Here is a 57671-nt window from a genome sequence, read left to right as displayed (position 1 = left end):
GACGGCGCTGCCCTTGACCTTGTCGTAACGGGCGCGGATGTCCCGCTCCTCGTCGGTCTTCGGGTCGTCCGGGTAGTTGGGCAGTGCGTAGCCCTGCTCCTGAAGCTCGGCGACCGCGGCCTTGAGCTGCGGGATCGAGGCCGAGATGTTCGGCAGCTTGATGATGTTCGCGCCGGGCGTCTTGGCCAGCTGGCCGAGCTCGGCGAGGGCGTCCTCGATGCGCTGGCCCTCCTCCAGGCGCTCGGGGAAGCTCGCGATGATGCGCCCGGCCAGGGAGATGTCACGGGTCTCCACGCTGACGCCGGCCGTCGACGCGTATGCCTGGATCACAGGCAAGAACGAATACGTCGCCAGGGCCGGGGCCTCGTCAGTGTGGGTGTAGATGATGGTCGAGTCAGTCACCGGGTGCTCCGCTCCACGTCTGCAACATTGCTCGACATCAAGATATCTCGTGACCGGCTCCCTCTCGACAGGACCCCGCCCCCGACAAAAGCGGAGGAAGCGGTTCCGAACGGTTTCCACCGGTGAAATCCGGCTGCCCGTCCAGCGGGTCGGCCCCTCCGGGCCAGGTCCGCCCCCGGTCCGCTTCCGATCCGCTTCCGGCCTGCTCCCTGCCTGCTCCGAGCGCTTCGGGCAGGTGGCAGGCCGGGCCGCAGTGCACCGTCGACCGGTATCAGCCGGTCCGCGGCGCGATCTCGCCCCCGGCGGCTTCGTGACGCATGACATCCGCCGGCCTCGCGGCAGGTGACGGCCGTCCGCTTCGCAGCCGCCGGTGGCCGTCGGACGTCATGACCCGCGGTATCCGCCGGCGGGCGCCCGACAGGATTGCCGGGCGCCGGCACGGAGCATGATCGTCCCAGCGGACGCCCCGGGCCCGCCCGCAGCCCCACCCGCTCCCCACGGGCCCGGCCGCCGCGCACCGGCCGACACCAGGAGGACCGCCCACCGTGACCGCCACCCCATACCTCGACGCACTCTTCTCCCTCGCCGGGCGTACCGCCCTGGTCACCGGCGGCAGCTCCGGTATCGGCCGGGCCGTCGCCGGGGCACTGGGGCGCGCCGGAGCCGAGGTCGTGTTACTGGCCCGGAACGTGGGCCAACTGCGGTCCGCGGCGGCGGAGTTGCGGGCCGCGGGTGCGACCGCTCACTGGATCGACGCCGACCTCGGCGACCGGGACGCCCTGCACCGCGGCGCGGAGGAAATGGCACAGCGGCACGGCGAACCCGACATCCTCGTCCATGCCGCCGGGGTCAACCCCCGTCCGCCGATGGACGAGCTGACCACGCCCGACTGGGACCGCACGATGGCCGTCAACCTCGATGCGCCGTTTCTGCTCGGTCAGCGCTTCGGGCCCGGTATGGCCGACCGCGGCTGGGGGCGGATCATCCACATCGCCTCGCAGCAGTCGGTCCGGGCGTTCGGCAACAGCGGCGCGTACGGCGTGTCCAAGGCCGGGCTCACCGCGCTCACCCGTTCCCAGGCGGAGGCCTGGTCCCGGTACGGGGTGAGCGTCAACGCGATCGCCCCCGGCTTCGTCCGCACCCCGCTGAACGAGGCGGTCTTCGCCGACCCCGGGCGCACCGAGGCGATGGCGCGCCGGACGATGACCGGGCGCAACGGCGAGCTGGACGATTTCGCGGGCGCGGCGGTGTTTCTGGCCGGGCCGGGGGCGGCGTATGTGACGGGGCAGACGGTGTTCGTCGACGGTGGTTTCTCGGTGACCTGACCGCCGGGCGCGCCGCCGACGGGCAGACCGAACGGAGCGGCACGGGGGCTGAGGGTGCGGCCGTGCGGCCGACGGGGCAGGCCGAACCGGGCGCGGCACGGCGGCTGGGGGCGCGGCCGACGCGGCAAGCCGAACCGAGCGGCACGGGCGGCTGAGGGCGCGGCCGTAGGAGGCCGCGCCCTGGGCCGTGGCGGCCGGTCAGCGGACCTTCGTCCACTCCTTGCAGCCATTGGTCTCGAACGTCTCCCCCTTGTTGACGGTGACGCGGGCCGGGCCCTGGGGGGTGCCGTTGGCGATGATGCTGTCCACTTCCCCGCTGGAGTCCTTGGCGCGCGCCCAGTAGCACAGCGGGACATCGGACGCGGCGGGGCCGCCGGTCCGGTAGGTGCCGGCGACGATGTCCTCCCCCACGAGGTAGCTGCCCTGGCCGACCGTGGCGTCCGGAGCCGTGGGCGCCTCCGCCCGCTCCACGGGCTTCGCGCCGCTCTTCGCGTTCTCCGCCCTGGCCTTGGCCGTCTTGGCGGTGACGGTGACCGTGACAGTGGGGCCGGGCTTCGCCGCGGTCTTCTTGCCGTCGTCGTCGCCGCTTCCGACCGCGGCCCCGAGCCCGAAGACGATGCCCGCGCACACCACACCCACCGCGATCTTGAGTGCGGCGTGATTCTTCTTCGGCGGCTCGGCGGCCTGCGGCGGCGCGAACGGGTGGGGCGGCTGACCGGACGGGGCGGGCTGCTGCGGGTGCGACATGAACAATCCCCCTGACATCTGTGATGGTGTGGTGATGACCGCCCAACGCCGTTGAAGGTTGTACGGCTATGTGCCCTCGCGTGCCGCGGCACCCCTTATTTCCTGTCGGTCCCGTGCCGGGTCACTTCCCGCCGGTCCCGTGCCGGGCGGTTGGTCAGGCCGGAAGGCTCCTCAGCCAGACGGCGACCCCGTGGTGATGGCTGCATGTGCCCCGCCGGTGCGCGCTGTAGCTGTACGTGCCGTCGTTGCAGCGCGCGGAGGCACCTGCCGGGGCCTGCGGCTGCTCTTCGCCACCGCTCGCGGAACCGCCGCTGCCCTCGGAGCCTGTCCCGCCGGAGGAGCTGGCACTCCCGGAGGAACCGGAACTCCCGGAGGAACTGGAACCCCCGGAGGAGCTGGAACTCCCGGAGGAGCCGCTCCCGTCCGCAGCGGAACCGCCGGAGGAGTCGCCCTCGCCCACGCCCGAACCGCCGGAGGTGGCGGAACTGCCGGTCCCGGTCGGTTCGTCCGTGGGCTCGGCCCCGTCGTCATCGCCCGTGGCCTCTGCCCCATCAGGATCGTCGCAGCTCTCATCGGTCTTCACGACGGCGAACGTCAGGGTTTTGGTCTCTTGCATGACGGACCCGGCGGCCGGCTCCTGTTCGCAGACCTGCCAACTGCGGTCCCATACCTGCATGCGTTCCCGCATGGACAGATCCCGGCTCTTGAGCAGGTAGATGCCCGCACGCTGTGCCGCGTCCTGCGCTTCTTGCAGGTTCTGGCCGGTGTAGTCCGGCACCGTGATGGCGTCGCCCTCGCTGCCGGACGCATCGGACTCACCGTCGGACGCATCGGATTCGCTCTCGGATGCATCGGACTCGCTGTCGGACGCGTCGGACTCGCCGTCAGACACATCGGAGACGGACGTGCTGGCGGACGACTTCGTTTCGTCGTCGCCGTTCATCAGGTTGACGCACCCGCCGACGAGCAGCACGAAGACCGCAATGACCGCGCAGCCGAGCCTGGCGTTCTTCTTGTCCTCCGGCGACGTCGACCCCTGGTTTCCCGTCATACGGCCCCCTGCCTTGCGACTGCACACTCCCCTGCGTGCATGGCCCTGCCCACGGTCGCGAACCGCCGCCCGGCTGAGACCGGAGAGACAAGTGGTGTGAGCGTGAAGAGAGGTAAGCGCGAAGCCGATCTCCTGCCGGACGACGAGGCCCCGCCGCTCGTCGGACGCGACGGGGCTCCCTGCCGCTTCAGGCCCTCAGAAGTTGCCGTTGGAGAGGATCTCGCCCTTGGCGTCGTAGATGGTGACCAGGCCGTTCTTGGATTGCTTCCAGTCGGCGAAGACGGAGGCGATCAGCTTGCCCTCGCTCTGGTGGGGGCCCACCATCCCGCCGGTGAAGTCGGTGTAGATGTCGACCGAGTCGAGGATGTCGTTCTGCTCTTCGGCGCCTTGGACTTTGGTGACGTGCCCGATGGCGGCCTTCTCGTTGGCGCTTCCGTTTTTCGCGACGAAGGCCTTGAACTGGTCGACCGGTGACGTGTGGGCCGCCTTGGGCTTCTCTTTCGGCTCGGCCTCGGCCGGCTCGGCGTCGCCGTGCGCCTTCCCCTTCGCCGGTGCGGTGGCGGCCTTGCCGGGCTTGCCGGCCTGGGGTTCGGCGTCGCCGCCACCCACGGCGGCGGCGATGATCCCGATCAGGACGAGCACACCGAAGGCTCCGCCGCATCCGATGCCGACCTTCGCGGCGGCGCTCTTCTTCTTCGGCGGTGGCGGCGCATACACGCCGGCCGGCATCGGCGGCTGCTGTCCAGGCTGGTCCGGATACTGCTGATTCATCTGATTCATCACGATCCCCCCAAGGTGTCTGGAACCGGGAGAGTAGCGAGTGATTGAACATCGAAATAGATGAAGTGAAGAACCTGTGATGATGTCGTGACCGAAAGGGGTGGACCAGACACGGTGCGCGAAGGGAGCGAAGGGCGGCTCGGCGGCGCGACCGCAGTCGACAGCAGGGTTGCCTTCACCTCACGCCGGGGCGGCGAGGCGCGAAGGCGCCACTCCCCGTACCGGCTCCGTACCGCACCGCAGCCCTACCGTCCGGTACGCCGATCGACCGATGCCTCGATGGCCGGATTGCTGCATGCTGGTCCAACTGACCGAACAATTGGTTGAATTAAGAAACATCAGCACGGGCGACCAGGCAGAAACGGGCAGGGCACGGCCCCCCACCGCCGGTGAAGACCCCTCACACCGCTGGAGGATGGAGCCGCCATGCGACTTCGCGACGCCATACGGGCCGAGCGGCAGGTTCCAGGACCCCCTCCGGCCCCGCCGTCCCCGCCCGCGAGCGCACACCACTCCCCGCCCGCCGACGGGCGCCGGTGGCGCCGCACGCCCCTCCCCGCACGGCCGCTGTGGTGGGAGAACCGCCGGGGCATGGTCTTCGACGTCCTGGTCGCGCTGGGCTGCGCGCTGTTCCCCACTGTCCTCGTGGACGTCCAGGGGCAGTACCCGCTCGGGCTTCCCGCGCCGGCCTACTTCACGCTGGCGGTCCTGACCGGGCTGGCAGTGGTGGTGCGGCGGCGTTGGCCGACGTGTCTGTGCGTGGCCGTGATCCTGGCCCTTCCTGCCGAGGTCTGCTTCCCGGCGCTCACCGTCTGCCTGTACTCCCTGGCGAAATACGGTCGCAGCCGACGCACCCTGGCTGCGGTGTCCACGGTGGCGACCGTCGCCACCGGCACCTACCTGCTCCTCACCTACCAGCGCGCGCTCACCGTCGAGGACCTGGTGTCCGGCATACCGCTCCTGGGCCTTCTGCTGGTGGTGCCGGTCCTGGCCGGCCTGTACGGGAGGGCGCGGCGCACGGTGGTGGAGAACCTGCGCGAGCGGGCCGAACGGCTGGAACGCGAGCAGCGCCTGCTGGCCTCGCAGACCCGCATGGAAGAACGGGCCCGGATCGCGCGGGAGATGCACGATGTGGTCGCCCACCGGGTGAGCCTCATGGTCATTCACTCCGGAGCCCTGGAAGTCACCCCGGCGGACCGCGATCACACCACCCAGGCCCGGCTCATCGGCGAGATCGGCCGGCAGGCGCTGGACGAGCTGCGTCAGGTACTGGGCGTACTCCGCGTCGACGAGAGCGAGAAGGCGGCGCCCCGCGCCCCGCAGCCGACCCTGAACGACCTGTCCAGGCTGGTCGACCAGTCGCGCGCCGCGGGTATGCGGATCGAACTGACCACGTCCGGCCCCTCCCGGCCGCTGGACGCGACGGCCGAGCGCACCGCGTACCGGCTGGTCCAGGAAGCGCTGACCAACGCACACAAACATGCCGGAACCGCCGCCACCCTCGTCCGGCTGCGGTACGTGCCCGACGAGCTGCACCTCACCGTGGACAATGAGGTGCCCAGCGCCCCGTCGACCGCGCGTCTGCCCAGTGGTGGCCACGGCCTGGTCGGCCTCCGTGAGCGCGTCACCGTCCTGGGCGGGACCTTCGAGGCCGGCCCGAGACCGGACGGCGGGTTCCGGGTCTCGGCCGTGATACCCACGAGGGAAGAAGCACCATGAGCATTCGCGTCCTGCTTGCCGACGACGAGGACCTGGTCCGGTCCGGCTTGAGCATGATCCTGGAGGCCGACCCCGGCATCAGCATGGTGGCCGAGGCCGGCAACGGGGTGGAGGCCGTGCACCTGGCCCGCCTGCACCGGCCCGATGTGGTGTTGATGGACATCCGTATGCCGGTCATGGACGGGCTGGCCGCGACCGTGGAGATCAACCGGTTGCCCGCCCCGCCCAAGGTGGTGGTCCTCACCACCTTCGATCTCGACGAGTATGTGCATGCGGCCCTGGAGGCCGGCGCGATGGGGTTCCTGCTCAAGAACACCCCGCCCCGCGACCTCGCCCGCGCGGTCCGGACCGTCCACGACGGGGATGCCATGCTGGCCCCTTCGGTGACCCGCCGGCTGATCTCCAACTTCTCCGCCCGCGGCACATCGAGGGCCAACGACGCACGGCGCCGCACGTCCGTCCTGACCGAACGCGAGGGCGAGGTGCTGCGCCTGGTCGGCGAGGGCATGTCCAACGCCGAGATCGGTGCCCGCCTGCACATGAGCGAGTCCACCGTGAAGACCCATATGAGCCGGCTTCTCGCCAAGCTCGAGTGCACCAATCGCGTCCAGGCCGCGATCCTTGCCCACGATGCCGGCCTCCTCGCGGCGTAGCGTGGGGCGTTGCCCGCGATGCCCGACGCCTCGCGGAGTGGCGTCAGGCGTCGCGCTTGTCCAGCAGATACAGGGCGCCCGCCATCGCGGCTGCCGCCCAAGCGCACAGCACCCCGAAACCGGCCCATGGGCCGAGGCCGCCCAGCATCGGACCGGGCTGCATGATCGCCCAGCCGGCGCTGCCGGGCACGAGGCTGCCGGGCAGGAAGTGCCCGAGGCCGCTGAGCACCGGGGCGGCCGCGAGCGTCGGCACCACGAAGAGGAGCGTGAACATCACGACGATGCCGCCGACCGTGCTCCGGAGCATGGCGCCGACCGCCAACCCGAGCACGGCCAACGCACTCAGGTAGAGCCCGCCGCCGAGCACCGCCCGGACGACTGACGGATCGGTGACCGAGCCGGCGACAGCGGGTGCGGAAGAGTACTCGACGGCGAAGCAGACGATGCTCAGCAGCACTCCGGTGACCAGCACCAGCGCGGCCGTGACCAGGGCCTTGGCCATCAGCCACGGCCCGCGCCGCGGTACGGCCGTCAGCGAGGTGCGGATCGTGCCGGTGCTGTACTCGCTGCCGATGGTCGTCACCGCGAGGACCACGACGGCGAGCTGGCCCACCCCGAAGCCGATATGACTGTTGATCACCATCTGGGCGATGGGCTGGGGGCCTTCCTTGTCGATGACCGTGGCCATGATGACGCTGATACCGACGGCCACCGCCGCGGTGGCGAGCAGGCAGCACACGGTGGCACGGACGGTGCGGAGCTTGGCCCACTCGGACCGGAGCAGCTGAGGGAAGACGGGGCCGGGATAAGGGGCGGACCGGTGCTCGGTCGCGGGGATGGTCAGGGACATGGGGCTACCTCCTGGGTCGGGATATGGCTGCGGCGCGAATCTCAGGCCGGTGGCAACGAGTCGGCGCGGTACTCCACGCTGTCCTCGGTGAGCCGCATGAACGCCGTCTCCAGCGAAACGCGCTGCCGCGACAGCTCGTGCAGCGCGGCCCCGCACGCCGCGGCGGCCGCCGATACCTGCACCGGATCCAGGCCGGTGACCAGGAGCGCGCCTTCGTCGTCCGCGGTGACCTCCCCGCCCGCCTCCCGAAGTCTTCCGGCCAGCTGAATGGCCTGCGGGGAGCGGACCTTGACCATCTCCCGTGCACCGCCCGCGAGGAAATCCCGCACCGCGGTGTCGGCAATCAGCCTGCCCCGGCCGATCACGACGAGATGGTCGGCCGTCACCTCCATCTCGCTCATCAGGTGACTGGACACGAACACCGTGCGGCCCTCCGCGGCGAGCCCCCGCATGAGATTGCGGATCCAGCGCACGCCCTCGGGATCGAGGCCGTTGACCGGCTCGTCGAAGAGCAGCACCTGCGGATCGCCGAGAAGAGCGGCGGCGATCCCGAGCCGCTGTCCCATCCCCAGCGAGAAACCGCCCACCCGCTTGTGCGCCGCCTTCGCGAGGCCGGCGATCTCCAGGACCTCCGCCACCCGCCTGCGGCCGATCCCGTTGCTGTACGCAAGGCCCAGCAGATGCCCGTACGCCGTGCGGCCGGGATGGACGGCCTTGGCATCGAGCACGGCGCCGACCTCGTTCATGGGGTGGCGCAGCTGGTGGAAGGGCTTGCCGTTGACCAGCGCACTGCCTGCTCCGGGGCGGTCCAGGCCCAGGAACATCCGCATGGTCGTGGACTTGCCCGCCCCGTTCGGGCCCAGGAAACCGGTCACCCGGCCGGCATGCACGGTGAAGGACAGCTCGTCCACCGCCGGCTTCCCGCCAAAGCGTTTGGTCAGCCCCCTGGCCTCCAACATCCCGACGCTCATGAACACACTCCGTTCCCGCACCACTGCGCTGGACTTCTCCGTCCCCAGCACCGTAGGAACGCGGCACCGCCCGGCGGATCGCCGGAAAGGCCGGACTCCGCCGCCCGATCGTCCCGAGGCGCGACCCGCCCGCTGCGACTTTCGACGGACCACCGGGTACGCCGGCCGAGGGACACCACCCCGGGGGGCGCCCGGCCACCATCCCCCGCGCCGAACCCGTTACCGCGCCCGCGGCGCCGGCTGCGCCCCCTCGACACGAAGACGCCCAAAGCGGTCAAATCACCCTACGGCGCGGTCGGCCGGGCCCCGGAGGGGAGTGCGCACACCCCCCACCCGCCCCCCTAAGAAGCAATCGCACGAGCTTTATCAGCGAAGGAATGTGCGCCACCGTGCGTCAGTGAATAGTCTTCTTTCTCAAGTCAGCACTTCATGAACGAAGTTGATAGTCAGCTTGCGCAACTCATGCATCCCCACGTACAGGAGATTCCGGTGATTGCCCCTCAAGGTCGCATCGGGCTTTCGCCTGGGCACGAGAAGGCACCACAGCACGGACCGGATCGCCTGGCGCACGGCGAGGTACTGCTTCCCCCGCCCGAGAAGACTGTGACGGGACGGCCGTGAGACGCCAACCGGCCTTCGACCGGCATCCGGCGCGGGACGACTCCCGGTTGCGCGCAGTGGTGGAGGACGCCGCGATGGGCAGATGGGAAGGCGCGCGCGAACTGCTGGCCGCGACCGGTGCCGACTGGGACCGCCGTATCTTCCGTCTCCAGGTGCTCGCCCGCACCGGGGCACGGCTCACCTTCGCCGACACCTGGGCACAGGCCGAACCCCGTTCCCCGCACGCCCTGGCCCTGCTCGCCACCGTCCAGGCCCTGCGCTCGATGGCTCTCCCACGGGGGCAGGGCAGCGGCTCGGAGATGGAGGAGGCCTGGCAGAGCTGCCATGCCGCCGGTGATGCCCTGCCGGCCGATCCGACACCGTACGTCGTCATGCTCGCCCTGCTGCGCTACCACTCCCCCGACCGCGACCGGCAGTGGCGGGAGACCATGCAGAGCGTGTGGCAGGAGGTCGAGGAACGCGACCCGTGGAACAGGGAGGCGCACCACGAGCTCCTCACCTACATGTTCCCCGACTGGCACGGCGTGGCGGGCGAGATGTTCCACTGGGCGCAGGAACGGTGCGCCCATGTCCCCCGGGGGATGCCGCTGCACGTCCTGCCGCTGGTCGCGCTCGCCGAGTCGCACCGTACGCGGATGAAGAAGGAGGGCCACCGCTACGGCCTGACGGTCCATCCGTGGACGGACAACCCGTCGACCCAGCAGGCGTGGGTGAACTGGTGGACGTACCGGGCGCCTTCCATGCCGCACGCCGCCTTCCACGATGACGCCAACTACCTGGTCCACGCGATGTCCTTCGCCAATCAGCACCGGGCGGCGGCCGAGGTGTTCGACGCCATCGGCCCGTACGCCACGGATGTGCCATGGAGCTACTGCGGAGACGCTCAGCAGCTCTTCACCCGTCATCGGAAGTGGGTGGTCAAGGGGTCCGCACCGTAGCGCCGCCCCGACGCCGAGCAGACCGATGTTGTGCCGCAATGCACCGCGCCACCACTAGGAGAGGCCCAGCCATGCCATTGGACATGCCAAGCGTCACGCAGACCGAGGAGGAACGCCTCGCCGAACTCGGCATCACCCAGACGTTGGACCGCTCGATGTCCGGGCGGCAGAACTTCGCCGTCTCGTTCACCATCATCAGCATCCTGTCCGGCTGCCTGACCATGTACGGGTTCGGCATGAACACCGGCGGGCCGGCCCTGATCATGTGGGGCTGGGTCCTCGTCGGCCTGATGACCCTGTTCGTCGGCCTGGCCATGGCCGAGGTCTGCTCGTCCTATCCGACCTCCGCCGGCCTCTATTTCTGGGCGCACAAACTCGCCCCGCAGAAGTCCGCTCCGGCCTGGGCCTGGTTCACCGGCTGGTTCAACACGCTCGGGCAGGTGGCCGTCACCGCGGGCATCGACTTCGGCGCCGCGTCGTTCCTCAACGCCTACCTGAACCTTCAGTTCAGCTACGCCGCCACCCCCGCCCACACGATCACGCTCTTCGGTGTGATCCTTCTGCTGCACGCCGTGGTGAACACCTTCCGCGTGCGCGTCGTCGGCTTCTTCAACACGATCTCGGTGTGGTGGCATCTGATCGGCGTCGTGGTGATCGTCGGCGCCCTGCTGATCATTCCCGACAAGCACCAGTCCCCTGGTTTTGTGTTCACCGAGTTCGTCAACAACACCGGCTGGGGCTCGGCGGTCTACGTCGCGCTCATCGGTCTCCTGATGGCGCAGTACACCTTCACCGGCTATGACGCGTCCGCCCACATGACGGAGGAGACGAAGAACGCCTCGGTCGAGGGGCCGAAGGGGATCGTCCGCTCGATCGTCGTGTCCTGGGCGGCCGGATTCGTGCTGCTCTTCGGCCTGACCTTCGCGATCCAGTCCTACAGCGGCGCCCTGGAGTCGGACACCGGTGTGCCGCCGGCGCAGATCTTCTTGGACGCCCTGGGCGCGAGCACCGGCAAGCTGATGCTGCTCGTCATCATCGGCGCGCAGCTGTTCTGCGGTATGGCTTCCGTGACCGCGAACTCCCGCATGATCTACGCCTTCTCGCGCGACGGGGCGCTGCCGTTCTCCTCCGTCTGGCACAAGCTCCACCCGGGGACCCGCACCCCGACCAACGCCGTGTGGCTCGCCGCCGGCGGCGCCTTCCTCCTCGGCCTGCCGTACCTGTTCAACACCACCGCGTACGCCGCCGTCACGTCCATCGCGACGATCGGCCTCTACATCGCGTACGTGGTGCCCACCCTGCTGCGTCTGCGCCAGGGGGAGAACTTCCGGCGCGGTCCCTGGCACCTGGGGCGCTGGTCCAAGCCCGTGGGCCTGATCGCGGTCGGCTGGGTCGTGATCATCACGGTGCTGTTCATGCTGCCCCAGCTGAACCCGGTGACCATCGAAACGTTCAACTACGCGCCCATCACCGTGGGCGTGGTGCTGGTCTTCGCCGGCACCTGGTGGCTCGTCTCCGCCCGCAAGTGGTTCCTCAACCCGCGGCACCCGCGGAACAACCCGTCGCAGACGCCGGTACCGGAGCGGGCGGCCTCCACTCCGTAGGCGCCCGGCCCGACCTCACCGGCCAACGGCCCGCCCGCCCCGTCCCAGGACACACTGCCTGCGGACCGGGCGGCGGGCCGTACCCATGACCTTCTTCGGCGTCATCGAGGTGGTGGCCCTGCCGACCGCCCCTCTCAGCCGCTCCACGACGGAACGCATCCGAGGGCGCTCACGCCACCCCTGACCGGGAGGGCACGCGAGCGCCCCTCACTCGCCCCAGATCTTGCGGTAAGCCTGCCGGTAGCCCTCGGAGTCCCAGGACAGTGCGCCGCCGCTGTTGGCCGCGGTGGCGATGTGGACGGGGGCGACGTACCCGCTGTCCGGGGCGCCGGTGAAGGCGCGGTTGAACTCGTCGATGATCTGCCAGCCCTGTTCGGAGAGGGGCTCGGGCACGGTGGCGGCCTGGAACTCCTTGCCGTTGACGCGCTGGAAGGCCGACGGATCGCCGTCACCGGCACCGATGTTGAAGGGGGCGCCGGCGCCGTCCTTGCCCTCGGCGCGCAGGGCGGGCGCGGCATGCTGGAAGTACAGGTCGTTGATCGCGGCGGAGTAGGTCCACTTGCGGCCGAAGCGGGACAGCAGGGAGCGGACTTCCTTGATGGAGCGGCTGTTGACCTGGGGAATGGGCATGTTGGTGTAGCTCAGCAGCTTGGTGCCGGAGCAGGTGGCGAGTTCCTTTTTGATCAGGTCGGACTTGCGCTTCGCGAAGGGTACGGAGGCGTCGGTGAACAGGACGACGCCCGCGCGCCCGTGGGAGCGGGCGATGATCCAGTCGGCGCTGATCTTCGCGACGTCCTCGACCCGGGAGGTGATGTTGCTGAAGAGCTGCGGATCCTTGCTGGGACCGGGAGCCGGGGCCGCGTGCCAGCCGATCAGCGGGATTCCTGCCGCATGGGCCTTCTTGACCTCCTCGGGGGCTGTCCCGGGATCAAAACCGCTGATGACGATGCCGTCCGGCTTGAGGCGGACGGCCTGCCGGAAGGCGGCCCGGAGACCGGCGGGCGTGCCCTGCCCGTTGAGGGTGCGGGAGCGCCACCCGACGATCTTGGCGGCTTCCTGGACCCCTTGGGCGACCCCGGCGACGCCGGGGTTGGTCAGGGTCTGCGCGATGTAGACGACGCTCTTGCCGTGAACGGCCTCGGGCCCGGTGGTGGGGCCCCTCCAGGGGGCGTTGACCTCTTCCGCCTTCTTGACGGCTTGTTCGGCTCTGGAGAAGGCGGCAGGGCAGCCGGGCTTGGCGGAGTTCCTGTGGGACGCGGTGGTGCCGGCGCCGGGTTCGCAGCCGGTGGCGGCCATGACCAGGAGCGCAGCGGCTGTCACGACCGCCTTGCGGGTGGGGTGCACGGGTCTCCTCGCAGGGCAGGATGAGGATACGGGTTGGGGTGGGGGGAGACAGATTACGGGTGGCGATGTTCCGAGCGGCAGCCACCTTCGACCGGCACGGCCACGCCGCCGGCACCGGGCCCGGTGAGAAGCAATTCGGCCGCCGCGCCGCCCCCCTCCGGACAGCGGCACATCGGCCCACTCAGCCTGCACGGCCCATCACAAGGGAGTAACGGGCCAAACATGACAAAGAGTTGAATACCGTTTGGCCATTGGTCGTCATGTGTTGCCTGTGCGTGCACAAGCGGTAATGTTCACGGCCGGTCAGGCATGTGGCGCAAACCTTTCGCTCTCATTCGGGGTGAACTTCGCGAGCATCACATTCCCCCCGTCGTCGGCGGTCGGCAACAACACCACCTCGGTCACCGCTCAGGAGAAGTCGTAAGGAGGCCTGGGTGTCTGTGGACGCAGTGGACCCGCCACACGAACCGGACCCGTCCAGGCGTTCAGCGTCGAGGCCGCGGTTCCATCAGCAGGCGAGTGCTCTCCTGGACCGATGGCCGTTCCGGCGCAAGCTCAACGTTCTGGTGATCGCACCCGTCGCCGTCGTCGGCGTGCTGCTGGCCATCGGCGTCAACACCCAGGTGGAGAAGGCCCGGGACGCCGGGCGGAGCGCGGAGCTGGTGCGCGACAGCGAGCAGGTCACGAGGCTGATCAACGACGTACAGGCCGAACACCGGCAGGCGCTCCTGCTGTCCGTGGAGCAGGAGTCGGCCCGGCCCGGTGCCGCCCTGCCGTCCACCACCGCCTACCGCCGGACCCAGCGGGACACCGATGAGCAGGTCACCGCCGTGCGTTCCGCGTTCGGGGAGAGGCTGCCGAAGGACGAGGCGCGGGCCCTCCAGTTCATCCGGGGCCTCACCGTGCTGCGCGACAAGGCCGAACGGGGCTCGGTTCCGGCCGCGAGCATCGACCCCGCGTACGCGGCCGCCGTCGGCTACCTGATCGACGGCATCGGCCTGGACCGCTTCGCCGGCACCTCGTCGTCCTCGGTCACCCGTCTGCTCGACACGGTGCTGCGCGCCGACGCCGCCCACGCGGCCTACGAGAGCGGGGTGTTCTCCGCGCAGACCCGGGATGCCAACGCGCTCACCGAGTACACCCGCGCGGTCGGCGCCCACAAGCTCTACGAGGAGCAGGCCGCGCGGTTCGGCCGGATCGCCGACCCGGAACAGGTCCTGCGCCTGGGCGGGATCGTGCGGGGATCCGAGGAGAACGGCATCGAGGCCCGGTTCGCGGAACTCCAGATCGATCCTGGCTCCCTCCAGGGCCAGACCCCGGACCAGCTGCGCAAGGCGATCGCCGCCGGAACCCGGCAGGCCGAGGCCCGCCTCGACATCACCAGGTCGCTGATCGAGCAGATCGCCACCCGGGCCGACGGTCTCTCCCGGAGCGCCCTGCACAACGCGCTGGCGATGCTCGGCGTCGCCCTGCTCGGCTTCGCCTGCTGGCTGACCTTCTCCGTCCTGGTCCGGCGCTCGGTCGTACGTCCCCTGGCGGCCCTGACCGGCGCCGCCCAGCAGGTGGTCGACGTGGCGGGCGAGGAACTCGCCAAGATCGAGGACGACGAGTCGACGGATCGCACCCCGCTGCGGGCGCGGCCGATCCCCGTCCCGGTCCGCGACGAGATCGGCGACCTGGCCGAGGCGTTCAACCAGGTGCAGGTCACCGCCGCGGCGCTGCTGGAGCGGCAGGTGGTCAGCCGCCGCAACGTCGCCGAGATGTTCGGCAACGTCGGACGCCGGGTCAGCAACCTCACCTCACGCCAGCTCATGCTGATCGACGCCGTGGAACGCGAGGAGACCGACCCCGACGTCCTGGAGCGGATGTACCGCATCGACCACATCGCGGTACGTCTCCAGCGCAACGCCGACAGCCTGCTGCTGCTCGCCGGAATCCGCGACCCCGAAGTGGACGCCCGGCCGACCACCCTGGTCAACGTCATCCGGGCCGGGCTCGGCCAGATCGAGGGGTACCAGCGGGTCTCCCTGCGGTCCGAGACGGAGGTCACCGTCGCGCCCGACATCGTCGACGATCTGACCCTGATGCTCGCCGAACTGCTGGAGAACGCCGTCTCGTTCTCCCCGTCCGCCACACCCGTCGAGGTGGTCATCCGGCCCGGCACCGACATCACCGCGGACGGTGGTGCCCTGATCGAGGTCATCGACCATGGCCTCGGCATGAGCACGGAACGCCTCGACGAGGAGAACTCCCGTCTGGTCCGCCGGGAACGGCTCGACCTCGTACCGACCAAGGTCCTCGGCCTGTTCGTGGTCGGCAACCTCGCCCGGCGCTCGGGCATACGGGTCACCCTGAGCCGTACGCCGGGCGGCGGGGTCACCGGCACCGTCTGGCTGCCCGCCACGCTGCTGCTGGCCGTGCATCCCGCGGCCGCACCGGTGCCTGCCGCGGGCCGGGGCGCGGACGTGGATGCGGACGTGCGCGTAGACGCGGGCGCGGGCAGGGAACCGGATGTGGACCCGGATGTGGCCGAGACCGAGTCCGAGGCCGCCTCCGAGGCCGCGTCCGAGGCCAAGATCAAGGACGCATCCACAACCGAGTCCGAGTCCAAGCCCGAGTCCGAGACAGGGTCCGAGTCCGAGACAAGGTCCGAACCTGAGTCCGCACCAGAGCAACCGGCAACGCCCGAGCAGGAGCCCCGCGCTCCCGCGCCCGGGGCCGCGCCGGCCTCCGCCACTCCCCTGCCGGTGCGGGCCCCCGCCGCCACGCTCGAACGGCGGCCGGCCGCCCCCTCGCCACAAGGCGAGCTCCCCCGGCGCCTCCCGCACCGTACGGACGCGGACCAGGCAGCTCCCGTGCCCGAGCCGCGCCCGGCACAGTCCGGCCGCCCGCTGCGACGGCGGGTACGGGGAGCGACGCTCGACATGACCACCCCAACGGCCGACCGTGGGGCCCAGTCCGTGCGCCGGCCTGTCGACGCCGACGCGGTCCGTACGGAGCTCGACGAATTCGAGGCCGCCGTACGCAGGGCAGAGCAAGAAAGTGCCGCTGCCCCGAGGGACCCAGCGCCCTCACCACACCAGCACCCCCGGAAGGAGTCGGGCAGTGACCACGCCGACAGGTAAGAGCGGTTCCGAGCGGGAAGAACCCACCGATCTGACAGCCGCCGCGGCCGACTTCACCTGGCTGCTCGACCGGTTCGCCACCCAGACCGCCGGCGTCGTCGACGCCATCGCGGTGTCCTCCGACGGCCTGCTGATCGCGGTCTCCCAACTGCGCGAGCAGGCCGACTCCGAGCGGCTCGCGGCGATCGTGTCGGGCATCACGAGTCTGGCCGCCGGTGCGTCCGGCAACTACGGACTCGGCGGCCTCAACAAGGTCATCATCGATTTGGAGGGCGGCCATGTGCTGGTGTCCTCCATCGGCTGCGGTGCCGTCCTCGGCGTGGTGACCTCGAAGGAGGCGAAGCTCGGCAACATCGCCTACGAGATGACCCTCTTCGCCAACCGGGCCGGGAGCGCGCTCACCCCCCAACTGGTGCTGGAACTGAAGAAGAGCGCAGGCGCCGCACCGGCCCGCTGACCGGTCCCACACTGCGACACCGCGGAGGCGGGGGCAGGCGCCGAGAAGAGGAGCAAGATGGCCGCCGGTGAACCAGGACCGGACGAGGGTGGGGGTCCCCCCTGCTCATGGGGGTCCCCCCGCTCGAGCGAAGCCGAGAGTGGGGGAGGAGCCGAGAGCTTGGGAGAGGGCAGCGCCCCGGATCCGACGGAACCCGCCGGCCGCGCTCCCGCGATCCGGCCTTTCCTGCTGACCGCCGGCCGGGTGGCGGGGGGCGGCGCCGGCCCCCCGCTCCCGGTCGAGGCCCAGGTCGTGGCGACCTCGTCCGGGCTCTCCGTCCTGGGCTCGCTCGCCTTCGAACAACACGACATCGTCGCCGCCTGCCGACGGCCGCAATCGGTGGCGGAACTGGCCGCCCGGCTGCGACTCCACCTCAACGTGGTCCGGGTGCTGGCGGAGGACCTGTGCACCGCCGGACATCTGGCGGTCCACGTCCCGAACGCCGGCACAGCCCAGGACATCTCCGTACTGCGAAGGGTTATCGATGGCCTCCGTACCGTCCCCGACTCACGGGAGGCACTCCGTGACAGCGGTTGAACAGCCGCCGGTACCGGTCAAGTTGGTCATCGCCGGCGGCTTCGGCGTCGGCAAGACCACGGCCGTGGGGGCGATCTCCGAGATCCGGCCACTGACCACGGAAGCCGCCATCACCGAGGTCGCGGCAGGCGTGGACGACCTCTCGCACACCCCCCGCAAGACCACCACCACGGTCGCCATGGACTTCGGCTGCCTCACCATCGACCCGACGCTGAAGCTCTATCTGTTCGGCACGCCGGGTCAGGACCGGTTCGGGTTCATGTGGGACGACCTGGTCGAGGGCGCTCTCGGCGGCCTGGTGATCGTCGACACCCGCCGCCTGGACGACTGTTACGCCGCGGTCGACTACTTCGAGCACAAGGACATCCCGTTCGCCGTCGCCGTCAACGCGTTCGACGGTGCGGTCCACCACGACCTCGACGAGGTGCGGTGGGCGCTGGACGTCTCCGAACACGTACCGCTGATCGTCTTCGACGCACGCCACACGGGCTCGGTCCGGGACGCCCTGCTGGTCGTCCTCGAAGTCGCCCTGTCCCGCGCGGAAAGCACCGCAAGGGGCTGACTCCCGAACCCCCCTCCGGGCAGGCCCGCTGATCCTCCCTGCCCGGATTCCGCTATGCCGTCTCCCTGGCGAGGTCCGCCCCCGTGGGCCGGGCGAGGCGGGCGAGGCGGGCGAGGCGGGCGAGGCGGGCGAGGCGGGCGAGGCGGGCGAGGCGGGCGAGGCGGGCGAGGCGGGCGAGGCGGGCGAGGCGGGCGAGGCGGGCGAGGGTATCCGATGGCGGCTGCCCGCTCCCCCCTTTTGCGCATCATCGCTGAATCGATTCGTTTGCCCAGTGCAAACGTTAGCGTGACCCGTGCCCCAGCAGTCCCGGGTGCCGCAGTGTCCGCGCACCGTCACGCACTCCAGGAGGCATGATGAAATCTCACGCACGGAATGCCCAGCCCTCATCCCGTCGTGGCCGGCTGATAGCCGGTGTGGTCGCTCTCGTGGCGGCCATCGCCACCGTGTCCGTGTGGCTCTCGCAAAGAAACAGCTCGGCCGACGAGGCGACCTCCGCCCATGTCCCGTCAGCGGAGGCCGGTCCGGCAGCACCGCAGTCGTCCAACACGGGCGCCGTCACCGCGTTGGACAAGACCTTCCTCACCAAGGTCCGGCAGGCCGGACTGTGGGAGATGCCGGCGGGCCGGCTCGCCCAGACGCACGCATCGAGCGAAGCGATCAAACGGGCAGGCATGCACCTGCTCGACGGACACAGCAAACTCGATCAGCTGGTCCGCGAGGACTCCGAGGCGCTGAACGCGCCCATCCCCGACGAGGCAACCGCCGAACAGCAGGGCTGGGTCAACCAGTTGAAGAAAGCCCGGGGCCGCGCCTTCGACCAGCTCTTCGTGGACCTGCTCCGTGCGTCCCACGGCAAGGTGTTCATCACCATCGGCGAAGTCCGCGCATCCACCAAGAACACCCTGGTCAGGCGACTGGCAACACAGACCAACAACACCGTCCAGGACCACATGGACGTCCTGGAGGACACCGGCCTCGTCACGGACGCCACCCTCGACGACGTCGCCTCCACCATTCCCAAGTAACGGCCCGCCCCGCCATCTGCTCAACGCCCCAACACCCGACGCCCAACGGCCAACGGCCAACGGCCAACGGCTCAACGATGCAACCGGCAGGGCCCCCTCCCTCCGCCCCCTCACATTTCCCCCTCCCCCGCTCTTCGCTCCACGCAAAGGCTGCCAAGCGTGCGCCCGAGCGAGGTAGAAATGAGCATGATCGAGCGCGAGGGGGGACGGCCGGACATGGGCGACGTCGATGCGGTGACCCGGGCGGTGCTGACGGCCTCCCGAGTGCTGGTCAGCGTGTCCGCACGCTCACTGGCCGCAGCCGAGGACAAGGCCACGCTGCCCCAGTTCCGCCTGCTGGTCGTACTGTCCGTGCACGGCGCCACCAACCTGTCCACGCTGGCCGAAATCCTCGGGGTCAACCCCTCCACCGCGATGCGCATGATCGACCGGCTGACCGGCGCAGGCTTCGCGAACCGGCAGGCCAACCCGGGCAACCGGCGCGAAACCCTGATCCAGCTGACGGAGGACGGGCGCCGCATCGTCGAAGAGGTCACGGCCCGCCGTCGGAAGGAAGTCGCGGCGATCGTCGCTCGTATGGACCCCGCACAGGGCGCGGCGCTGGTCGATGCCCTCACCGCGTTCACCGAGGCGGCCGGCGAACCGGCCGTACCGTCGGCCGGTCACGATGCGTACCCCTTGGGCTGGACCGAACCACCCGCCCTCTGACCAGCGGGAATCCGTGGCGGCGCGCTATCGCCGCACCCTCCCCACGATGCCCCTGCCTGGGCTCGTTCACGGCGAACGAGCCCAAGCCGACTTGACGGAGCGTCAGTGCGTGGCGAGGTTGGCGAGCAACTCGGCGGCGGGCTTCGGGTGGACGAGCCAGCGCAGGTGGCTCCCTTCGAGGGTCCGCACCTCAAAGGGATTGTCGGGTGTGAGCGCGTCGGCTTCGCGGATCATCCGGTCCTGCATGGCGAGCGGAATGCTGGCGTCGTCCGCCAGGCGCACATAGGTCTTGGGAATCCGGCCCCAGCTCGCGGCCTGCGCCCGGTCGGCAGACGTACCGACATCGAGGTTCTCATCGGGCTGGAAGGTGTTCAGGAACGTACGGAACTCATCATCGGTGAGGTCGGCGGCGAAGGCTTGCCGGAACGCGGCGAGCACCACCGGGTCGGCGGTTCGGAAGTTGGTCCGGAGCAGCCCGAGTTCGGCCGGATTCCCGACGACCGCCGGAGCGAAGGCACCCGGGTCGACGTCCGCCATCTCCGGCCCGGCGTAGTAGCCGCCGACGTCCAGGTCGACCGGGCACCAGGCGGAGACGTAAGCAAGCCGGTCGACCAGCGCAGGCCGGGCGTTGCCGACCGCGGTGACCGTGCTGCCACCCCTGCTGTGGGCGACGAGGATGGTCGGCCCGTTCCGCTTCGCCCGTTCGAGGACTTCGATCACGTGGGCAACATTGTCGGCGAGCGTGACTCCCTTGATGCTCCCCGGTTCCGCGGCGAGCGCGTGGAGATCCTGAGGCGCCTGGTAGGCCGCGGGGAATGTCGCCTCGAACCCGTGCCCCGGAAGGTCGACCGCAACCGAGCGGTGCCCGAGCAGGGCGAGCTCGGCCTGGAGCGGCGCAAACGAGAACGAATTCGCAAAGGCCCCGTGAACAAAGACAAATGTCGGCAGATTCTGCATACCTCAGCCTCCACCAGAACGATCTTCGGAGCAAGGTCACGTCATGTGGTTCCGCGCCAACATCCAGCCGGTGGCTGCGGCGTGACGGAGCCGTGCACGGCGATCGCCCCGCTGACACCGTAGGTCCGCGGCCCTCTTGCAGACCGCGAAAGTACAAAGCGGGGGGCTGAGCGGACGGGGCCCGGTCCGGTGTCCCGGTGACTGGGGCACCGGACCGGGGCGTCCCCTCACCCCTGTCAGCCCCCCGTATGGACCTTCAACGCCGTCCGGACGGCGGATTCGAGGGCGCCTTCGATCCAGGCGGGCTTGATGGACGTGTGGTCCCCCGCGAAATGCAGCGGCCCTTCGGAGGCGGGGACGTCGGGGAACAGTTCCGTGTGCTGTCCGGGGAAGAGCACGGAAGCCTCACCGTAGGCATAGTGATCGCGCATCCACGACTGGGTCTTGCACTTGTTGGTGAAGAAGACCTCGCACCGGCGGCCGAAGACAGCCTGCACTCCGGCGAGCGCGCGCAGATACCGCTCCTCGTCGGCGAAGGCGTCCCATTTGAGGGCGTCGTCGGACCAGCTGTAGGAGGCGAGCATGATGCCTCCGTCGCTGCCCTCCAGAGGGTGCGCGTGCTCGAAGTACATGAAGCGGTTGGCGTTGTCGCTCACGGAGCCGCCGCCACGGACATGAGCGGCATCCGGTTCGCCGCTCACGACGGGCCGGAAGACGGCGAAGCACTTCTTGAGTTCGTCGGGGATCGTCACCCCCAGCTTCTTCACGGACTTGTGCACGCCGAGGTACTTGCCGTGCTTGACCCCGCCCGCCTGGTACTTCTCGTAGAGCTTGTCCTCGATGGAGTTCAGCGCCTCCTTCCACTGCGCCTCGGTGAACTCCCACCAACGGCGGGAGAACTCCAGCAGCACCTTGGTCGCGGCGTCGTAGTGCAGTTCCGTGATGGCCCGGCGCTTGCCGTAGGCGAGCGGAGGGTCGAAGGTCACGTGGCGCAGTCCGGAGAAGGGGACGGTGATGATCGCCTCGTCACCCTCGAAGACCTCCGTGACACCCCCCTCGCCGGTCTGGCAGTCCTCGGAAACGGTGTGCACCCTGACCTTGCCGCCGTGGTGCTCGATGCGTAAGGCGCGCCTGTCGAGCCGTACCTTCCCCTTCACCGGCGCGTACAGCGCGTCGGCGAGCAGTGCGGTGCCGCCCTTGATCTCCCAGAACTTGGTCTTGGGGTCGATCAGCGCGGCGGACAGGAAGCTGTGCGTGAAGGAGAGATGCAGCCGGGAGGTCAGGTTCTGGATGGTGCCGATGAGGTCGATGGTCCTGGTGTCGAGTCCGGCGACTTCGGTGAGATACCGGTACATGGACCAGTGGCCATACTTCTTGAGAACCTCGGCCCATCCGTTGACGAGGGCCGTCCCCTCCTTGCCCCGGATGAGCCGGTGCGCGGGTTCGAGGGCGTGCGCGAGGATGGCAGCGGCGGTCTTCGTGCGGTTGGGGCCCGTGACACCGAAGGTGTCGTTGATCTTTTGGGGGTTCTTCTCGTAGTCGGCACGGCGCATGTGGATGCCATTGACGTGGATCCAGGTGCGGTTGGCCTGCTTCGTCGGGTCGTCGACCTCCACGTCCACCAGGTAGAACTCCTGGAGCGCGAGGCCGAGTTTCTTGATCAGTGCCATGAGGAGCGGGTGGCTGTCGGGCAGCCGCATGGCCCCGGCTTCGGCGTACTGACGGGGGTCGGCGAAGGGCTGCTCCCCCTTCTCGTGGCCGCCCTTACGGAACGTCTTGATGCGGCCGCCGACGCGGTTGCCGTTGGCCTCGATCACGACGACATCGTGGCCTGCCCGGTTGAGCAGGTTGGCGGCGAGCAGGCCGGCCGGTCCGGCCCCGACGATCAGGACCCGCTTCGTTGCCTTCGCCCCGCTGGCGGGCAATCCGTTCTTGACGGCCTTCAAGTAGGCCGGGACGAGGGGCTTGTCGTGCTCGTCGTAGACGGCAATGGCGCGGGCGACCGTGGTGTACGCCTTGGGATCGACGCCGGGAGGCACCGCGGCCGGCGCCGTCGAGGGTGTGGTGGCAGGGCTCAACGCGGTTGCGGGCACGGCGGAGACGGCGGTGAGCCCGGCAGCGAGCGCCGAGGCACCGGTCGCCGTGACCACGGAGCGCCGAGAGGGCTGCGCGCCGTGCGAGCGAGGCGAGGGATGCGAGGCACGCGCAGCATCCGTAGCGAGTTGCTCCTCGCTCGATGCGCCCGTGTTCCCCGTGCTCGGAATGCTGACACCTGGGGTGCTGACGACTGGGGTGCTCACGTCTGAGGTGCTCACGTCTGGGGTGCTCATGTCTTGTGTACTCATCGGGCATCACACTTGGCATACGAGCGACGCGGAGCCAGTGCATTCACACGGACGAGGACGGTAAACCACTCAAACCGCTACATGACGCGGCTTCCCCGTCAACGCCCGGACGAGAAGCGGACGTTCGCAGCCCGCCGCCCCTTCCCGAAGCACCCCGACCAGCAAAATTCACCTCGCCTGCAAGGGCCATCGCCACCCGTCGGCGCCGTCCACCTCTCCCCCCGGCCCACGCCACGACGGTCCCCGTACGCCTACTCCGCAAGAGAGCGCCCCGACACACACTCAGCAGTCGAACACCGACCAGCAGATGTCGTTCCGCAATCGCTGGTCGTCAAGTACGAGCTCGCGAATCTCCTCCGGGAGCTGGTCACGCTGCCACTGGCACTCGCGTCGCCCTGCGGCCTCATCCTCCCCTTCCGGCGCGGCAGCACGTGCGGCCTTGATCGCGTAGGCGGCCGCACCGAGCTCGTGCGCGGCGACATGTGCGACGACCCCGGCCTGGCCGGCGGCGTACGCGGCATGCCGTGCTGCACCACGCAGGTCTCGGGCCGCGCCCATGGCATGGCCTCCCGCCGCGCGAGCCCGGGTCATGTTGACCTCGCCACGCACCCAGGCGCGGGCATGCTCGATCGCTTGACGCGGCCGTGGGTCCTCGGGCCGAGCCGACTCGAAGAGGTCAAGAACGTGCTCCGCGCAAGATGCCGCCCAGAGAGCGAGGAGATGGTGATCCGAGTCAGTGAGGGTCCCCCCGCGTCGGATCGTCACGAAGCGAGGGTCCCGGACCTTCGGCAGGATCATGATTGGCACTCCTTCTGCTGGCATCCGCCCCACACCCGAGGGCACACGCCCGCGACCAGCACGCCCGCCCCCGGGCAAAGCCTGCAAACCGGGTGGTCGATCCGCAAGCCTGCCGACCACACCGCGTGCACAACCGAGCGCGCTGCCCCTCCCCCTCCCTCCAGTAACCGGGCGCCGGTGGGAAAGGCGAGGGACCCGTCCGGGGGAAGGGCGGCGGTTTGGTTCAGCCTCCGTGTGCGGTGAGTGTGTATCCCTCCGGCCCCTCGAAGGAGAACATCGGCCCGAAGGGGCTGTCCGCCATCGGCGCGAGAATCTTGATACCGGCGGCGACGAGCTGGTCGTGGAGCTGATGAGCGTCCGGAGTGCGGAACCAGAGCACCACGCCGAGGCCCGGCCGAGGGGCGTCGGCGAGATCGACGCCAGGGAGGAGCGCGCGGACGGCGAACGGCGTCGGCTCGGTGTCGAACACGACCGCATGCGGGGGCGAGACCGCGGCCCGGCGCAGACCGAGATGCTGCTCGCAGAAGGCCGCCGCGGCTTCCAGGTCGTGGACCTGCAAGGCGACGAAGTCGGGACCGTCGATGGCGACAGGCATGGGTTTCCCTCACTCTTCAATGTCAGGACTTTGACATGGGGAGATTAGGATGCCGGAATCGGCTATGTCAAAATGCTGACATGAACGAGAGTGCGCCGACGGAGCCGTTCCGCCCTGCGGACGACGTCACCCACCACGTGGGATATCTGCTCAAACGCGCCCAGGCCGCCCTGCGCGGCGCCATGGACAAGGTTCTGCGTGAGCACGGGCTGACCGTGCCGCAGTACGCCACTCTCGAACTGCTGGCCCTGCACCCCGGCATGTCGAACGCCGACCTCGCCCGCGCGACCTTCGTCACCCGGCAGTCCGGGAACGTCGTCCTGCGGGGCCTACAGGAGGCGGGACTGCTCACCCGCCCCGCCACCGCCGATCATGGCCGGGCCCGGCCCGCCCGCCTCACCGAAGAGGGCCACGCACGTCTCGCCGCGGTCCAGGACTCCGTGTACGCCGTCGAACAGCGCATGGTCGAGGCGATCCCGCCCCAGCGCGTCGCGGCACTCCTCACCGACCTCGACCGCATCGCGGCAGCCCTGGAGGACTGACCCGCCGGCCGACGCGAAGCCGCCCTGACGACGACGGCCAGGTGCGAGTGAGCGGCCGCCTGCCTGCCCGCCAAGGATTTTCCAGGTCACGACACTCACGACACCACCAAAGCCGGCGAGCCGGTCCGGGGCGGGCGGCCGACTCCGATCCGCCAGAGCGCTATGTTCCGTTTGCATAGATATTCTGTGAAGTGTGATCGAGTCTGGACGGCCGCGGCTCCGTCGTCGCCACGGCCGGCGGAGGTTTGTGCGGCTGTCGCCGGTGATCCTGACCGTCGTCATCGCAAGCCTGGCGTACGCCACTCCCCCGGAAATGGCCTTCAGCCGCCTCCTGCCCGCGGCGCCGGCCCTCGCCGCCGCCATGTGGCCGGTACTCCCCACCGTCCTGCTGGGGACGGTCTGCCTCTTTCTCATGATCGGCCTCAGCATCGTGTTCCCCGGCCTGGGGACGTGGTGGACGGCTGCGGGGATCATCGCGGTCACCGTGGCGGCCGCGTACGGAAGTCATGTCCGGCTCCAGCGGGAGCGGACCCTCTTTCAGGTGCGGCTCGTCGCCGACGCGGCGCAGCAGGTGGTGCTGAGTCCGATGCCGCGCCGCTTCGGGAGCGTCGAGATCGAGTCGCTGTATCTCGCGGCCGCGGCGGAGGCCCGTATCGGCGGGGACTTCTACGAGGTGGTCGACACGCGATACGGGGTCAGGCTGCTCATCGGTGATGTGCGGGGCAAGGGCTTGCCGGCAGTGGGGGCGGCCGCGGCGATCGTCAACTCCTTCCGGGAGGCGGCCTACGGCGAGGCAGACATGGTCAGCGTCGCGCGCCGGCTGGACGCCAGCAGCACTCGTTACAACGCCGCCTTTCCCCCCGAGGGGCCGATGGAGCGCTTCGCCACCGCCCTTCTTGTCGAGATCCCGCACGAGGGCGGGCGTATCGAGATCCTCAACTGCGGACACCCCCCGCCGCTGCTCCGGAACGGCGGGGAACTCCGTGCCCTGGAGCCCACCACCCCCTCGCCGCTGCTCAACCTCGCGGAGCTGATCGGCGATCACTACACCATCGACACCTTCGACTTCGCCCCCGGTGACCTGCTGCTTCTCTATACCGACGGGGTCGCCGAGGCCCGCGCCCGCGACGGCGGGTTCTTCCCGCTGGCGGCCTGGATGCGCCAACAGCCCCCGACGCCACCCCACGAGCTGCTCATGGCTCTCCACCGCGACCTCCTCCGCTACAGCAGAGGACGCCTGGACGACGACATCGCCGCCCTCGCGGTACGCCTGCGCGAACCCTCGGAGTAGTCCCGGTCCGGATAGCGGCCAGGTGATGTCTCCATCCGGCGGGGTGGGTCCCAGACGTACCGAGTCGAGATCACGCGCGTCGGCGTGGTCCCCGCGCCCGCGGGGTTGGTCCCGCCTCGCCGGTGCCGCAGCGCTTGATGACTTCCTGCTCCCCGCACCTGCGAGGTTGGTCCCGGCATGGGCCTGTGCGTCATGCGGACACGTGCTGGCTGGTCGCTGAAGACCGGGAGTCGGCCCGCCATGCACCGCTTCGACCGGGCCCATGACAGTGCTCGACGAGCCAGCCGGACGACGGCAGGCACAGAAGTGCGCCATCATGCATGAGGGTCTCGGAGTAACGGCCAGCGTATGGCCGCCAATGGCCGAGGGTTCATCGACCATGGCGAGTACAGCAGGCGACTTGAAGCGACGGACGAGGAAATGGCGCGGGATTACGACAGTCAGCTGCTGGAGTCGGTGGCAGTACGCCGTCGCAGGATGCGGGACGCTCTGCTGTTCGGTGCGCAGCGGGGACGTCGCACGGCGGACGAGCGGCTGGGGAAGGTCTTCGCGGGGATCGCGATCACGGCTGTCCTGTGCGCGGGGTGCGTGGGGTGGTCATTCCTTCAGCACACACTGGCCACGCAGAAGGCTGAGCAGGAGAAGCAGCAGCGTCAGATGCAGCAGTACGGGCAGCCGACAAGGTCGGCGACCCCCTAGAAGCCAACGGATCGGATCCGGACAGAGTTTGCGGCATTCCCAGCGAATGCGCGAAGAGCTCCCGTGGCGGGAGAAGGATTCCCTGACGCAGGGTCAGAGTGGAAGCATGTCCCGTTTGGCCAGAGAGTTCGTCAACCCCGCGATGATAGGTTCCGGTAAGTGGTGAGCAGAGCAGCGAGTTCCCGGACGCAACTGAGCCGAGTGACATTGGTCGGCGAGCGACGCCGGGCCGATGTCGTCCTGCTCTCCGATACACCGATAGGGCAACTGATCCCGGACGTCCTGCCGTTGCTGGGCGATCGGCCCGCATCGCGGCCGGTAGCCCGGCAGTTGATTACAGCCGACGGCTCTGTCCTGCCGTACGACAGCACGCTGGCCTCGGCCGGGGTAGCCGACGGCGCCGTGCTCCGGCTGGTGACGACGCATTCCGCGCCGCCGGCTCCCGTTGTGCACGACGTTACCGATCAGGTGGCTGACGACCTCGATCTGCGGTCTTGGCGCTGGCGTCCTGCTGCGCGCCGGGCCAGTGCGGGTGTGGCAACCGTCGTCTTCGCCGTGATCGCCGCGCTGCTCGCCCGCCGTGAGTTCCCGCTTGGCGCCCTGGTCGGTGCTCTGTCAGTTGTAGCGCCTGTGCTCCTGGCGGCCGGTGCGCTCGTCGCGAAGATCGGACGGGGCAACCGGGGACTGGCGACCGCGCTCCTGCTCGCCGCCGGCGGGCTCGGTGTTCTCACGGCGTGGACGGCTGCCGATGCGTTCGGCTGGCCGGGCACCGCGCGGCTCGCTGCCGTGGCGGGTGCGCTGGTCGTGACGCTTGTGTTCCTTGGTTACTTCTCTCCGCTGGGCAAGGGTGGGCTCGTTGGTGCGGTGACCACTGCCGCTGTCGCCGTTGCATGGGAGGCGGTTGCCGCTGTTCAGGGTGATCCGGCCCGGCTCGGTGCCGTGATGGCTGTCTTCTCTTTGGTGGTGCTCGGTGTGCTGCCGCGGCTTGCGCTGATGGCGTCAGGGCTCACCGCGCTCGATGACCGCCGCTCGGGCGGTGTCTCCGTCAGCCGTCACCAGGTAGGTACCGCGCTGGCGGCGACGCACCGCGGCCTTGCCCTCTCGACGATCGTCACTGCGATTTCGGCAGCCTCCGCCGGGTGGCTGCTTACGCTGGCCGAGACGCCGACCGTATGGACCGTGGTGCTGGCGGCGCTCGTTGTCGTGGTGCTGGTGTCGAGGGCGCGAGCGTTCCCGTTGGTCGTTGAGGTTGTTGCGCTCTTGGCTGCTGCGTCGTGCCTGGTGGTGCGCCTGGTGACGTGGTGGATGGAGCATGCGGGGGGTGTCGGGCCGCTGGCTGTGCTGTGTGTGGCTGCGGTGCTGCCGTTGGTCGTTTTGGCGGTGCAGGTGCCCGAGCATGTGCAGGTACGGCTTCGACGGATGGGCGATCTGGTCGAGTCCATTGGCATGGTGGGGCTCTTCCCGCTCGCCTTTGGTGTGTTCGGTGTGTATGGGCAGCTGCTCAACCAGTTCTGACAGTTCTGAGTCGATGTGCTGGCGCTGCGGGCGGGGCAGCAGAGGGGGGAACAGGTATGCCGAGCGGAGCGGGCTGGCAGGGTGACGTGCTGCGTGACCTGAGGGGCGGCGCCGAGCAAGGTGCACAAGGCCCCGGCGGACAGACGTACCGCGCTTCCGCGCCGGGCCCTGTGCAGAGCAGGCAGGCGCCGGACCCCGCCCATGGCGGTGGCGCGCCACCGCAGGCCGGCTACCCCTACCAGGGGCAGGAGCAGAACGCGGGTCATCCGGGCGGCTGGCCGCAGCAGGCCGGGTACCAGGAACAGCGGCAGAAGCAGCAGGCCCCGGCCGCGCGCGGTCCGGAGCCCCAGCCCCAGAGCGGTCCTGGCGCGCGGCCCGTGGTGGACGAGGGCTTGGCCGGCACGCTACGCAGCAAGCCGCGGCACGGCGAGTCCTTCGCGGCGCGTACCGCACGTGCCCTGCGCCGTACGCTTTCCTCGTCGGCCGCGAGCGAGGTCGCCGAGATCACCCGCACCGCTGCGGTGCTCCAGCAGCCCGTGACCACCGGCCGGCAGATCGCCGTCACCTCCATCCGGGGCGGGTCCGGCAAGTCGACCGTCGCCGCGTTGCTCGGCACCGCGTACGCGCACTACCGGCACGACCCGGTCCTCTTCTTGGAGGCCGACCCGGCGCTCGGCTCGCTGCCGCAGCGTCTCGGCGCCGAGTCGCTGCGCTGGACCACCAGCGATATCGCGGACATCGTCAAGCCGGACATGTCCCTGCTCGATGTCACCGGCTATCTCGTCCAGCTCCCCAACAACGCCTGGCTGCTGCCCGCAAGCCAGGGACAGATCGGCGTCATGCTGGACAGCCGGTCGTACGAGCGGGCCGTGGTGGCGTTGCGCCGCTATTTCGGTGTGATGGTCATCGATTGCGAGACATTGCCCACGGAGGTTGCCCGGGTCGCGCTGGCCGCCGCCCATGGCCGGGTTCTGACCACGCCCGCCACGCCGGAAGGCATCACCAGTACGTTCTCGGTGCTCCAGTGGATGCAGGGGCTGCCCCCGCATGTGATCGCCGGCACGGTCGTCGTGCTCACCGAACTGGTAGCGCACTCGGGAGTCGACCTCGACGAGGCCGCCCAGAGGCTCAGGTCCACTGGGGTAAGCGTTCAGGTTCTGCCGTATGACCGGCATTTGGCAGCCGGTGGGCGAGTCCAGACCGAGTTGCTGGCTCACCCGACCAGGGAAGCCGCTGCCCGCATTGCCGCGGACGTCTTCCAGCTTTCTCTCGCCCAAAAGCGTCACTGACCCTGATGCCGAGCCCGACCGTGACTGCCCAGATGCCGAGCCCGACCGTGAGCGACGGACGACGATGAGTACCCGACTGATACACCGCCCGGCCCGGACCACCAGGCCCCCGGCCGCCTCCGAGGCGCGCGTCATCGAGGCCCCGCCCAACCTCCCCGAGGGGAAGGCGGGCAACATCGCGATGTCGCTGCTGCCCGTCGCCGGTGTCATGTCGTCCGTGGTGATGATGACGGTCGTGCGCAACAGCCAGTTCGCCGGGCTCGGCGCGATCATCCTCGTCGTCACCGTCATCGGCTCCGTCGCGCTCGTCTTCTCGCAGCGTGGCAAGGCCCAGCGCACCCGGCGCACCCAGCGTGAGGCGTACCTCGCCTATCTGGAGGATCTGCGCGAGGAGCTCTCCGCCGAGGAGCGCGAGCGGCGCGAGCGCGCCGGCGTTCTCAACCCGCCGCCGCCCGCCCTCTACGACATCGTGCGCGATCCGGCCCGTATGTGGGAGCGCCGCCGCGTCGACGGCGACTTCCTGCATGTGCGCGTCGGCACCGGCGAGATGCCCGTGCGCGACTTGCACATCGCTCAGCAGGGCTCGTCGGTCCTCACCCCGCCCGACCGCTTCATGCTCAACGAGGCATCGGCACTGATGGCCCGCTTCCGCACCGGCACCGAACTCCCGCTCACCGTCCCGCTCGACCGCGTCGGCAACGTCAGCGTCATCGGCCCCCGCGAGGACTGCCTGCGCGTGGCGCGCGCCCTGCTCGTCCAGGCCGCCGCCGTGCACGCTCCCGATGACGTGGTGATGGCGCTCGCCGTGCCCGGGGAGCGGCTCGCCGACTGGGAGTGGGCAAAATGGATGCCGCATCTACTCGACACCGAGCAGTTCGACGGCCCCGTCGCCGCTCGCCGCATCGCCCCCTCAGCGCCCCAACTCGCCCGGCAGCTCGGCCCCGAACTGCGCCGACGGGCCTCCTACGCGGCCGAGGTGCGGCGCGGCCTGTCCGGCAAGGACGCCCTGTCCATGACGTCCCGGCTGCTCGTCGTCGCCGACGGACACGGCGCGGACGCCGTGGACCTGCCGCGCCCCGACGAGGCGGTCGGCTTGCGGGAGATGGGCGTCACCGTCCTGCACCTGCTCGAACAGCGGGTCCAGGAGCCGGGACATGTCGGCGTCCGGATCACCGTCGACGGCGATCGGGTCATCATCGAGGATCTGCGTGAGCAGGGGCCGGTCAGCGCCCATGGCACCGTGGACGAGGTCGGCATCCCGTTCGCCGAGGGCCTGGCCCGGATGCTGGCGCCGCTGCGCCTGTCCGCCGAGTCGCTCACCGACGCCCCCCTGACCGGGCCCGTCGACTTCGCCGACCTGCTCGGCATCGACGACGTGGCGCAACTCGACGTGTCGCGCCTGTGGGCGCCGCGCGGCGAACGCGCCTTCCTGCGCGTCCCCATCGGCATCAACGACTCCCACGAGCCGGTGCTCCTGGACCTGAAGGAGTCCTCGGAGCTCGGCATGGGCCCGCACGGTCTGTGCGTCGGCGCCACCGGCTCCGGGAAGTCGGAACTCCTGCGCACCCTCGTCCTCGCCCTCGTGGCCACACACCCGCCGGAGGACCTCGCCCTGGTCCTCGTCGACTACAAGGGCGGTGCGACCTTCGCCCCGTTCGCGAACCTGCCGCACGTCGCCGGAGTCATCACCAACCTGGAGAACCAGGCCGGCCTCGTCGAACGCGTCCACGCCTCGCTCGCCGGTGAGGTCACGCGCCGCCAGCAGGTCCTCAAGGACGCGGGCAACATCGCCGACATCGGTGACTACGCCGCACTGCGCGCCGGCCACCGGCCCGACCTGGAGCCGCTGCCGCACCTGTTCGTCGTCATCGACGAGTTCGGTGAACTGCTCACCGCCAAACCGGATTTCATCGACCTGTTCCTGTCCATCGGCCGCATCGGCCGCTCCATCGGGGTGCACCTGCTGCTGTCCAGCCAGCGCATCGAGGGCGGCAACCTCAAGGGTCTGGACACCTATCTCTCGTACCGGCTCGGTCTGCGCACCTTCTCCGCCGACGAATCCCGTACGGTCCTGGACACCACGGACGCCTTCCACCTGCCGCCGCTGCCCGGATTCGGCTACCTCAAGGTCGACACCAGCCACTACGACCGCTTCAAGGCAAGCTATGTCTCGGGCGCCTACCGCGGCCCCGTGCAGCGCGCGGATGAAGAGGACACCGGCCCTCTCGCCCTCCCCTACGACACCTTCAACACCCTTTCCACTGAGGAAGACGCGGACGCGCAGGAGCCTGCGGTGCGGCGCCGCGAGATGGGGCCGACCGAGCTGGGCGTCGTGGTCGAGCAGTTGGCGAACGCCGCCGGTGCGGTGCGCCGCATCTGGCTGCCCCCGCTGCCCGACGCGATCGCCCTGGACGCGGTCGCCGGCCCCCTGAACGTCGGTGCGCGCGGTATGCAGCTCGCGGGGCGCCGCGGCCCACTGGAGGTACCGCTCGGCCTGCTCGACGATCCGGCCAGGCAGTGGCAGGGCCAGTGGTACCTGGACCTCACGGTGGCGGGCGGCCACGCCGCCGTCATCGGCGGCCCGCAGTCCGGCAAGACCACGCTCCTGCGCACCCTCGTCCTCTCCCTCGCGCTGACCCACACCCCACAGGAAGTCGGCGTCTACGGCCTCGACCTGGTCGGCGGCGGCCTGGCGGCCCTGTCGGGCCTGCCGCACGTCGGTGGTGTCGCAGGTCGCGTCGACCGTGAACGGGTGGCCCGCACCGTCGACGAGGTACGCAACATGCTCGCTGCCAGGGAGGACCTCTTCCGCGAGCACGGCATCGACTCCGTCGAGCAGCTGCGCGACCTGCATGCGGCGGGCCGACTGCCCCAGCTGGCCTCCGCCGAGATCGTGCTCGTCATCGACGGCTTCGGCGCGCTGCGCGACGACTTCGAAGAGCTGGAGGACGGGGTCGCCGACATCCTGCAGCGCGGTGGCGGTTACGGCATCCACGTCGTGGCGGGCATGCTCCGCTGGAACGACGTGCGCATCGCCGTCCAGTCGAACTTCGGCACCCGCGTCGAACTGCGGCTCAACGATCCCAGCGAGTCCAGCATCGACAGCAAGCTGGCAGTGACGCTTTCGCCCGACGAGCCCGGCCGCGTCCTGACCGCCGGCAGGCTCTTCGCGCAGGTCGCGCTTCCCCGTACGGACTCGCTCGCTGATACCGCGGACATGGGGGCGGTTCTGGAGCGTGCGGCCCGGACGATCCGTGCCACCTGGAGCGGCGAGGTCGCCCAGCCGGTACGGGTACTGCCGCACGTCCTTGAGCCCCACCTCCTGCCGGGCCCGGTCGCCGAACCCCAGCGGGTGCCCATCGGCCTGGACCAGACCGCGCTCGAACCCGTTCTGCTGGACCTGTTCCAGCATGACCAGCACCTGCTGATCATGGGCGACAGCGAATGCGGCAAGACCAACCTCCTGAAGACCATCGCCAGCGGCCTCATGGAGCGCTACAGCGAGGACGAACTGGTCTTCGCCGTGATGGACCCCCGGCGTGGTCTGCGCGGCACGATCCCCGAGGAGTTCAACGGCGGCTACGCGTACAACGCCAAGCTGTGTGCGAGCCTCGCCGCTGCGGTCTGCACCGAGTTGGACAAGCGGCTACCCGATGACGGCGCAGGCCTCGAGGACCTGGAACCGGGCAGCTGGGGCGGCGGCCCGCGGATCGTGGTGCTCGTGGACGACTACGACATCCTGACCACTGCCGGCCAGGAACCACTCGCCCCCTTCCTGCCGTACATCCCCTCCGCGGTGGACATCGGTCTCCACTTCGTCCTCACCCGCCGCGTCGCAGGAGCCTCACGTGGCATCTACGAGCCTCTGGTGCAGGGCCTGCGCGAATCGGGATCCTCCGCGCTCCTCATGGCAGGTGACCGCGGCGAAGGCCAGCTGTTCCCCGGCGTCTACGCCTCCCAGCAGCCGCCGGGCCGCGGTGTCCTCATCCGCAGGGGCCAGGCCAACCGCCTGATCCAGACCGTGTACTCCTCCGCGTGACATTCAGGAGAGCTCTCCCGCCCACGCGGGCCACTACCCGTACGGCACCGCTGCCACAGACGACGAAGGACCGGACGAGAACAACATGACCAAGGATGTCATCGCCCTCACCCAACGCATGCCCGACCCGTCGGCCATGCTCGCGGGACTGCTCTCCGGAGGCCCGGACAAGCTAATGGACACGACAGGCGAGGGTGCCGTCGTGCGGCTCTGCGACGAGGAGGGACGCCCCCTCGTCTCCGTTGAAGCACCGCTGCTCGTCCAGGTCGAAGGCGAGGCCGAGCGACTGCTCGGAGCCACCCCGCCACCGGTGCCGTACTGGTGGACAGAGGCCCGCGCGACCACCGGTGTGGAAGAAGCCGAGCGGCTCGCGGGCACCTTCGCGGCCCGGCTGGCCGCTTTGGCCGACGGCTCGGCCTGGCCGCCTGAGGCCGCGCAGTCCCTGGCGGTGGTGAAGACCGACGGTGTGAGCGTTGCGCCCACGCCCGCCGCCGCGCAGCCCGCCGTCGACGTCCTTACCGACAAGGTCGCCGTCGTCATCCAGGACCGCCCGGTGGTTGCCATGACAGCCTGGCTCCAGGACGCATTCCAGTCCGCCGCCGGCGCAGAGCTGGGCCTCCAGGTCGTCACCCCGCCAGGAACCACGCTCTCCCCGGCCGTACGCGCCAGCCTGAGCAACTGGCCATCCCGCTGGGTCGTGCGCGACGAGCGGGACGGCTACTACGACGGACAGTCCGGAGCCGTCCTGCGCTGGCAGGACGGCATGTTCCAACCGGTAGCGGCAGCCGACGCGACCGCCGATGACCCACGCACCCCGGTAGCCGCCTCCTACCAGGAGGTCACGGACAGCGGCGAACAGCAGCTGGCCATTACCTTCCGCACGGTCCACCCCGCAGACGACCGTCTGGTCCTCGGCGGTGCGCTGGAGTCGATATGGCGCGAACTCACCGGCGAGCCCCCGGCGGGATGGGGAACCGCCGAGCCCGCCAACCTCCCCTGGTCGCCGCGCCAGATGACCGACCTCGCCTACGAGCGGGCGCCCGAGCCGACCTGGTTCGTGGTGGTCGGCAACCCTGACCGGCCGGCATTGGCCACGGTGCGCGTCAGCCGGACGAAGGCGGGTGTGGAGGAGTACGTCACGCTGATGTTCGGCTACGGCTCCGACGAGGAGCCGCCGGTGGACTCCCTTCCCAGGGCCGCGGAGCTGCTCGCCACCCGCCACCGCCTCCTGTCGATGCTCGTCCAGATCCGCAAAGCTCGCCGGGATCTGGCGGTGCCGCCCCGCTTCGAGGGGCCCGGTGTCCCAGTGGCCTTTGTGCTCGGCGCGGAGGAGGTCCGCCAGATGCCCGGCGACCGTGCCCGGAAGACGCCGCTGTCCAAGCCGCCTGTCTCCCTCGGTCCGAAGACCCGCCCTGCGATGTACTACCCGCTGCCCGGTGACCCGTTGGATCTGTCGGGCTGGCAGGACTTCGAACGCCTGATGCGGCATCTGAAAGGCGAGTGAGAGCGCCTGGCACAGGGGGGAACGTGCGCGTGGACCTCTCTGCCAAGCACCCTGCCGGCATGGGCAGGTGGGCGGGCTCCAGGCTGTTTTGAGCCGTTGTCAGACCTTGGGCATAGCATCGGGATTGCGGATTGCACCAATGACTTCGCAATTGATAGGCATGACCGTACATACGATCGTCAAGTCTGGCGGGGGGAGCCTGATGAAGTTCGACATGGGGGCGCAGACGCTCTCGACCCTGAGGTCGAAGTCGCAGGGGTCGAGCACGGAGCTGGGGACGTTGATCCGTCAGCTCGTGCAAGCAGCACAGCCGTTGGAAGGCAAGTTCAACGGGTCGGGCAAGGCGGCGTTCGACTCGTTCAAGTCGCACTCGGACGAGATCGCGGCGGAGTTGAACAGTGCGCTGGCCGCGATTGTGGGCGGACAGTCGGGCATGGAGACGGCCTTCGGCTCGGGCGACCAGGAGCAGGCCGACAACGCCCGGTCGCAGATGTCGGCGGCGAACTTCGACGCGGCCCGCTTCTCGGGCCGCTGACAGCCCGATTGCGGCTCAAGTACTCAGATCTCAGGGGGAGTGATTGTGATGGCTGCTGGCATGGACCGTCGTTCGTACGACTCGGGTGCGTCCGCGGAGGCGCAAGGCAACATCCAGGCGGTGATCGCGCGCCTGGAGCAGGTGATCGCGGCGCGTGACGCGCAGGTGAAGGCGGCGATGTCGGATTTCGCCGCGGATGGTGTCGCGGAGGAGTACCACGGCAAGGAACTGCGCTGGAACCGCGCCTCGCAGGAGGTCAGGAGCATCATCCAGCTGCTGAAGACGACGCTGGAGAAGAACGACGGCACCGCGCACCAGACGCTCGCACGCGCGAAGGCCGCGGTCGACAACATCGGCTGATCCGGCCTCAGCGCATCGACAGATAAGTCAATCCTTCGGAGTGCGCGGACGGATTGCCGGCCGTGGGGGACGGCGCCGCGCGGGTCGCGGCGCCGGTGCAAGAAATGTGTACGCAGGGGGGCGTTCATGGCGTCATGGGACATTCAGCCGCAGGGAGTGCAGGGCCAGTTGAAGGTCGTCGGCACACATGCCGAAGATCTGGGGAAAGCCCTCAGCACACTGCTCTCTGACATACAGGAGGCGGCTCAGGCAGCGGGTACGGCCGTGCCGGGCACGCAGGCCCGAACGCCGCTATCGCCCGGGCCGTGGGCGCCGAGGAACAAGCCGTTGGGACCGGCGGCCACCTCCCTGTTCACGCAGACGGCGACGGGGCCGGTCGCCGCGGCCCTGTCCGAGTACGTGACGAAACGCAAGCCGCACATGAAGGCAATGGCCGATCGCTGCCAGGCCGCCGTCCTGGGGGCTGCCAAAGCCACCAATGAATACGTCCAAGGCGATCTGGAGGCGGCCAAGAACGCACAGAACGCCGCCCACGGGGTGCGTCTGGACGCTCTCAAGGACTTCGGGGGGAAGAAGAAGTGAGCGGCGGACCGGTCGACCCGGCCGATATACCGGTCTTCACCGGTGATCTGGACGTTCTGGAAGCCAAGACGAAGGCACTGTCCCACGGCGGCTCCAAGGTCCAAACCGCCGGCTCGGACGTCCACAAGTCCTTCGGCGGTCTGGCTGCCTTCTACAAGGCGCCCGAGGCGGAGCAACTGTTCGGCGTCACCAAGCCGGTGGAGCGCACGGCACACGACCTGAGTGACGACATGCATGTCATCGCCGGGGCTCTGGGCACCTACGCCCGTGAGATCAGGCCACTGATCCACCGGCTGGAGCAGCTCAAGCAGGAGGCCGCCGATTTCCGCGACAACGAGGCCGCCGAAGACGACTGGAGCGAGGACGGCGACCTGACCGACGAGAACCTCAATCGCCGCAACAAGATCGCCGAGGTCTGGGCCGCGTTCCAGGAAGCCGAACGCGACTGCCACGCCAAGATCGTCGCGCTGGTAGGCGGCAAGGCGCTCCACACGATCGACGCCTCCCACAAGAAGGGATACGGCTACGACGCCGAAGCCCTCAAGGCATCCAGGAGCCTGCCCTGGGGCGATGCGGTCGAGGAGTCCGTTCCCTGGTGGCAGGTGTGGGAGCACGCCTACGACTTCGGCAAGGGCTTCATCGTCGACGGCGTGTGGGGCACCATCGACGGCATTTACACCCTGTTCGGCGGGCACGGCGGGGACGCCGCCGGCGAGGCGTGGCTCGGTCTGGCCAAGCTCTCCACCGCTGTGGCGATCACCACCACGCCCGGTTTGAACGTCGCCTACTGGATGGCGCCGGGGAAGATGCTCCCCTCCTGGCTGCGCGACTCGCGTACCGCGGTGCTGGATACCGGCAAGGCTCTTGTGGCCTGGGACCAGTGGGAATCGAACGGCTCCCGTGCCGCCGGCGCAGTCACCTTCAATATCGTGACCGCCGTCTTCACGCGCGGTGGCGGTGCCGCCGTGCAGGGCGCGGGCAAGGCTGGCGCGCTGGCCAAGGGGCTGTCCGTCGTCAGCAAGGTGGGCAGCGCCGTCGACCCGATGACCTACGTCATCAAGGGCGCAGGCGCGGGCCTGTCAAAGGTCGGCGACGTGATCGCTCACCTCAAGGGCCTCGGCCACGTCGAGACCCCGAAGATCTCCGAGGGCGCCTACAGCCTGCCCGAGGGAGCCACCAAGATGCCGGACGGCACGATCCAGCTGCCCGACGGCGCCGCCATTCCGGAAGGGGCGACCAAACTCCCGGGCGGCAGAATCGAGCTGCCCGAAGGCACGGTAACCCTCCCCGCGCACACGGTGAAGGACCCCTTCACGGGGAACTACACGGACGCCGCCGGCCACCTCTACAGCAAGGACGACGGCAGCCTCCTCCAAGACGCCAAGGACGCCCCCCAGGGCAACCCCGCCCAACCCGCCACGGGCGCGGACAACCCACGAATCGAGACCCCGGCCCACCAGGAACAGCGGGTCCCGGCCGGCGTCGGCGGACGGCGCGACGACTTCACACGCGTCGGCTCGGAAGCCTCCGACCCGGCCCGCACCGGCGACCACGGCGCCCCGGACGGCAGCGCGGGCAGCCATATGCCCACGAACAACGTGGACAACGGGGCAGGCGGACCAGGCCGCACCAGCGACCACGCCCCCACGACCGGCGGCAGCCACACGGAGACGCCGTCCACGGGCGGCGGCCGCGACGTGTCTGGCGGCTCCACGACCGACAATGCGATCCCGGGCGGCACAACGGCCGACAACGCCATACCCGGCTCCGTCCACCCAGAGACCCCGGGCGCGGGCGGCCTCGACGATCTTGGCGACAGCGCCGACGACGCGACCCATACGGGCGACAGCCTAGAAACCGGTGCACACAGCGACGCGGCCAGCATTGTGCCGGACGTCGATCCGAGCAGGTACGGCCGGGTGCCCAACGAGGTCGCGCAGACACACACGGGGCCGCTAAGGCCGGAGCAGGAAGCCGACCTTCTCGCAGAGCTCAGCCACGCAAAGCTGGATCAGGGAGATCGGGCACTTGTCGTGCGTAGTCTCAGCAAGGACCCCTACGGGGCAGGCGTTGCTGAACTCATCAACCGCGGGCATCTTCGCGGGGTGGAGAATTACGATGGGATTCTAAAGATGTGCAAGAAGGGGCCCAGTCGGAGTGATCCCCTCAGCAGCATGGTTCCAGCCGCTTACATGGCTCTTACTCATGCGACCGAACTACAGAGTCGAGGGTTTACGCGTCTTGGATTTGAGTTCGGAGATCCTACGACACCGTGGGACCTGGATGTCTACACCCGAAATGCCAACGGGGGGATCGATTACGGGTACCAGCTCAAAAATGTATCTAGCGCCAAGAAGGTGCTGAAGAATGCAGAGAGTTCAGCTGGCCAGTTGGACTATGAGTTTATGCGGCAAGGCGTTGCCATCCTCGATGTTCATCATTCAATATCGACCTTGAAACCTCGGGTTTTTGGAGCTATGGAGGAGCTAGCAGAGGAATCCGGAGTTACATTCCTCCTGCGCTTCGAGGATGGAGCGATTAAGATTCCGACTGATGGCTCCATCTACCCGTAAGGGGAAAGAATGTCAACTCTAATGCGCGCCCCGAAGGAATGCGGATCATGGTTCTGGGACCTCGGAGAGGTAATTCCTCCAGGACTTCAATCCGCCTTGCGTGTTGCTGCCAGGATGGCCGAAGTGCTAAATCGATTCGACCTGCTTAATCCGGTCAGCCTGGAGTGCAAATGGTACGTACGTGGATCTGGCTTCACCGGCATCATGAGTAGGGTGTCCGTCTTCACTCCACTGGATGATCCTTCCTTGCCTGATAAGGTACTCGGAAGCCAGCCCGCCTCCTTCCCAGACTCGAAATTCAATAGTTTGCAGATTGTTGGTTCTGGAACATGGTTTGATGCTGAAGGTAAGGCACGCAAGGAGCCGCGATTGGTGGACCTATCCGTGACAACTGGCTCCTATGGACCGACAGCCACCCTCTCCGTCCACCATGACATCTGGGGGTCGTTCGACTTTTTTGGCCGTCCTCACCATGAAGTGCAGACCAGGAATGCGCCGCGGCTTGCGGACGCGTTGAGGGGACTCAATAATACGCTCGGTGTCGCACCAGAACTCGGTGAGCCAACTTACTTCGGGGTCGCTACCGAATTCGGCATCGCGGCGCCAGATGCCGACGAAGACGGATTGGGCCCAAATCTGACGGACAAGCTCTGAATAAGGAATGAGGAGCTGACGATTGGACGTCACCAAGGAGACGCTTCCGTGACCGTGCGTATCGTCAGGCATAGCCTGCCAACAACGGATCGCACAACAGCCGAGCAGACATAGGTGAGGGAATTCGGCGGTCTTGAGGAGTCGGCAGACTTGATCGACTCCAAGTGGCAGCACGGCCGTCAAGGCGCTACACGCGCGGCAGAATCAAGCTGCCCGAAGGCACGGTAACCCTCCCCGCGCACACGGTGAAGGACCCCTTCACGGGGAACTACACGGACGCCGCCGGCCACCTCTACAGCAAGGACGACGGCAGCCTCCTCCAAGACGCCAAGGACGCCCCCCAGGGCAACCCCGCCCAACCCGCCACGGGCGCGGACAACCCACGAATCGAGACCCCGGCCCACCAGGAACAGCGGGTCCCGGCCGGCGTCGGCGGACGGCGCGACGACTTCACACGCGTCGGCTCGGAAGCCTCCGACCCGGCCCGCACCGGCGACCACGGCGCCCCGGACGGCAGCGCGGGCAGCCATATGCCCACGAACAACGTGGACAACGGGGCAGGCGGACCAGGCCGCACCAGCGACCACGCCCCCACGACCGGCGGCAGCCACACGGAGACGCCGTCCACGGGCGGCGGCCGCGACGTGTCTGGCGGCTCCACGACCGACAATGCGATCCCGGGCGGCACAACGGCCGACAACGCCATACCCGGCTCCGTCCACCCAGAGACCCCGGGCGCGGGCGGCCTCGACGATCTTGGCGACAGCGCCGACGACGCGACCCATACGGGCGACAGCCTAGAAACCGGTGCACACAGCGACGCGGCCAGCATTGTGCCGGACGTCGATCCGAGCAGGTACGGCCGGGTGCCCAACGAGGTCGCGCAGACACACACGGGGCCGCTAAGGCCGGAGCAGGAAGCCGACCTTCTCGCAGAGCTCAGCCACGCAAAGCTGGATCAGGGAGATCGGGCACTTGTCGTGCGTAGTCTCAGCAAGGACCCCTACGGGGCAGGCGTTGCTGAACTCATCAACCGCGGGCATCTTCGCGGGGTGGAGAATTACGATGGGATTCTAAAGATGTGCAAGAAGGGGCCCAGTCGGAGTGATCCCCTCAGCAGCATGGTTCCAGCCGCTTACATGGCTCTTACTCATGCGACCGAACTACAGAGTCGAGGGTTTACGCGTCTTGGATTTGAGTTCGGAGATCCTACGACACCGTGGGACCTGGATGTCTACACCCGAAATGCCAACGGGGGGATCGATTACGGGTACCAGCTCAAAAATGTATCTAGCGCCAAGAAGGTGCTGAAGAATGCAGAGAGTTCAGCTGGCCAGTTGGACTATGAGTTTATGCGGCAAGGCGTTGCCATCCTCGATGTTCATCATTCAATATCGACCTTGAAACCTCGGGTTTTTGGAGCTATGGAGGAGCTAGCAGAGGAATCCGGAGTTACATTCCTCCTGCGCTTCGAGGATGGAGCGATTAAGATTCCGACTGATGGCTCCATCTACCCGTAAGGGGAAAGAATGTCAACTCTAATGCGCGCCCCGAAGGAATGCGGATCATGGTTCTGGGACCTCGGAGAGGTAATTCCTCCAGGACTTCAATCCGCCTTGCGTGTTGCTGCCAGGATGGCCGAAGTGCTAAATCGATTCGACCTGCTTAATCCGGTCAGCCTGGAGTGCAAATGGTACGTACGTGGATCTGGCTTCACCGGCATCATGAGTAGGGTGTCCGTCTTCACTCCACTGGATGATCCTTCCTTGCCTGATAAGGTACTCGGAAGCCAGCCCGCCTCCTTCCCAGACTCGAAATTCAATAGTTTGCAGATTGTTGGTTCTGGAACATGGTTTGATGCTGAAGGTAAGGCACGCAAGGAGCCGCGATTGGTGGACCTATCCGTGACAACTGGCTCCTATGGACCGACAGCCACCCTCTCCGTCCACCATGACATCTGGGGGTCGTTCGACTTTTTTGGCCGTCCTCACCATGAAGTGCAGACCAGGAATGCGCCGCGGCTTGCGGACGCGTTGAGGGGACTCAATAATACGCTCGGTGTCGCACCAGAACTCGGTGAGCCAACTTACTTCGGGGTCGCTACCGAATTCGGCATCGCGGCGCCAGATGCCGACGAAGACGGATTGGGCCCAAATCTGACGGACAAGCTCTGAATAAGGAATGAGGAGCTGACGATTGGACGTCACCAAGGAGACGCTTCCGTGACCGTGCGTATCGTCAGGCATAGCCTGCCAACAACGGATCGCACAACAGCCGAGCAGACATAGGTGAGGGAATTCGGCGGTCTTGAGGAGTCGGCAGACTTGATCGACTCCAAGTGGCAGCACGGCCGTCAAGGCGCTACACGCGCGGCAGAATCAAGCTGCCCGAAGGCACGGTAACCCTCCCCGCGCACACGGTGAAGGACCCCTTCACGGGGAACTACACGGACGCCGCCGGCCACCTCTACAGCAAGGACGACGGCAGCCTCCTCCAAGACGCCAAGGACGCCCCCCAGGGCAACCCCGCCCAACCCGCCACGGGCGCGGACAACCCACGAATCGAGACCCCGGCCCACCAGGAACAGCGGGTCCCGGCCGGCGTCGGCGGACGGGGTGGGGTCCGCTTGGAGCCGGCAGTATGGCTCATGGCCAGTTGCGGATTGCGCATCGGCGAGTCACTGGGAGTTTTCCCGGAGGGCATCCTCGACGGCACCTTGCGTTGCCGACGACAAGTTGTTCGCATCAAGGATGCGTCGGGTAAATATGTTGCTCTCTACGCTCCCCTGAAGCACCGGAAAGAGGGCGAGTGGCGCAATATACCTGGGCCCATCACCCTGGCACCGCTCATTGAGCGACTCCCCATACGTAATCAGGCCGGGGGAATGATCTACCCGGACCTCTTTCGTAAGTCCTGGGATCGTGCCCTCAAACGCCTCGGGCTTCCCGATTACAACCCTCACGACCTCCGACACAAATGGGCCACCGTAACCCTGAGCAACGGCGTGCCCATCCACGAGGTGTCGCGTTGGATGGGCCACAGCTCTATCAAGATCACGGTGGACCGGTACGGCCACCTCCCCCTCGGCGGCAGTGACCGCTGCCGTCAGGGCATCGAGGCCACCATCAGGGCACCCCTGCTCAGCGGATTCCCAGCTCCGCCAGAACCCGGCGCTGAGTTGGTGCCGGCTTGGCCGGGAAGTAGAGGTAGCAGACGCCGCCGCTGCCGCCGACGACCTTGCCTTCGGCGTTCTTCCGCTTCGTCCGCAGCCAGATGTTCTCGAACTGCCGGCGCTTGTAGACGTGCCGGACCGCGGCGTTGTCGGGCGAGGCCGGGTCGTTCGCGATGACGTCGCCGTCCTTGGTGAAGCCGATGACGGTCATCAGGTGGCCCGCGGTGCCGTAGCCCGCGCCGTCGAGTTCGGGCTTCAGGAAGGACTGGGACGTGATGACCGGGATGCCTGCGTGGATGAGGCGTTCGGCGTCCGTGAGGGAGGACAGGCGGGTGACGATGCCCTGGAGGTCCCGGTAGGTGGCGGCATAGGCGGCGTTGAAGGGCCAGTTGCCGCAGCCTTCGTACTGGTAGTCGAAGGTGTAGCGGGCGGCGTGGCAGACCTGGGGGTCGGCGTAGTCGGGGTTGACCCAGGACAGCTGCTGCTGGGTGGGCCTGCGGCCCCAGTGTTCGATGATCATCTGGGAGGAGGTGGGGCTGCACCATGCCTCGCCGCCGTTGTCGTACTCCGGGTACTGGCCCTTGTGGATCTCCTGCGAGTAGCGGGGGACGACCAGCTCACGGCCGACGAGACCGGGCGCGGACGCCGGCACCTCGAAGCGGTCGGGGACGTCCGAACCCATGGCGCCCAGCCGCCAGACGGTGGGGGTGAGGGTGCCACCGGGCTTGCGGTAGAGGGTGACGCGGAGCTCGTAGGAGGTCAGGCGGAGGCCGCTCGCCGGGGTGTCGATGGCGAAGGTGTCCGTGGAGATGCTGCTCTTGCCGTCCTTCTGGCCGTCGACGGAGGTACGCCGGATGTCGGCGTCGCTGTCGCCGGCGGTCCAGCGGCCCATGACGTACCAGGGGGTGCGGCCGCCATCGGTGTAGGTGCCGCGCAGTTCGACGGCGATCCAGGTGCCGGACGGAGTGTGCGCGTTCCACGAGGCGATGACCTCGGTGGCGGGGACCCTGAGACGGTGGGCCGGAGAGGTCCAGGTCGCGTACTCCCAGGTGGCGGTCTTGCCGGTGTGCGGATCCTTGTAGTCGGAGGTGCCGGCCGGGTGCGCCAGGCGGATGCCGGGCCGGGCGCCGTGTGCGACGGCGGTGCCCTTGGCGTGGCCCTTGGTCCAGTCGGATGCGGTGGTCCAGGCGTGATAGTCCACGAGGCTCTTCGGTCGGCGCGCGGCGGCGTCGGGAGTGGTGGCGGTGGCCGGGGTGGTACCGGTGGCCGGGGCCGCGGCGGGTCTGCGGGAGGTGCCGGCGGCCTGCGCGGAGGGGGCGGCGACACCCGCCGCGGCGGCGAGGGCGGCGGCCAGGACGGTGCGCCGGGGCGCGGAGCTGGTCATGATGGAGGTCCCCCAGTCGGATGCGTACGAGTGGGTGCGGAGGGTCGGGCCGGGCCCCGAGCGGGCACGGGCGGGTCGGCAGTGGCTCAACTATTCCGGTTCCGGGCCTGCTTCGGAAGGCGCTGCGGCGCGCGTCGCCGCACGAATATTGGTGTGGACCACTGGCGGGCGCGGCGGTGTGGGACCCCCGCGTACGCTGGCGCAATGGATCGCGATCTGGCTCCGCTCGCCGCCCGGCTGCGCGCCCTGCCGCCCTCCTGTGGGCCGGTGCGGCTGATCGCGGTGGACGGGCACGCGGGGTCGGGCAAGAGCACGTTCGCCGGTCGGCTGGCCGATGCGCTGGGCGGTGCGCCGGTGGTGCACACCGACGACCTCGCCACCCATGAGGAACTGTTCGCCTGGAGCGAGCGGTTCGCCGCCCAGGTGCTGGGTCCGCTGTCCCGGGGCGAGACGGCGCGGTACGGCGTCTACGACTGGGTGCGCGGCGAGTTCACCGAGGAGCGTGCGCTGGCGCCCGCGCCGCTGGTGCTGGTCGAAGGTGTGGGCGCGGGGCGGCGGGCGCTGCGGCCCTCGCTGGCGTGCCTGCTGTGGATGGAACTGGCGAGCGAGCACTCCTGGGAAAGAGGACAACTCCGGGACGGACCGGGGCTCTCCGCCTTCTGGAGTGGCTGGATTCCGGCGGAGCGCGCGCACTTCAAGGCGGACCCTTCGCGTCCGTATGCCGATTTCCTGGTGCACCAGGAACAGAAGGGGTACGAGGTGCTCGTGGGACCTTCCGCGGCGCCGTGACGGGGCCCGCATTTCACGCTCTGTGACGGACAGCGGCCGAGTGGTCGAACGGCGCCGACAGGGTCCCGCCGAGTGCCCCAACTCGGCTTGACCTGGGGGCCGTACAGGACTTACGTTCTCAATGTGCGGTTCTACGGACCGCCCGCAGATGCGAAGCCCCCGGTTGTTCCCCCGTGATCGGGGGCTTCGTTCTGTGCTAAATCACCTCTTGCCGCCGCTCGGCGCCGCCTCTCCCTCACCCTGGGTCACCGCATTCTTCGCGCCGCCGCGCCGCACCCCGTCTTCCGCTCTTGCCCCGTACCGCCCTCTACGGCCTGCGCCGATACCGCGGGTACGATGCGAGTCTGTGCCACCGCAGGCCAGGACCGATATGCGCGCGGAGCCGGTCAACTCCCGCCCGCCGTACGCCGGTTCACGAGGCCGCGGCCGGCACGCGCCCGGCGGTACTCGGGGGGACGTTTTGTGGGGGGACGGGATGGATGTCGGCACTCAGGGTTCGCCCGCCCCGGCCGAGCTCGCCTGGCTGCGCGCGGTGGACGCCTACACCGTGGGCGCCTATCCGCAGGCGGAGGAGGAGTTCCGGGCCGCGGTGCGACTCGACCCGTCGATGGCCGACGCCTGGCTCGGTCTGCACGCACTGCGCGCCGACACCTCCATAGCGCTGCTGCGGATGCACCGCCACCGCGACCGTTTCGGTGAGATGCGCGCCCGCCACCGACGCACCCTCAACTCCTGGTACTGGCTGGGCTGGTGGGTGCAGCCGGTGCTGGAGACCGGCCGCGATCTGCTGCTCGCCCACGCCTCCCACTGGCTCGACGGCCGTCATGTCGCCGAGCTGGACCAGGCGCTGGCCGGCTGCCCACCGGTCGACACCGACCCCCAGGTGCGCTTTCTGCACGCCTGCCGCGCCTATCTCGTCAAGGACTGGGACCAGCTCGTACGGCACACCGAGCCGCTGCTCGCCGATCCGGTACTGGGCATCGAGGCCGGGCTGTTCGGCGGTATGGCGCGGGTGCGGCTGGAGATGTACGGGCAGGCCGAGCCGCTGCTGTCGGCCGCGTTGATGCGCTGCCGCAGCGAGCAGCCGCAGCGCAAGGAGCTGCGCTACTGGCTCGCCCGCGCCCATGAGGGCACCGGCCGCAGCGCCGCGGCACTCCCCCTCTACCGCGCGGTGCACCGCGTCGACCCGGCCTTCATGGACACCGCGGCACGGCTCGCCGCCATCGCGGAGGGAGACGGCCTGGACGAGGGCGCCGACCTCGCGACGGTCTCCGCGTCCGGCTTCGGCCAGGAGGCCGGCGGCGATCTGGCCCCGCTCGATCCGGTCGACGGACGTGAGCTGCTGGTGACCGGCGAGGCGGACGGGCCCGACGACGAGGTGGGCCCCGCCCCGGCCGGGAGCGATGCCGCGGCCCGGGTCAAGGCGACGGCGCCGGTGCCGCGTGGCGCCGAGCGGCTGCCCGCCGGGCCCGCCGATCCGGTGCTGCTGGAGAAGGCCCTGGCGGAGCTGGAGCGAATGGTCGGCATGGAGCCGGTCAAACGGCAGGTGCGCGCGCTGTCGGCCCAGCTGCGGATGGCGCGGCTGCGGGCGAGCCAGGGCCTGCCGGTCCAGCCGCCGAAACGACACTTCGTCTTCTCCGGCCCGTCCGGCACGGGCAAGACGACCGTGGCCCGGATACTGGGGCGAGTCTTCTACGCCCTGGGGCTCCTCGGCGGCGATCATCTCGTGGAGGCCCAACGGTCCGATCTGGTCGGCGAGTTCCTGGGCCAGACCGCCGTCAAGGCCAATGAGCTGATCGACTCGGCGCTGGGCGGGGTGCTGTTCGTCGACGAGGCGTACAGCCTGTCCAACTCCGGCTACAGCAAGGGCGACGCGTACGGCGACGAGGCACTTCAGGTGCTGCTCAAGCGCGCCGAGGACAACCGCGACCGCCTCGTCGTCATCCTGGCCGGCTACCCCGAGGGCATGGACCGGCTGCTGGCCACCAACCCCGGCCTGTCGTCCCGCTTCACCAGCCGCGTCGACTTCCCCAGCTACCGGCCGCTGGAGCTGACCGCGATCGGCGAGGTACTGGCTGCCGAGAACGGCGACTGCTGGGACGAGGAGTCCCGCGACGAGCTGTGCAGCATCAGCGGCCATGTCGTCGACCAGGGCTGGATCGACGAGCTGGGCAACGGCCGCTTTCTGCGCACCCTCTACGAGAAGAGCTGCGCCTACCGCGATCTGCGGCTGTCCACCTGGCACGGCACCCCCACCCGCGACGACCTCGCCACCCTCCGGCTGCCCGACCTGATGCAGGCCTACGGCGAAGTCCTCTCGGGCCGCGGCCCGGACGTCCAGGGGCCGCCGCCCAAGGGGCTGGATCTCTAGGGCGGGTCTTGCGGATCACCCCGGGCCCGGCTGATCCCCAAGACACCGCCCCGGCCTGGCCAGCGGAGTCCCGTCGCCCCCGGCAGGCGTGCAGTTCACGAACGTGGCTGACACCGCACCCGGCCTACCGCACTCGGCCTACCGCCTCCGGCCCGTCCGCTACGGCGGCGGAAAGCCCGGACCGGATCCACTCCGCCCGCCTCAGCGCGCCATGGCCGGATCCTCGGCCGGCAGTGTTGCCTCCTCACGGGGCTCGCTGACCCGGTCGCTCGCGCCTCTGCGGTCGCGGGCGGCGGGGGCCCGGCGGTGGGCCGGGTCGCGGACCTCGCCGACCAGCATCTCCAGGACGTCCTCCAGTGCGACCAGGCCGAGTACCCGGCCGGTCGCGTCGGCGACCGCCGCCAAATGGGAGGCGGCCCGGCGCATCGCCGTGAGGGCGTCGTCCAGGGGTAGTTCGGCGCGCAGGGTCGTCATCGGGTGCCAGATGCGCTGGGGCACCGCGCGGTCGCGTTCCTCCAGGTCGAGGACGTCCTTGACGTGGAGATAGCCCATGTACGCGCCGCCGGGGGCACACACCGGGAAGCGGGAGTATCCGGTCCGTACGGTCAGCTCCTCCACCTGGCGGGGGGTCACGGTCGGTTCGACGGTGACCAGTCCCGCCCGGTCGAGGAGGACGTCCGTGACGGGCCGGCTGCCCAGTTCCAGGACGTCGGAGAGCTGTTCCTGTTCGGCCGGGTCGAGCAGGCCCGCCTGGCCCGAGTCCTCGACGAGATGGGTCAGCTGCTCACTGGTGAAGACCGCCTCCACCTCGTCCTTCGGCTCCACGCCGAAGAGCCGCAGCACCCCGCGGGCGCAGGCGCCGAGCAGCGCGGTCACCGGGCGGCACAGCCGGGCGAAGGCGACGAGGCCGGGGCTGAACCACAGGGCGGTCTTCTCGGGCGCCGCCATCGCCAGGTTCTTCGGAACCATCTCGCCGATGACGAGGTGGAGGAAGACCACCACCGCCAGGGCGATGACATAGCCCAGCGGGTGGACGAGCGCCGCGGGGAGACGGACGGCCTCGAAGACCGGCTCCAGGAGGTGCGCGACGGTCGGCTCGGCGACCGCGCCGAGCGTGAGGGAGCAGACGGTGATGCCGAACTGGGCGGCGGCCATCATCTGCGGGAGGTTTTCCAGCCCGTGCAGCACCTGCCGGGCCCGGGTGGAGCCTTCGGTCGCCAGTGGTTCGATCTGGCTGCGGCGTACGGAGACCAGGGCGAACTCGGCGCCGACGAAGAAGCCGTTGGCGAGCACGAGCAGCACCGCGAAGAGCAGCTGGGCCAGTGTCATCGGGCCACCTCCGCGCCCACCACGACGGGCTCACGGGGCGCCTCGGGGACCGCGGGCGCCATGACGGTGGCGGTCCGTACGAGCCTTATCCGCTCGGCGCGGTGGTGCGACACCAGCCGCACCCGCAGCCGCCAGCCGTCGAGTTCCGCGATGTCGCCGGGGGCCGGGATCCGGCCGAGTATGTGTGCCACCAGTCCTGCCACCGTCTCGTACGGTCCTTCCGGGGCGTCCAGGCCGATCCGCCGCAGGGTGTCCACCCGGCAGCCGCCGTCGGCGTCCCAGGCGGGGCGGCCCTCCTCGGGCGGGGCCTGGCCGAGTTCTGGCAGGTCCACGCCGTCGTGCTCGTCGCGGACCTCGCCGACGAGCTCCTCGATGATGTCCTCCAGGGTGACCACACCGGCCGTGCCGCCGTACTCGTCGACGACCACCGCTATCGGCTGTTCCCTGCGCAGCCGCTCCAGCAGCGGCTGCACGGGCAGGGTCTCGGGCACCAGCAGCGGCGGCACCGCGATCCGTGCCGCCGGGATGCGCAGCCGGTCGTGCGCCGGGACGGCCAGCGCGTCCTTGAGGTGCACCATGCCGACGATCTCGTCGAGGCGGGTGTGGTAGACGGGGAAACGGGAGAGTCCGGTGGCGCGGGTCAGGTTGACCACGTCCTCGGCGGTCGCGGACGCCTGGAGGGCGCTCACCCGTACGCGCGGCGTCATGACGTTCTCCGCGGTCAGGTCGCCCAGCGAGAGGGTGCGGACGAACAGGTCCGCGGTGTCCTGCTCCAGGGCGCCCGCGCGGGCGGAGTGCCGGGCGAGCGAGACCAGTTCGCCGGGGGTACGGGCGGAGGCCAGCTCGTCGGTCGGCTCCACGCCCAGGGCACGCACCAGACGGTTGGCGACGGTGTTCAGCAGGGTGATCACCGGGCGGAAGAACCGGGAGAAGGCCCGCTGGGGGCCGGCGACGACACGGGCGACGGGCAGTGGCTTGGAGACCGCCCAGTTCTTCGGCACCAGCTCCCCGACGACCATCTGGACCGCGGAGGCCAGCAGCATGCCGAGGACGACGGCGGTGCCGGGGACCGCACCCGCGGGCAGGCCGGTGGCGGCCAGCGGGCCGGACAGCAGCTCGGCCAGCGCGGGCTCGGCGAGCATACCGACCACCAACGAGGTGATCGTGATGCCCAGTTGGGTGCCGGACAGCTGGAAGGAGAGTTCCCGCAGGGCGGAGACGACGGTGGGGGCGCGGCGGTCGCCGTCGGCGGCGGCCCGTTCGGCATCCGCCTTCTCGACGGTGACGAGTCCGAACTCGGCGGCGACGAAGAAACCGTTGGCCAGGATCAGGACGAGAGCCGCAGCGAGCAGCAGCAGGGGGCCGGTCATGCCGCCGCCTCCGTGGTATGCGGGGGTTGGGGAGGGGCGGCGCAGGTACTACAGGACGATCCGTCCATTGCCGGAGGGAGTCACTCCTCGGGTCGTGGTGGGCCCACTGAGGGGCAGGGCGCAGGGTGCGCCCCGGAGAACAGAGTAAACAGCGGGAGCCTGATTAGGGCAGGCTCAACCGGCCGTGTGGTCGACAGCACCGTGCTTCTCGGTGAGGTCGCGCAGCGCGCGGGCGTCCCGGATGGCCTGGTCCTTGGCAATACCGGGCTGGATGCCCATCGCGGGCAGGCTGGTGCCGTCGGCGAGGTCGAGATGGACCCAGGGGTCGCCTTCGCGGAGGTTGACGCGCAGCACCTGGGCCCAGGCCAGTTCGCGCCTGGTGGTGAGGTTGATCACCGTGACGCCCTCCTGCCGCGCCACCACCCTGGGGCGGCTGAGCAGCAGGAGGACGGCGAGCACCAGCAGTCCGGTGACGATGAAGCTCAGCCGCTCGCCGCCGCTCAGCTTCGGCAGCAGCAGCGCGATCGCGGTGAGGGCGGCGAGCTGGGCGATGCCGACGGTGTACAGGACGACCCGGGTGCGGGTCGGCCGGAAGGTCACCGGGAGGCTGGGCAGGGGCGCGGACACGTCGTGGGTCTTCCGTCGGGGGGTGAAGCGGTGGGTACGGGTGGTCAGCGGCCGCCGGTCACAGCCGGCAGGCGTGGATACCGGTGGTCAGGATCGCGCGGGCGCCGAGGTCGTAGAGCTCGTCCATGATGCGCTGGGCGTCCTTGGACGGGACCATCGAGCGGACCGCGACCCAGCCCTCGTGGTGCAGCGGGGAGACGGTCGGCGACTCCAGGCCCGGAGTGAGGCCGACGGCCTTCTCGACGTGCTCGACCCGGATGTCGTAATCCATCATCACGTACCGGCGGGCCACCAGGACGCCCTGCATACGGCGCAGGAACTGGCGCACCTTCGGGTCGTCGTCCGGCGCGCCGGTGCCGCGGATGACCACGGCCTCGGACTTCAGGATCGGCTCGCCGATGATCTCCAGCCCGGCGTTGCGCAGGGTGGTGCCGGTCTCCACGACATCCGCGATGATCTCGGCGACGCCGAGCTGGATGGCGGTCTCCACGGCGCCGTCGAGGTGGACGACGGAGGCGTCCACGCCGTTGTCGGCGAGGTGCTGCCGGACCAGGCCGGAGAACGAGGTGGCGATCGTCATGCCGCCGAACTCGGTGACGTCCTTGGCGGTACCCGGGCGGGTGGCGTAGCGGAACGTCGAGCCGGCGAAGCCGAGCTGGAGGATCTCCTCGGCCGGCGAGCCGGAGTCCAGCAGCAGGTCACGGCCGGTGATGCCGATGTCGAGCTTGCCGGAGCCGACGTAGACCGCGATGTCGCGCGGCCGCAGGAAGAAGAACTCGACCTCGTTCTCGGCGTCGACCAGGACCAGTTCCCTGCGGTCCTTGCGCTGGCGGTACCCGGCCTCATGGAGCATCGCCGACGCAGGCTCGGACAGTGAACCCTTGTTGGGGACAGCGATGCGCAGCATGAGAGCGATTTCCTTTGCAGCTAAGGGGTGTTGCGGTGGGTGCAGGGGGGTGGATCAGAGGTGGGCGTAGACGTCGTCGAGCGAGATGCCCTTGGCGACCATCATGACCTGGAGGTGGTAGAGGAGCTGGGAGATCTCCTCGGCGGCGGCCTCGTCGGACTCGTACTCGGCGGCCATCCACACCTCGGCGGCCTCCTCGACGACCTTCTTGCCGATCGTATGGACACCGGCCTGCACCAGCTCGGCGGTACGGGAGGTGGCGGGGTCGCCCGTGGCGGCCTTCTTCTGGAGCTCGGAGAAGAGCTCCTCGAACGTCTTCTTGGACATGATGGTGACTACCCTACGCGGAGATGAGGCCGCGGCGCGCAGCGCCTCGGCCGAAGCGAGCCGACGGGTGAGGGGCGGGCCGTCAGCGCCAGGGCTCGGACACCGTGCGCAGGGTCGCGGCGGTGGCGACCGCGGCGGTGACCGCTTCGTGGCCCTTGTCCTCGGTGGATCCTTCGAGGCCGGCCCGGTCGAGCGCCTGCTGCTCGGTGTCGCAGGTCAGCACGCCGAAGCCGACCGGTACGCCGGTGTCCACCGACACCTGGGTCAGGCCCTGGGTGACGCCCTGGCAGACGTAGTCGAAGTGCGGGGTGCCGCCCTTGATGACCACGCCGAGGGCGACCACCGCGTCATAGCCGCGGCCGGCCAGCACCTTGGCGACGACCGGGAGCTCGAAGGCGCCGGGCACCCGCAGCAGGGTGGGCTCGTCGATGCCGAGCTCGGTCAGGGCGCGCAGCGCGCCGTCCACGAGGCCGTTCATCACCTGCTCGTGCCATTGCGCCGCGATGACGGCCACCCGCAGGTCGCCGCAGTTCTTCACGGTCAGTTCGGGTGCGCCCTTGCCGCTCATGGTTCTCCTCTTACGGGTGATGGTGCCGGTCTTACGGGTGGTGGCGTGGTGCCGGGTGGTGGTGGTGACTCGGTGCCGTGGTGGTGATGTGGCGCCGGGTGGCTACTGGTTGTCGCAGGTGGTGGCGGCAGGGGGCGCGGTGTCGGCCGCTCCGGTGGCGGGGGCCTCCCCCGCTCGTACCGAGGGGGGAACGGTGCCCGCAGCGGGGTCCAGCCAGGGCAGGTCGTGTCCCATCCGGTCCCGCTTGGTGCGCAGATACCGCAGATTGTGTTCACCGGCCTTGACGGGCATCGGCTCGCGGCCGCTGACCCGCAGGCCGTGCCGCACCAGGGCGGTGGTCTTCTCGGGGTTGTTGGTCATCAGGCGCAGCGAGCGCACGCCGAGGTCCCGGAGCATCTGCGCGCCGGCGGCGTAGTCGCGGGAATCGGCGGGCAGGCCCAGTTCGAGGTTGGCGTCGAGGGTGTCGCGGCCGCGCTCCTGGAGTTCGTACGCGCGCAGCTTGGACAGCAGCCCGATGCCGCGGCCCTCGTGACCGCGGAGGTAGATCACCACGCCCCGGCCGGCTTCGCTGATCTGCTTCAGCGAGGCCTCCAGCTGGGGGCCGCAGTCGCAGCGCAGCGAGTGGAAGATATCGCCGGTCAGGCACTCGGAGTGCACCCTGACCAGGACGTCCTCGCCGTCGCCGAGCTCGCCGGCGACCAGCGCGATGTGCTCGACGCCGTCGACGGTGGAGCGGTAGCCGTACGCGGTGAATTCGCCGTGTGCGGTGGGCAGGCGGGTCTCGGCCTCGCGGCGGACGGTGGGCTCGGACGACTGCCGGTAGGCGATCAGGTCCTCGATGGAGATGATGGACAGTCCGTGCTTGCGGGCGAACGGCACCAGCTCCGGCAGCCGCAGCATCGTGCCGTCCTCGCCCGCGATCTCCACGATGGCGGCGGCCGGGCGCAGTCCGGCCAGCCGGGCGAGGTCGACACCGGCCTCGGTGTGGCCGTTGCGGACCAGCACCCCGCCGGGCCGGGCGCGCAGCGGGAAGATGTGGCCGGGCCGGACGAAGTCGCCGGCGGCCGATTCCCCGGAGGCGAGCAGCCGCAGGGTGGTGGCACGGTCGGCCGCGGAGATACCGGTGCTGACGCCGTGCGCCGCGGTGGCGTCGACGGAGACGGTGAAGGCGGTCCGCATCGACTCGGTGTTGTGCTCGACCATCTGCGGGAGTTCCAGCCGGTCCAGCTCCGGGCCCTCCATGGGGGCGCAGATCAGTCCGCGGCACTCGCTCATCATGAAGGCGACGATCTCGGGGGTGGCCTTCTCCGCGGCGAGAACGAGGTCGCCCTCGTTCTCGCGGTTCTCGTCGTCCACGACGACGACGGGACGGCCCGCGGCGATATCGGCGATGGCCTGCTCGACGGGATCGAGCGCCAGGGAACCCGTCTCGTCGGCGTTCTCGGTGTCGTACCAGCTCTTGAGGGCGGTCATGCCGCTGCTCCTTCCAGGACGGTGCGGTCGGCGGCGCGCGAGCGCAGCCACCAGTCGCGCATGCCCCACACGACGAGGGCGAGATAGACGACGTAGACGAGGCCGGAGAAGACCAGCCCGCTGCTGAAGGCGAGCGGGACGCCGACGACGTCGACCAGCAGCCAGGCGAACCAGAACTCGACCAGACCACGGGCCTGGGCGACCATCGCGGCGAGCGTGCCGACGAAGATGTAGGCGTCCGGCCAGGGGTTCCAGGACAGCTGCGGGATCAGGGTGAACAGGGTGCCGACGGCCGCGGTGCCCAGGGCGGTGCCGCCCAGCAGCAGCATCCGCTCGCGCCGGCCGGCGAAGCGTACGGCGATGGAGCCGTCCTGCGCCTGCTGCCGGCCGCGCTGCCACTGCCGCCAGCCCCACAACGCCACGCCGATGACGAGGAGTTGCTTGCCGACGCCGCCGCTGAGGTGGGCGGAGGCGTAGGCGGCGACGAGGATCACGCCGGAGAGGAACTGGGCGGGCCAGGTCCAGATGGAGCGCCGCCAGCCGAGCGCCAGGGCGGCCAGACCGATGGTGTTGCCGATCATGTCCGACCAGATGACGTGCTGCCCGAAGGCCGTGAAGGCCTGGCCGTTCAGCGTATCGAGGACGCTCACCGTTCCATCTCCTTGATTTCCTCCAGGTCCTGGAGATCGGCGGAGCCCCGGCCGAGCAGCCGCTCGACGTACTTGGCGAGGACGTCGACCTCAAGGTTGACGGGGTCGCCGGCCTTCTTGATGCCCAGGGTGGTCAGGTCGAGGGTGGTGGGGATGAGGCTGATGGTGAAGTAGTCGTCCCCGGCGTCGACCACGGTCAGGCTGACGCCGTCGACGGTGATCGAGCCCTTCTCGACGACATAGCGGGACAGCGCGGCCGGCAGCGCGACCTTGACGATCTCCCAGTGCTCACCGGGGATGCGCTCGACGATGGTCCCCGTGCCGTCGACATGGCCCTGGACGAGGTGTCCGCCCAGCCGCCCGCCGAGCGCCATCGGGCGCTCCAGGTTGACCCGCGAGCCGGCGGCCAGCGCACCGAGGCTGGAGCGGTTCAGGGTCTCGGCCATCACATCGGCGGTGAATTCACCGTCGGCGGTGTCCACGACCGTCAGACAGACGCCGTTGACGGCGATCGAGTCACCGTGCTTGGCGTCCTCGGTGACGACGGGGCCGCGCAGCCGGAAGCGGGAGGAGTCACCGAGGTTCTCGACGGCGACGACCTCACCCAGTTCTTCGACGATTCCGGTGAACACTTCAGTTCTCCTCGTGGAGGGCGTGGCGGATGGGGGTGGCGGTGATGCGCAGGTCGGGTCCGAGCCGTGCGGTGTCGGTCACGTCGAGCCGCAACGCCTGGGCGATGGTGGTGATTCCGGCGTCGCCGACGGCGGCCGGTCCGGCGCCGAGCAGCACCGGGGCGAGATAGCCGACGACCTTGTCGACGGCCTGGGCGGCGAGGAAGGCCCCGGCGAGCGTGGGACCGCCTTCGAGCAGGACCGAGCGCACCTCGCGCTCGTACAGGGCCTGGAGCAGTGCGGGGATGTGCAGCCCGCGGCCGTCGGCGGCCCGCGGCAGCCGGACGATCGGGGCGAGGCCTTCGAGGTGGGCTGCGTCGGCGTCCTCGGCGACCGCGATCAGTGTGGGCGCGGAGCCGTCCAGGACGCGGGCGCCGGCCTTGACGGCGGTGGCGCCGGAGTCGACGACGACCCGCAGCGGCTGGCTGATCTCGTCGTCGGCCAGTCCGCTGATCCGGGCGCCGAGCTGCGGGTCGTCGGCGCGGGCGGTGCCGGAGCCGACGATGACGGCGTCCGCGGCGGCCCGCAGCCGGTGCACATCGGCACGCGACTGCGGCGAGCTGATCCAGCGGCTGGTGCCGTCGGCGGCGGCGATCCGGCCGTCGAGGGTGGCGGCGTACTTCCACAGGACGAAGGGGCGGCGGCGCAGGACCGAGGTCAGCCAGGCCTCGTTGCCGGCGGCGGCCTCGTCGGCGAGCAGTCCGCCCTCGACGTCGATCCCGGCGTCGGCCAGGGTGACGGCGCCGCCGGTGGCGGCCGGGTTGGGGTCGGAGACGGCGTAGACGACGCGGACGATCCCGGCGTCGATCAGCGCCTGGGCGCAGGGGCCCGTGCGGCCGGTGTGGTTGCAGGGTTCGAGGGTGACCAGTGCGGTGCCGCCCCGGGCCCGCTCGCCCGCGTCGCGCAGGGCATGGACCTCGGCGTGCGGCCCGCCGGCCCGCTGATGCCAGCCCTCGCCCACCGTGCGGCCCGCGGAGTCCAGGACGACACAGCCGACCACGGGGTTGGGGCTGGTGTGCCCGAGGCCGCGCGCGGCGAGCTCAATGGCTCGGCGCATCGCCGCGGTCTCTACGGGGGCTGCGGTGGCCACCGGGTCCTCCTGCCTCTCAGGGCACGGACTCCGGGGCTGTCTGGACGACAGAAAGCGGAACAACACCACGGGAACACCGCGACCGGAAAGGAGGACCCGCCCGGAAAAAACCGGACGCGCCGCCGACGGCGGTGTACCGAAGCTGGCCCGCCGCGCACTGCCTCCCATCCGGACTTTCACCGTCGGTGCAGGAATTTCACCTGCTCAACCGGCCGCTGGCTGCGGACGGGTCGCGGACTGTTACCGCCGGTTCGGAATTACACCGACCCCGGAGTGCGCTGCTGCTTCTTATGTCAGTACAGCTTCAGTCTGCCACGCCCGGTAGTCGCCCATGCGGGCGAAGCGCTGTGGGCTGCCTCACAGCACCCCCGGCGCGCCGCCTGTCACAGCGGGCGCGCGTCATTCGTCATAGCGGGAAGGAACCCGCTCCTCACCCTCTCAAGGACTGATCCGCGATGGCGACAATTCTGGTGACCGGCGGCACGGGCACACTCGGGCGGCCCCTCGTCGACCGGCTGCTCGACGACGGCCATGACGTCCGTTCGCTCAGCCGGCGGCCGCACACCGGCATGACGCGCCCACAGCCGCGGTCGTACGCGGTCGATCTGCGCGACGGCACGGGCCTGGCCGAGGCGGTGGCGGGCGTGGACGTGATCGTGCACTGTGCCTCGACACCGGCCGGCGGTGACACGGAGGCGGCCGGGCAGCTCGTGGAGGCGGCGAAGGCGGCGGGCATCCCGCACCTGGTGTACATCTCGATCGTCGGCGTGGACCGGGTCCCGATCGGCTACTACCGCACCAAGCTCGCGGTGGAGCGCCTGATCGAGGACTCCGGTATCGGCTGGACGGTGCTGCGGACGACGCAGTTCCACGATCTGGTGCTCGACGTGATCAAGGCGGGTGCCCGGTCGCCGGTGCTCCCGCTGCCGACGGGCGTACGGGTGCAGCCGGTCGAGGTACGCGAAGTCGCCGCCCGGCTGGCCGAGTTGGCGGCCGGGGAGCCGGCCGGGCGGGTCACGGACCTGGGCGGCCCCGAGGTGCTGGACGCCCGCGACCTCGTACGGGCCACGCTGGAGGCGGGCGGGCGGCGTCGGCTGGTACTGCCGCTGTGGCTGCCGGGTGCCGCGGCCGCGGCACTGCGCCGCGGCGGAAACCTCACTCCGGAACACGCCGACGGCCGCCGGACCTACGCCGAGTTCCTCGCGGA

50 protein-coding genes, 1 pseudogene and 1 riboswitch (1 of these 52 running past the window's edge) are annotated in these 57671 nt (G+C 69.5%); of the genes and pseudogenes, 29 read left to right on the top strand and 22 right to left on the bottom strand.

Features of this window, described 5'->3' with window-relative positions:
- On the bottom strand, positions 1-402 hold the 5' end (the start) of the coding sequence (locus tag M8I34_RS27585) for an NADP-dependent isocitrate dehydrogenase (RefSeq protein ID WP_250053729.1). The gene continues 1818 nt to the left of window position 1, outside the view; only the first 402 of its 2220 coding nucleotides appear in the window; the start codon lies at positions 400-402; the stop codon falls past the left edge of the window.
- A gap of 545 nt (positions 403-947) precedes the next feature.
- On the opposite strand from M8I34_RS27585, the gene M8I34_RS27580 reads away from it, so the two are divergent.
- On the top strand, positions 948-1727 hold the full coding sequence (locus M8I34_RS27580) for an SDR family oxidoreductase (protein WP_250053719.1): 780 nt from the start codon (positions 948-950) through the stop codon (positions 1725-1727).
- 198 nt (positions 1728-1925) lie between these two features.
- Here M8I34_RS27580 and M8I34_RS27575 read toward each other — a convergent pair whose 3' ends face one another.
- The 3 genes from M8I34_RS27575 to M8I34_RS27565 all read right to left on the bottom strand — a co-directional run bounded on the left by M8I34_RS27575 (position 1926) and on the right by M8I34_RS27565 (position 4305).
- Positions 1926-2474 (bottom strand): hypothetical protein, encoded by a 549-nt coding sequence (locus M8I34_RS27575; protein ID WP_250053717.1) that lies wholly within the window; start codon positions 2472-2474, stop codon positions 1926-1928.
- Between the two features lie 154 nt (positions 2475-2628).
- The gene (locus M8I34_RS27570) at positions 2629-3525 is read right to left on the bottom strand and encodes a DUF3761 domain-containing protein (RefSeq protein ID WP_250053715.1); all 897 of its coding nucleotides are present in this window, start codon (positions 3523-3525) and stop codon (positions 2629-2631) included.
- A gap of 195 nt (positions 3526-3720) precedes the next feature.
- Entirely contained in the window at positions 3721-4305 is a 585-nt protein-coding gene (locus M8I34_RS27565; RefSeq protein WP_250053705.1) for a hypothetical protein, read from the bottom strand.
- A gap of 426 nt (positions 4306-4731) precedes the next feature.
- Here M8I34_RS27565 and M8I34_RS27560 point away from each other — a divergent pair, with 426 nt between their 5' ends.
- Both M8I34_RS27560 and M8I34_RS27555 read left to right on the top strand, forming a co-directional pair.
- Entirely contained in the window at positions 4732-6024 is a 1293-nt protein-coding gene (locus tag M8I34_RS27560; protein WP_250053702.1) for a sensor histidine kinase, read from the top strand.
- The gene (locus tag M8I34_RS27555) at positions 6021-6677 is read left to right on the top strand and encodes a response regulator transcription factor (protein WP_250053700.1); all 657 of its coding nucleotides are present in this window, start codon (positions 6021-6023) and stop codon (positions 6675-6677) included. Before M8I34_RS27560 ends, M8I34_RS27555 begins: the two co-directional genes overlap by 4 nt.
- Positions 6678-6720: 43 nt before the next feature.
- On the opposite strand, the gene M8I34_RS27550 is transcribed toward M8I34_RS27555, so the two are convergent.
- A complete protein-coding gene (locus tag M8I34_RS27550; protein WP_250053698.1) occupies positions 6721-7527 on the bottom strand; it encodes an ABC transporter permease in 807 nt (268 codons plus the stop codon).
- A 41-nt stretch (positions 7528-7568) separates the two neighbouring features.
- Positions 7569-8486, bottom strand: a complete 918-nt coding sequence (locus M8I34_RS27545; RefSeq protein WP_250053791.1) for an ABC transporter ATP-binding protein — start codon at positions 8484-8486, stop codon at positions 7569-7571.
- 629 nt (positions 8487-9115) lie between these two features.
- Between M8I34_RS27545 and M8I34_RS27540 the strand changes: the two genes are divergently transcribed.
- On the top strand, positions 9116-10057 hold the full coding sequence (locus tag M8I34_RS27540) for a hypothetical protein (protein WP_250053696.1): 942 nt from the start codon (positions 9116-9118) through the stop codon (positions 10055-10057).
- An 83-nt stretch (positions 10058-10140) separates the two neighbouring features.
- A complete protein-coding gene (locus M8I34_RS27535; RefSeq protein ID WP_250053694.1) occupies positions 10141-11661 on the top strand; it encodes an amino acid permease in 1521 nt (506 codons plus the stop codon).
- A 207-nt stretch (positions 11662-11868) separates the two neighbouring features.
- Here M8I34_RS27535 and M8I34_RS27530 read toward each other — a convergent pair whose 3' ends face one another.
- On the bottom strand, positions 11869-13005 hold the full coding sequence (locus M8I34_RS27530) for a substrate-binding domain-containing protein (RefSeq protein WP_250053692.1): 1137 nt from the start codon (positions 13003-13005) through the stop codon (positions 11869-11871).
- Between the two features lie 566 nt (positions 13006-13571).
- Here M8I34_RS27530 and M8I34_RS27525 point away from each other — a divergent pair.
- The 6 genes from M8I34_RS27525 to M8I34_RS27500 all read left to right on the top strand — a co-directional run bounded on the left by M8I34_RS27525 (position 13572) and on the right by M8I34_RS27500 (position 19458).
- A complete protein-coding gene (locus M8I34_RS27525; RefSeq protein ID WP_250053787.1) occupies positions 13572-16130 on the top strand; it encodes an ATP-binding protein in 2559 nt (852 codons plus the stop codon).
- Positions 16111-16587, top strand: a complete 477-nt coding sequence (locus M8I34_RS27520) for a roadblock/LC7 domain-containing protein (RefSeq protein WP_030987430.1) — start codon at positions 16111-16113, stop codon at positions 16585-16587. Before M8I34_RS27525 ends, M8I34_RS27520 begins: the two co-directional genes overlap by 20 nt.
- Before the next feature lie 159 nt (positions 16588-16746).
- Entirely contained in the window at positions 16747-17163 is a 417-nt protein-coding gene (locus M8I34_RS27515; RefSeq protein ID WP_250053690.1) for a DUF742 domain-containing protein, read from the top strand.
- Positions 17111-17725 (top strand): ATP/GTP-binding protein, encoded by a 615-nt coding sequence (locus tag M8I34_RS27510; protein ID WP_250053687.1) that lies wholly within the window; start codon positions 17111-17113, stop codon positions 17723-17725. The genes M8I34_RS27515 and M8I34_RS27510 overlap by 53 nt, the downstream gene beginning before the upstream one ends.
- Positions 17726-18078: 353 nt before the next feature.
- A complete protein-coding gene (locus M8I34_RS27505; protein ID WP_250053685.1) occupies positions 18079-18750 on the top strand; it encodes a DUF4142 domain-containing protein in 672 nt (223 codons plus the stop codon).
- A gap of 186 nt (positions 18751-18936) precedes the next feature.
- Positions 18937-19458: a MarR family transcriptional regulator gene (locus M8I34_RS27500; RefSeq protein ID WP_250053683.1), complete on the top strand. Its 522-nt coding sequence runs from the start codon at positions 18937-18939 to the stop codon at positions 19456-19458.
- Between the two features lie 102 nt (positions 19459-19560).
- Here the strand turns inward: M8I34_RS27500 and M8I34_RS27495 are convergent, their stop codons facing one another.
- The 4 genes from M8I34_RS27495 to M8I34_RS27480 all read right to left on the bottom strand — a co-directional run bounded on the left by M8I34_RS27495 (position 19561) and on the right by M8I34_RS27480 (position 24153).
- Complete coding sequence (locus M8I34_RS27495; protein WP_250053673.1) at positions 19561-20415, bottom strand: alpha/beta fold hydrolase; 855 nt, start codon at positions 20413-20415, stop codon at positions 19561-19563.
- 236 nt (positions 20416-20651) lie between these two features.
- Positions 20652-22565: an FAD-dependent oxidoreductase gene (locus M8I34_RS27490; RefSeq protein ID WP_250053671.1), complete on the bottom strand. Its 1914-nt coding sequence runs from the start codon at positions 22563-22565 to the stop codon at positions 20652-20654.
- A 477-nt stretch (positions 22566-23042) separates the two neighbouring features.
- The gene (locus M8I34_RS27485) at positions 23043-23558 is read right to left on the bottom strand and encodes a putative immunity protein (RefSeq protein ID WP_250053669.1); all 516 of its coding nucleotides are present in this window, start codon (positions 23556-23558) and stop codon (positions 23043-23045) included.
- Positions 23559-23781: 223 nt separating this feature from the next.
- Complete coding sequence (locus M8I34_RS27480) at positions 23782-24153, bottom strand: VOC family protein (protein WP_244416041.1); 372 nt, start codon at positions 24151-24153, stop codon at positions 23782-23784.
- Positions 24154-24233: 80 nt separating this feature from the next.
- On the opposite strand from M8I34_RS27480, the gene M8I34_RS27475 reads away from it, so the two are divergent.
- From M8I34_RS27475 to M8I34_RS42025, 15 genes and pseudogenes are all read left to right on the top strand, one after another.
- Complete coding sequence (locus tag M8I34_RS27475) at positions 24234-24695, top strand: MarR family winged helix-turn-helix transcriptional regulator (protein ID WP_250053667.1); 462 nt, start codon at positions 24234-24236, stop codon at positions 24693-24695.
- A gap of 193 nt (positions 24696-24888) precedes the next feature.
- Positions 24889-25986 (top strand): PP2C family protein-serine/threonine phosphatase, encoded by a 1098-nt coding sequence (locus M8I34_RS27470; RefSeq protein ID WP_250053665.1) that lies wholly within the window; start codon positions 24889-24891, stop codon positions 25984-25986.
- A gap of 420 nt (positions 25987-26406) precedes the next feature.
- Positions 26407-26685, top strand: coding sequence for a hypothetical protein (locus M8I34_RS27465; protein ID WP_042160714.1), 279 nt, complete (start codon positions 26407-26409; stop codon positions 26683-26685).
- A gap of 159 nt (positions 26686-26844) precedes the next feature.
- Positions 26845-28200, top strand: a complete 1356-nt coding sequence (gene eccD, locus M8I34_RS27460) for a type VII secretion integral membrane protein EccD (protein ID WP_250053663.1) — start codon at positions 26845-26847, stop codon at positions 28198-28200.
- Positions 28201-28256: 56 nt separating this feature from the next.
- Positions 28257-29489: a MinD/ParA family protein gene (locus tag M8I34_RS27455; RefSeq protein WP_250053660.1), complete on the top strand. Its 1233-nt coding sequence runs from the start codon at positions 28257-28259 to the stop codon at positions 29487-29489.
- A gap of 64 nt (positions 29490-29553) precedes the next feature.
- Complete coding sequence (gene eccCa, locus M8I34_RS27450; protein ID WP_250053659.1) at positions 29554-33528, top strand: type VII secretion protein EccCa; 3975 nt, start codon at positions 29554-29556, stop codon at positions 33526-33528.
- 85 nt (positions 33529-33613) lie between these two features.
- Complete coding sequence (locus M8I34_RS27445) at positions 33614-35032, top strand: DUF6177 family protein (RefSeq protein ID WP_250053657.1); 1419 nt, start codon at positions 33614-33616, stop codon at positions 35030-35032.
- Between the two features lie 202 nt (positions 35033-35234).
- Positions 35235-35567: a hypothetical protein gene (locus M8I34_RS27440; protein ID WP_030080778.1), complete on the top strand. Its 333-nt coding sequence runs from the start codon at positions 35235-35237 to the stop codon at positions 35565-35567.
- Between the two features lie 48 nt (positions 35568-35615).
- Positions 35616-35927: a pore-forming ESAT-6 family protein gene (locus M8I34_RS27435; protein WP_093642528.1), complete on the top strand. Its 312-nt coding sequence runs from the start codon at positions 35616-35618 to the stop codon at positions 35925-35927.
- A 126-nt stretch (positions 35928-36053) separates the two neighbouring features.
- A complete protein-coding gene (locus M8I34_RS27430; RefSeq protein ID WP_250053655.1) occupies positions 36054-36509 on the top strand; it encodes a DUF6507 family protein in 456 nt (151 codons plus the stop codon).
- On the top strand, positions 36506-39082 hold the full coding sequence (locus M8I34_RS27425) for a hypothetical protein (RefSeq protein ID WP_250053653.1): 2577 nt from the start codon (positions 36506-36508) through the stop codon (positions 39080-39082). Before M8I34_RS27430 ends, M8I34_RS27425 begins: the two co-directional genes overlap by 4 nt.
- A gap of 21 nt (positions 39083-39103) precedes the next feature.
- Positions 39104-39736, top strand: coding sequence for a hypothetical protein (locus tag M8I34_RS27420; RefSeq protein WP_250053648.1), 633 nt, complete (start codon positions 39104-39106; stop codon positions 39734-39736).
- A 164-nt stretch (positions 39737-39900) separates the two neighbouring features.
- Positions 39901-41256: a hypothetical protein gene (locus M8I34_RS27415; RefSeq protein WP_250053651.1), complete on the top strand. Its 1356-nt coding sequence runs from the start codon at positions 39901-39903 to the stop codon at positions 41254-41256.
- 21 nt (positions 41257-41277) lie between these two features.
- Positions 41278-41910, top strand: a complete 633-nt coding sequence (locus tag M8I34_RS27410; protein ID WP_250053648.1) for a hypothetical protein — start codon at positions 41278-41280, stop codon at positions 41908-41910.
- Positions 41911-42383: 473 nt separating this feature from the next.
- Positions 42384-42803 (top strand): annotated as a pseudogene (locus M8I34_RS42025) (tyrosine-type recombinase/integrase); the annotation flags it as partial.
- Between the two features lie 73 nt (positions 42804-42876).
- Here M8I34_RS42025 and M8I34_RS27405 read toward each other — a convergent pair.
- The gene (locus tag M8I34_RS27405; protein ID WP_250053646.1) at positions 42877-44292 is read right to left on the bottom strand and encodes a peptidase C39 family protein; all 1416 of its coding nucleotides are present in this window, start codon (positions 44290-44292) and stop codon (positions 42877-42879) included.
- A 204-nt stretch (positions 44293-44496) separates the two neighbouring features.
- On the opposite strand from M8I34_RS27405, the gene M8I34_RS27400 reads away from it, so the two are divergent.
- Positions 44497-45081: a uridine kinase gene (locus tag M8I34_RS27400; RefSeq protein ID WP_250053644.1), complete on the top strand. Its 585-nt coding sequence runs from the start codon at positions 44497-44499 to the stop codon at positions 45079-45081.
- 475 nt (positions 45082-45556) lie between these two features.
- Positions 45557-47452 carry an AAA family ATPase gene (locus M8I34_RS27395; RefSeq protein ID WP_244416023.1) on the top strand — a complete coding sequence of 632 codons (1896 nt, stop codon included), beginning with the start codon at positions 45557-45559 and terminating at the stop codon, positions 47450-47452.
- A 201-nt stretch (positions 47453-47653) separates the two neighbouring features.
- Here the strand turns inward: M8I34_RS27395 and M8I34_RS27390 are convergent, their stop codons facing one another.
- The 10 genes from M8I34_RS27390 to ribD all read right to left on the bottom strand — a co-directional run bounded on the left by M8I34_RS27390 (position 47654) and on the right by ribD (position 56464).
- Positions 47654-48781, bottom strand: a complete 1128-nt coding sequence (locus M8I34_RS27390) for a hemolysin family protein (protein ID WP_244416022.1) — start codon at positions 48779-48781, stop codon at positions 47654-47656.
- Complete coding sequence (locus M8I34_RS27385) at positions 48778-50151, bottom strand: hemolysin family protein (protein ID WP_250053642.1); 1374 nt, start codon at positions 50149-50151, stop codon at positions 48778-48780. The genes M8I34_RS27390 and M8I34_RS27385 overlap by 4 nt, the downstream gene beginning before the upstream one ends.
- Positions 50152-50325: 174 nt before the next feature.
- On the bottom strand, positions 50326-50778 hold the full coding sequence (locus M8I34_RS27380) for a PH domain-containing protein (protein ID WP_244416020.1): 453 nt from the start codon (positions 50776-50778) through the stop codon (positions 50326-50328).
- Between the two features lie 58 nt (positions 50779-50836).
- Complete coding sequence (hisG, locus tag M8I34_RS27375) at positions 50837-51685, bottom strand: ATP phosphoribosyltransferase (protein ID WP_030080817.1); 849 nt, start codon at positions 51683-51685, stop codon at positions 50837-50839.
- A 54-nt stretch (positions 51686-51739) separates the two neighbouring features.
- Positions 51740-52012, bottom strand: a complete 273-nt coding sequence (locus M8I34_RS27370; protein WP_030080818.1) for a phosphoribosyl-ATP diphosphatase — start codon at positions 52010-52012, stop codon at positions 51740-51742.
- Between the two features lie 82 nt (positions 52013-52094).
- On the bottom strand, positions 52095-52580 hold the full coding sequence (gene ribH / locus M8I34_RS27365) for a 6,7-dimethyl-8-ribityllumazine synthase (protein ID WP_086720683.1): 486 nt from the start codon (positions 52578-52580) through the stop codon (positions 52095-52097).
- A gap of 102 nt (positions 52581-52682) precedes the next feature.
- Complete coding sequence (locus M8I34_RS27360; RefSeq protein WP_250053639.1) at positions 52683-54053, bottom strand: bifunctional 3,4-dihydroxy-2-butanone-4-phosphate synthase/GTP cyclohydrolase II; 1371 nt, start codon at positions 54051-54053, stop codon at positions 52683-52685.
- Positions 54050-54703, bottom strand: coding sequence for a nicotinamide mononucleotide transporter family protein (locus M8I34_RS27355; RefSeq protein WP_030987392.1), 654 nt, complete (start codon positions 54701-54703; stop codon positions 54050-54052). Before M8I34_RS27355 ends, M8I34_RS27360 begins: the two co-directional genes overlap by 4 nt.
- Positions 54700-55335, bottom strand: a complete 636-nt coding sequence (locus M8I34_RS27350) for a riboflavin synthase (RefSeq protein WP_030987391.1) — start codon at positions 55333-55335, stop codon at positions 54700-54702. Before M8I34_RS27350 ends, M8I34_RS27355 begins: the two co-directional genes overlap by 4 nt.
- A 1-nt stretch (position 55336) precedes the next feature.
- Positions 55337-56464: a bifunctional diaminohydroxyphosphoribosylaminopyrimidine deaminase/5-amino-6-(5-phosphoribosylamino)uracil reductase RibD gene (gene ribD, locus M8I34_RS27345; protein WP_250053637.1), complete on the bottom strand. Its 1128-nt coding sequence runs from the start codon at positions 56462-56464 to the stop codon at positions 55337-55339.
- 150 nt (positions 56465-56614) lie between these two features.
- Positions 56615-56745: riboswitch (FMN riboswitch) on the bottom strand.
- A 174-nt stretch (positions 56746-56919) separates the two neighbouring features.
- Here ribD and M8I34_RS27340 point away from each other — a divergent pair.
- Positions 56920-57671: SDR family oxidoreductase (locus tag M8I34_RS27340; protein WP_250053635.1), on the top strand; the 752-nt coding region annotated here is incomplete at its 3' end.

The sequence above is a fragment of the Streptomyces sp. MCA2 genome (genome assembly GCF_023544705.1).
GTDB lineage: Bacteria > Actinomycetota > Actinomycetes > Streptomycetales > Streptomycetaceae > Streptomyces > Streptomyces decoyicus.
This window is presented reverse-complemented; position numbering and strand designations above follow the sequence as displayed.

Coding starts and splice junctions, on each gene's coding strand:
- eccCa (WP_250053659.1), top strand. CDS start 29,554: ATGAGTACCCGACTGATACACCGCCCGGCCCGGACCACCAGGCCCCCG.
- M8I34_RS27550 (WP_250053698.1), bottom strand. CDS start 7,527: ATGTCCCTGACCATCCCCGCGACCGAGCACCGGTCCGCCCCTTATCCC.
- M8I34_RS27400 (WP_250053644.1), top strand. CDS start 44,497: ATGGATCGCGATCTGGCTCCGCTCGCCGCCCGGCTGCGCGCCCTGCCG.
- M8I34_RS27535 (WP_250053694.1), top strand. CDS start 10,141: ATGCCAAGCGTCACGCAGACCGAGGAGGAACGCCTCGCCGAACTCGGC.
- M8I34_RS27385 (WP_250053642.1), bottom strand. CDS start 50,151: ATGACCGGCCCCCTGCTGCTGCTCGCTGCGGCTCTCGTCCTGATCCTG.
- M8I34_RS27475 (WP_250053667.1), top strand. CDS start 24,234: ATGAACGAGAGTGCGCCGACGGAGCCGTTCCGCCCTGCGGACGACGTC.
- M8I34_RS27420 (WP_250053648.1), top strand. CDS start 39,104: ATGCGCGCCCCGAAGGAATGCGGATCATGGTTCTGGGACCTCGGAGAG.
- M8I34_RS27570 (WP_250053715.1), bottom strand. CDS start 3,525: ATGACGGGAAACCAGGGGTCGACGTCGCCGGAGGACAAGAAGAACGCC.
- M8I34_RS27370 (WP_030080818.1), bottom strand. CDS start 52,012: ATGTCCAAGAAGACGTTCGAGGAGCTCTTCTCCGAGCTCCAGAAGAAG.
- M8I34_RS27495 (WP_250053673.1), bottom strand. CDS start 20,415: ATGCAGAATCTGCCGACATTTGTCTTTGTTCACGGGGCCTTTGCGAAT.
- M8I34_RS27465 (WP_042160714.1), top strand. CDS start 26,407: ATGGCGCGGGATTACGACAGTCAGCTGCTGGAGTCGGTGGCAGTACGC.
- M8I34_RS27440 (WP_030080778.1), top strand. CDS start 35,235: ATGAAGTTCGACATGGGGGCGCAGACGCTCTCGACCCTGAGGTCGAAG.
- ribH (WP_086720683.1), bottom strand. CDS start 52,580: ATGAGCGGCAAGGGCGCACCCGAACTGACCGTGAAGAACTGCGGCGAC.
- M8I34_RS27455 (WP_250053660.1), top strand. CDS start 28,257: ATGCCGAGCGGAGCGGGCTGGCAGGGTGACGTGCTGCGTGACCTGAGG.
- M8I34_RS27410 (WP_250053648.1), top strand. CDS start 41,278: ATGCGCGCCCCGAAGGAATGCGGATCATGGTTCTGGGACCTCGGAGAG.
- M8I34_RS27390 (WP_244416022.1), bottom strand. CDS start 48,781: ATGACACTGGCCCAGCTGCTCTTCGCGGTGCTGCTCGTGCTCGCCAAC.
- M8I34_RS27565 (WP_250053705.1), bottom strand. CDS start 4,305: ATGAATCAGATGAATCAGCAGTATCCGGACCAGCCTGGACAGCAGCCG.
- M8I34_RS27405 (WP_250053646.1), bottom strand. CDS start 44,292: ATGACCAGCTCCGCGCCCCGGCGCACCGTCCTGGCCGCCGCCCTCGCC.
- M8I34_RS27435 (WP_093642528.1), top strand. CDS start 35,616: ATGGCTGCTGGCATGGACCGTCGTTCGTACGACTCGGGTGCGTCCGCG.
- M8I34_RS27485 (WP_250053669.1), bottom strand. CDS start 23,558: ATGATCCTGCCGAAGGTCCGGGACCCTCGCTTCGTGACGATCCGACGC.
- M8I34_RS27575 (WP_250053717.1), bottom strand. CDS start 2,474: ATGTCGCACCCGCAGCAGCCCGCCCCGTCCGGTCAGCCGCCCCACCCG.
- M8I34_RS27560 (WP_250053702.1), top strand. CDS start 4,732: ATGCGACTTCGCGACGCCATACGGGCCGAGCGGCAGGTTCCAGGACCC.
- M8I34_RS27555 (WP_250053700.1), top strand. CDS start 6,021: ATGAGCATTCGCGTCCTGCTTGCCGACGACGAGGACCTGGTCCGGTCC.
- M8I34_RS27500 (WP_250053683.1), top strand. CDS start 18,937: ATGATCGAGCGCGAGGGGGGACGGCCGGACATGGGCGACGTCGATGCG.
- M8I34_RS27510 (WP_250053687.1), top strand. CDS start 17,111: ATGGCCTCCGTACCGTCCCCGACTCACGGGAGGCACTCCGTGACAGCG.
- M8I34_RS27480 (WP_244416041.1), bottom strand. CDS start 24,153: ATGCCTGTCGCCATCGACGGTCCCGACTTCGTCGCCTTGCAGGTCCAC.
- M8I34_RS27360 (WP_250053639.1), bottom strand. CDS start 54,053: ATGACCGCCCTCAAGAGCTGGTACGACACCGAGAACGCCGACGAGACG.
- M8I34_RS27545 (WP_250053791.1), bottom strand. CDS start 8,486: ATGTTGGAGGCCAGGGGGCTGACCAAACGCTTTGGCGGGAAGCCGGCG.
- M8I34_RS27505 (WP_250053685.1), top strand. CDS start 18,079: ATGAAATCTCACGCACGGAATGCCCAGCCCTCATCCCGTCGTGGCCGG.
- M8I34_RS27395 (WP_244416023.1), top strand. CDS start 45,557: ATGGATGTCGGCACTCAGGGTTCGCCCGCCCCGGCCGAGCTCGCCTGG.
- M8I34_RS27430 (WP_250053655.1), top strand. CDS start 36,054: ATGGCGTCATGGGACATTCAGCCGCAGGGAGTGCAGGGCCAGTTGAAG.
- hisG (WP_030080817.1), bottom strand. CDS start 51,685: ATGCTGCGCATCGCTGTCCCCAACAAGGGTTCACTGTCCGAGCCTGCG.
- M8I34_RS27445 (WP_250053657.1), top strand. CDS start 33,614: ATGACCAAGGATGTCATCGCCCTCACCCAACGCATGCCCGACCCGTCG.